Origin of the sequence: Streptomyces sp. NPDC002698 (assembly GCF_042888945.1) — a bacterium.
Taxonomy (GTDB): Bacteria; Actinomycetota; Actinomycetes; order Streptomycetales; family Streptomycetaceae; genus Streptomyces.
In genome coordinates, this window is sequence record NZ_JBIAQM010000037.1 from 1 (window position 1) to 57,671 (window position 57,671).

Annotated in this window: 46 protein-coding genes and 2 pseudogenes (1 of these 48 running past the window's edge); 20 read left to right on the forward strand and 28 right to left on the reverse strand. The window is 70.5% G+C overall.

All coding sequences use genetic code 11. The features are described from left to right. Positions 1–331: 331 nt before the first annotated feature. The gene (locus tag ACFYW9_RS33880; protein WP_389158614.1) at positions 332–787 is read left to right on the forward strand and encodes a hypothetical protein; all 456 of its coding nucleotides are present in this window, start codon (positions 332–334) and stop codon (positions 785–787) included. A 1,517-nt stretch (positions 788–2,304) separates the two neighbouring features. Here the strand turns inward: ACFYW9_RS33880 and ACFYW9_RS33885 are convergent. The 6 genes from ACFYW9_RS33885 to ACFYW9_RS33910 all read right to left on the reverse strand — a co-directional run bounded on the left by ACFYW9_RS33885 (position 2,305) and on the right by ACFYW9_RS33910 (position 12,343). Next, positions 2,305–2,511 carry a dehydrogenase gene (locus ACFYW9_RS33885; RefSeq protein ID WP_148014866.1) on the reverse strand — a complete coding sequence of 69 codons (207 nt, stop codon included), beginning with the start codon at positions 2,509–2,511 and terminating at the stop codon, positions 2,305–2,307. Between the two features lie 170 nt (positions 2,512–2,681). After that, positions 2,682–2,930, reverse strand: a complete 249-nt coding sequence (locus tag ACFYW9_RS33890; protein WP_389158617.1) for a hypothetical protein — start codon at positions 2,928–2,930, stop codon at positions 2,682–2,684. Positions 2,931–3,078: 148 nt separating this feature from the next. After that, positions 3,079–5,934, reverse strand: coding sequence for an FxSxx-COOH system tetratricopeptide repeat protein (fxsT, locus tag ACFYW9_RS33895; protein ID WP_389158620.1), 2,856 nt, complete (start codon positions 5,932–5,934; stop codon positions 3,079–3,081). 276 nt (positions 5,935–6,210) lie between these two features. Continuing rightward, positions 6,211–6,741: a hypothetical protein gene (locus ACFYW9_RS33900; protein ID WP_326787697.1), complete on the reverse strand. Its 531-nt coding sequence runs from the start codon at positions 6,739–6,741 to the stop codon at positions 6,211–6,213. A 178-nt stretch (positions 6,742–6,919) separates the two neighbouring features. Beyond that, entirely contained in the window at positions 6,920–10,918 is a 3,999-nt protein-coding gene (locus ACFYW9_RS33905) for a TIR domain-containing protein (protein ID WP_389158623.1), read from the reverse strand. Between the two features lie 1,044 nt (positions 10,919–11,962). Then, complete coding sequence (locus tag ACFYW9_RS33910; protein ID WP_389158626.1) at positions 11,963–12,343, reverse strand: DUF6221 family protein; 381 nt, start codon at positions 12,341–12,343, stop codon at positions 11,963–11,965. Positions 12,344–12,441: 98 nt separating this feature from the next. Here ACFYW9_RS33910 and ACFYW9_RS33915 point away from each other — a divergent pair. Both ACFYW9_RS33915 and ACFYW9_RS33920 read left to right on the forward strand, forming a co-directional pair. Beyond that, positions 12,442–13,198, forward strand: a pseudogene (locus ACFYW9_RS33915) (transposase). A 361-nt stretch (positions 13,199–13,559) separates the two neighbouring features. Beyond that, positions 13,560–14,381, forward strand: coding sequence for a LamG domain-containing protein (locus ACFYW9_RS33920; protein ID WP_389158629.1), 822 nt, complete (start codon positions 13,560–13,562; stop codon positions 14,379–14,381). 535 nt (positions 14,382–14,916) lie between these two features. Here ACFYW9_RS33920 and ACFYW9_RS33925 read toward each other — a convergent pair. The 8 genes and pseudogenes from ACFYW9_RS33925 to rhaI form a co-directional block, all read right to left on the reverse strand. Next, a complete protein-coding gene (locus tag ACFYW9_RS33925) occupies positions 14,917–15,348 on the reverse strand; it encodes a hypothetical protein (protein WP_389158632.1) in 432 nt (143 codons plus the stop codon). 38 nt (positions 15,349–15,386) lie between these two features. After that, positions 15,387–15,590 (reverse strand): hypothetical protein, encoded by a 204-nt coding sequence (locus ACFYW9_RS33930; protein ID WP_389158635.1) that lies wholly within the window; start codon positions 15,588–15,590, stop codon positions 15,387–15,389. Positions 15,591–15,794: 204 nt separating this feature from the next. Beyond that, a complete protein-coding gene (locus ACFYW9_RS33935) occupies positions 15,795–16,475 on the reverse strand; it encodes a lactate utilization protein C (RefSeq protein ID WP_389158638.1) in 681 nt (226 codons plus the stop codon). Then, entirely contained in the window at positions 16,472–17,950 is a 1,479-nt protein-coding gene (locus ACFYW9_RS33940) for a LutB/LldF family L-lactate oxidation iron-sulfur protein (protein WP_389158642.1), read from the reverse strand. The genes ACFYW9_RS33935 and ACFYW9_RS33940 overlap by 4 nt, the downstream gene beginning before the upstream one ends. Before the next feature lie 113 nt (positions 17,951–18,063). Beyond that, positions 18,064–18,798, reverse strand: a pseudogene (locus ACFYW9_RS33945) ((Fe-S)-binding protein); the annotation flags it as partial. A gap of 80 nt (positions 18,799–18,878) precedes the next feature. Next, entirely contained in the window at positions 18,879–20,369 is a 1,491-nt protein-coding gene (locus tag ACFYW9_RS33950; protein ID WP_389158645.1) for a rhamnulokinase family protein, read from the reverse strand. Positions 20,370–20,374: 5 nt separating this feature from the next. Next, positions 20,375–22,414: a bifunctional aldolase/short-chain dehydrogenase gene (locus ACFYW9_RS33955; protein ID WP_389158648.1), complete on the reverse strand. Its 2,040-nt coding sequence runs from the start codon at positions 22,412–22,414 to the stop codon at positions 20,375–20,377. 294 nt (positions 22,415–22,708) lie between these two features. After that, entirely contained in the window at positions 22,709–23,869 is a 1,161-nt protein-coding gene (gene rhaI / locus ACFYW9_RS33960; protein ID WP_389158651.1) for an L-rhamnose isomerase, read from the reverse strand. A gap of 364 nt (positions 23,870–24,233) precedes the next feature. Between rhaI and ACFYW9_RS33965 the strand changes: the two genes are divergently transcribed. The 10 genes from ACFYW9_RS33965 to sigJ all read left to right on the forward strand — a co-directional run bounded on the left by ACFYW9_RS33965 (position 24,234) and on the right by sigJ (position 35,336). After that, entirely contained in the window at positions 24,234–25,751 is a 1,518-nt protein-coding gene (locus tag ACFYW9_RS33965) for a sugar ABC transporter ATP-binding protein (RefSeq protein WP_389158654.1), read from the forward strand. 55 nt (positions 25,752–25,806) lie between these two features. Continuing rightward, entirely contained in the window at positions 25,807–26,847 is a 1,041-nt protein-coding gene (locus ACFYW9_RS33970) for an ABC transporter permease (protein ID WP_389158657.1), read from the forward strand. Beyond that, positions 26,840–27,835 carry an ABC transporter permease gene (locus tag ACFYW9_RS33975; protein WP_351870753.1) on the forward strand — a complete coding sequence of 332 codons (996 nt, stop codon included), beginning with the start codon at positions 26,840–26,842 and terminating at the stop codon, positions 27,833–27,835. Before ACFYW9_RS33970 ends, ACFYW9_RS33975 begins: the two co-directional genes overlap by 8 nt. Positions 27,836–27,901: 66 nt before the next feature. Next, on the forward strand, positions 27,902–28,987 hold the full coding sequence (gene rhaS, locus ACFYW9_RS33980; RefSeq protein WP_389158661.1) for a rhamnose ABC transporter substrate-binding protein: 1,086 nt from the start codon (positions 27,902–27,904) through the stop codon (positions 28,985–28,987). 88 nt (positions 28,988–29,075) lie between these two features. Next, a complete protein-coding gene (locus tag ACFYW9_RS33985; protein ID WP_351870759.1) occupies positions 29,076–29,396 on the forward strand; it encodes an L-rhamnose mutarotase in 321 nt (106 codons plus the stop codon). A gap of 122 nt (positions 29,397–29,518) precedes the next feature. Next, a complete protein-coding gene (locus ACFYW9_RS33990) occupies positions 29,519–30,943 on the forward strand; it encodes a BNR repeat-containing protein (protein WP_389158664.1) in 1,425 nt (474 codons plus the stop codon). 79 nt (positions 30,944–31,022) lie between these two features. Then, positions 31,023–32,048 (forward strand): LacI family DNA-binding transcriptional regulator, encoded by a 1,026-nt coding sequence (locus ACFYW9_RS33995; RefSeq protein ID WP_389158667.1) that lies wholly within the window; start codon positions 31,023–31,025, stop codon positions 32,046–32,048. 134 nt (positions 32,049–32,182) lie between these two features. Continuing rightward, positions 32,183–33,484: an alpha/beta fold hydrolase gene (locus tag ACFYW9_RS34000; protein ID WP_389158670.1), complete on the forward strand. Its 1,302-nt coding sequence runs from the start codon at positions 32,183–32,185 to the stop codon at positions 33,482–33,484. A gap of 56 nt (positions 33,485–33,540) precedes the next feature. Next, a complete protein-coding gene (locus tag ACFYW9_RS34005) occupies positions 33,541–34,374 on the forward strand; it encodes an enoyl-CoA hydratase/isomerase family protein (RefSeq protein WP_389158673.1) in 834 nt (277 codons plus the stop codon). Positions 34,375–34,430: 56 nt separating this feature from the next. Continuing rightward, positions 34,431–35,336 (forward strand): RNA polymerase sigma factor SigJ, encoded by a 906-nt coding sequence (sigJ, locus tag ACFYW9_RS34010; RefSeq protein WP_389158676.1) that lies wholly within the window; start codon positions 34,431–34,433, stop codon positions 35,334–35,336. Positions 35,337–35,339: 3 nt separating this feature from the next. Here the strand turns inward: sigJ and ACFYW9_RS34015 are convergent, their stop codons facing one another. Continuing rightward, the gene (locus tag ACFYW9_RS34015; protein WP_389158679.1) at positions 35,340–36,290 is read right to left on the reverse strand and encodes an SDR family oxidoreductase; all 951 of its coding nucleotides are present in this window, start codon (positions 36,288–36,290) and stop codon (positions 35,340–35,342) included. 126 nt (positions 36,291–36,416) lie between these two features. Between ACFYW9_RS34015 and ACFYW9_RS34020 the strand changes: the two genes are divergently transcribed. After that, the gene (locus tag ACFYW9_RS34020) at positions 36,417–37,274 is read left to right on the forward strand and encodes a pentapeptide repeat-containing protein (protein WP_389158682.1); all 858 of its coding nucleotides are present in this window, start codon (positions 36,417–36,419) and stop codon (positions 37,272–37,274) included. 145 nt (positions 37,275–37,419) lie between these two features. Here the strand turns inward: ACFYW9_RS34020 and ACFYW9_RS34025 are convergent, their stop codons facing one another. Beyond that, entirely contained in the window at positions 37,420–38,898 is a 1,479-nt protein-coding gene (locus ACFYW9_RS34025) for a cytochrome P450 (RefSeq protein ID WP_389158684.1), read from the reverse strand. Between the two features lie 108 nt (positions 38,899–39,006). Between ACFYW9_RS34025 and ACFYW9_RS34030 the strand changes: the two genes are divergently transcribed. Beyond that, positions 39,007–39,615 (forward strand): TetR/AcrR family transcriptional regulator, encoded by a 609-nt coding sequence (locus ACFYW9_RS34030; RefSeq protein WP_351870781.1) that lies wholly within the window; start codon positions 39,007–39,009, stop codon positions 39,613–39,615. A 137-nt stretch (positions 39,616–39,752) separates the two neighbouring features. Further along, positions 39,753–40,478 (forward strand): DUF2470 domain-containing protein, encoded by a 726-nt coding sequence (locus tag ACFYW9_RS34035; protein WP_389158687.1) that lies wholly within the window; start codon positions 39,753–39,755, stop codon positions 40,476–40,478. On the opposite strand, the gene ACFYW9_RS34040 is transcribed toward ACFYW9_RS34035, so the two are convergent. From ACFYW9_RS34040 to ACFYW9_RS34050, 3 genes are all read right to left on the reverse strand, one after another. Continuing rightward, complete coding sequence (locus tag ACFYW9_RS34040; protein ID WP_389158690.1) at positions 40,446–41,714, reverse strand: lactonase family protein; 1,269 nt, start codon at positions 41,712–41,714, stop codon at positions 40,446–40,448. The genes ACFYW9_RS34035 and ACFYW9_RS34040 overlap by 33 nt on opposite strands. 110 nt (positions 41,715–41,824) lie before the next feature. Continuing rightward, positions 41,825–42,895: a hypothetical protein gene (locus ACFYW9_RS34045; protein WP_389158693.1), complete on the reverse strand. Its 1,071-nt coding sequence runs from the start codon at positions 42,893–42,895 to the stop codon at positions 41,825–41,827. Positions 42,896–42,974: 79 nt separating this feature from the next. Continuing rightward, positions 42,975–44,228 (reverse strand): aromatic acid exporter family protein, encoded by a 1,254-nt coding sequence (locus tag ACFYW9_RS34050; RefSeq protein ID WP_389158696.1) that lies wholly within the window; start codon positions 44,226–44,228, stop codon positions 42,975–42,977. 118 nt (positions 44,229–44,346) lie between these two features. Here ACFYW9_RS34050 and ACFYW9_RS34055 point away from each other — a divergent pair, with 118 nt between their 5' ends. Further along, on the forward strand, positions 44,347–44,952 hold the full coding sequence (locus ACFYW9_RS34055; protein ID WP_389158699.1) for a TIGR03086 family metal-binding protein: 606 nt from the start codon (positions 44,347–44,349) through the stop codon (positions 44,950–44,952). 85 nt (positions 44,953–45,037) lie between these two features. On the opposite strand, the gene ACFYW9_RS34060 is transcribed toward ACFYW9_RS34055, so the two are convergent. Then, positions 45,038–45,532, reverse strand: coding sequence for an FBP domain-containing protein (locus tag ACFYW9_RS34060; RefSeq protein WP_389158702.1), 495 nt, complete (start codon positions 45,530–45,532; stop codon positions 45,038–45,040). A gap of 152 nt (positions 45,533–45,684) precedes the next feature. Here ACFYW9_RS34060 and ACFYW9_RS34065 point away from each other — a divergent pair, with 152 nt between their 5' ends. Further along, complete coding sequence (locus ACFYW9_RS34065; protein WP_389158705.1) at positions 45,685–46,695, forward strand: phosphotransferase family protein; 1,011 nt, start codon at positions 45,685–45,687, stop codon at positions 46,693–46,695. A 246-nt stretch (positions 46,696–46,941) separates the two neighbouring features. Here ACFYW9_RS34065 and ACFYW9_RS34070 read toward each other — a convergent pair whose 3' ends face one another. The 4 genes from ACFYW9_RS34070 to ACFYW9_RS34085 are packed head-to-tail and all read right to left on the reverse strand — an operon-like array spanning position 46,942 to position 51,542. Beyond that, complete coding sequence (locus ACFYW9_RS34070; RefSeq protein ID WP_389158809.1) at positions 46,942–48,300, reverse strand: GH1 family beta-glucosidase; 1,359 nt, start codon at positions 48,298–48,300, stop codon at positions 46,942–46,944. Positions 48,301–48,347: 47 nt separating this feature from the next. After that, the gene (locus tag ACFYW9_RS34075; RefSeq protein WP_328445333.1) at positions 48,348–49,220 is read right to left on the reverse strand and encodes a carbohydrate ABC transporter permease; all 873 of its coding nucleotides are present in this window, start codon (positions 49,218–49,220) and stop codon (positions 48,348–48,350) included. Further along, on the reverse strand, positions 49,213–50,214 hold the full coding sequence (locus tag ACFYW9_RS34080) for a sugar ABC transporter permease (protein ID WP_328673090.1): 1,002 nt from the start codon (positions 50,212–50,214) through the stop codon (positions 49,213–49,215). Before ACFYW9_RS34080 ends, ACFYW9_RS34075 begins: the two co-directional genes overlap by 8 nt. 14 nt (positions 50,215–50,228) lie before the next feature. Further along, positions 50,229–51,542, reverse strand: coding sequence for an ABC transporter substrate-binding protein (locus ACFYW9_RS34085; protein ID WP_389158710.1), 1,314 nt, complete (start codon positions 51,540–51,542; stop codon positions 50,229–50,231). Between the two features lie 167 nt (positions 51,543–51,709). On the opposite strand from ACFYW9_RS34085, the gene ACFYW9_RS34090 reads away from it, so the two are divergent. After that, on the forward strand, positions 51,710–53,032 hold the full coding sequence (locus ACFYW9_RS34090) for an ROK family protein (RefSeq protein WP_389158713.1): 1,323 nt from the start codon (positions 51,710–51,712) through the stop codon (positions 53,030–53,032). Between the two features lie 20 nt (positions 53,033–53,052). Here ACFYW9_RS34090 and ACFYW9_RS34095 read toward each other — a convergent pair whose 3' ends face one another. Beyond that, positions 53,053–54,012, reverse strand: coding sequence for an SDR family NAD(P)-dependent oxidoreductase (locus ACFYW9_RS34095; RefSeq protein ID WP_389158716.1), 960 nt, complete (start codon positions 54,010–54,012; stop codon positions 53,053–53,055). A 301-nt stretch (positions 54,013–54,313) separates the two neighbouring features. After that, positions 54,314–55,333: a PHP domain-containing protein gene (locus tag ACFYW9_RS34100; protein ID WP_389158719.1), complete on the reverse strand. Its 1,020-nt coding sequence runs from the start codon at positions 55,331–55,333 to the stop codon at positions 54,314–54,316. Positions 55,334–55,586: 253 nt separating this feature from the next. On the opposite strand from ACFYW9_RS34100, the gene ACFYW9_RS34105 reads away from it, so the two are divergent. Then, complete coding sequence (locus ACFYW9_RS34105) at positions 55,587–55,823, forward strand: hypothetical protein (protein ID WP_351870827.1); 237 nt, start codon at positions 55,587–55,589, stop codon at positions 55,821–55,823. An 87-nt stretch (positions 55,824–55,910) separates the two neighbouring features. Here the strand turns inward: ACFYW9_RS34105 and ACFYW9_RS34110 are convergent, their stop codons facing one another. Further along, positions 55,911–56,705, reverse strand: a complete 795-nt coding sequence (locus ACFYW9_RS34110; protein ID WP_351870946.1) for an SDR family oxidoreductase — start codon at positions 56,703–56,705, stop codon at positions 55,911–55,913. Positions 56,706–56,940: 235 nt separating this feature from the next. Beyond that, positions 56,941–57,671, reverse strand: partial view of a cytochrome d ubiquinol oxidase subunit II gene (gene cydB / locus ACFYW9_RS34115; protein WP_389158723.1) — the 3' portion only. 310 nt of this gene lie beyond the right edge of the window; only the last 731 of its 1,041 coding nucleotides appear in the window; the start codon falls outside the window, past its right edge; its stop codon occupies positions 56,941–56,943.

Consider the following 57,671-nt stretch of genomic DNA (forward strand, 5'->3'; position numbering starts at 1 on the left):
TACCGCAGCTCACGTGTCTCCACCCCGCCAGCCTAACCGGGACGACCAGGAGCGATACCCGGACGGTATCGCCGTCCACCCAGTCGGTCTTGGACACCCTGCAGGAAGGTTCTGCTTGGATCAGTCCATGATTTCTGTCGGCACACCGGACGAGACACGAGAGAAGGCAGAGCTCGCGGACTGCTTGCCGGCGCGGACCAGTGCGATGGCACGCGCCCGGAACTCCGGAGGACGGGGACGAGGCATGACTGCCAGCCTTCCGTGAAGGACTGTCAGTGAGCCACCAGAACTGGAACCCAGGACGTGGGGCAGGCCAAAATATCACCCGATCGTGCGGCAGACCCAAGCCGTTTTCGGCGCTGTGGACGAGGCGGCGGCTAGTACGTCTGCCGGATCTGCTGCTGACCACCTGGCAACCGCCTGGCAAGCAGCCTATGGGTTGCACCCCGACCCTGTGCGGGCCTATAGCGAGGCTATCAAGGCTGTGGAATCGGCCGCACACGCAGTGATCCAGGCCAATCACGGTAAGGCCACCTTGGGCACCATGCTTGGCGAGATCGGAAATGCGAGACCGAAGTTCTTTACTGCTCTCTCCACGCCAGCCGGAAGAGATCCCATTGCCCCTGCCGAGGGGATGATGCGTGCGCTGTGGGAGGGGCAAACGTCCAGGCATGGCAACCTGGCCGGCACCGTGCCGGAGACCCTGGAAGCTGCTAGAGCAGGCGTACATCTTGCCGCTGCCCTGGTGCAGTGGTTCACATCGGGGGCCGTCAGACGTAATCCCTGACCTGACGGTCTCGGGTTGCGCCAACACGTTGAGCGTTGGGTGAGCTCTACTCGCTGGATAGGTTTCTGCCCTATGGGCGGCTGCATCTCACCTGCCGCGATGGTTCAGCCCGCGGGCGTTCGATGGTCCAGAAGCAACGAAGTGCCCCCTTCCGGCGGAGAAATCGCAGGCAGGGGGCCTACCTACTCGTGGGCGCTTATGTCTTCTTGCCCTGGGTCTTGCCGGGAATCTTGGCGACCTGCCGCTTCCCAGCTCAGGGGCGGTGGGCTCGTGCGCCTGGTCGTCGTCGTTGGTCGTCCTTGGCCACTGTTGAGCAACCTCGGACGGCCCAGAGACGGCCCAGCTTCGGCCCGCTCGGCTGACGGCCGGGACCTTCGACACGCCCCGTCTGAACCTCAGCCGACGGCAGTCAGCCACGACGGCGGGTGCGCCGACCGGCCACGCACGCGTATGCCTCGCTGCATCCCCACCAGCCTCAGCCACGCTGCTGGTGCCGTCGACCAGAGCAAGCCGTGACGGCCGGCCCGTGACGCCGCACCTGAGCCTTCAGTTTGGGAAACTGTGGGCATTCGAGGGTGGTTCGAGCGTTGATCTGCTTCTGGTCGGCAGACCCTTGAACGCCTGGCCTCTTCCTTGTCTAGGATGACCGGCGCCGACGGGCCCGCCGCTGCGAGGCGATGCTGTGACGCCGTGTCACCCAGGGTGCCACCGTGCCAGTAGCGAGCAGGGCAAGGGCTAGAACCCAGAACCACGCTGATGTGCCCACGAAGAAGATGGCTACGCAGCCGACCAGCGCACCAACTGGGAAGCCCAGCGTCGGACGCCAATCGTCAGCGTAAAGATCCAGTTTGAACGGAATCACCAGCAGCCACGGCGGTATAAAGAAGGCTGCGAAGTACCCACCGCCACCGTCAGGCACCCCGCAGGCCGTCCCGCCGTGTGACCGATGCCAGTCGCAGCCTAAGTCGATCAAGCCAGCCAGGCCCCATCCGACAGCCGCTATCCCTACCGCGTTGATCATGGCCCCCACCCATTTCCATGTCATGCGCGGATCATAGGACCAGACCCTACGGCGTGGCTTTAAGGTGGAGTTGTCCTGACGTCAGTGATCCTGCAACCCCTACGGCGGTGGCGCACCTAGGGTGCCTCTTTTGGATCTTCGCTCTTGGGTCGCAGACGCGTGATCGGCTTCCGAGGTGCCCAGCTCTACAATGCAGCCGCATCCCTGGCTTTCCCTGGGGATGGTCCAGGACCTAACCGACGGTCGGACTTCCTTGATGACCAAGGGGAGATCTGCCAGCGTCGGCCACGCAATGAGTACGCCACTGCCGCAGAAGCAGGCGCACGCTCGCTATCTACTCCTGGAACTGGCAAGCGCAGACGATTTCAAACCGTCGACATCCGCCTTGTAAGTTCGATGCGAGCCCGCTCCGGATGCGGCCGACGACTGGTGCGGCGGCCGGACAGAGTCGCTGGCGTACGCCCTCGTTCGGCGTCGTTGATGTCAGCCGTGGATGTCAGCTGTCCATCAGATCCGGGTAGGGGCAGAGTTCCAGCTCGGCGGTCGGACGGTCGGCCCACTTCCACCAGACGTGTTGGTTGGAGCACCCCCAGACCAGACGGCAGGTGCGGCGGTCGTCCTCCTCGCGGTGACAAAGTGCCATCGCGCCGGCCTTCAACGGGCCACCGCACTGGGGACAGGTCGGTACGGACTCGGTCGACATCCCTGCAACGTACCCCCTTGGCTCCGGTGGTCGGAGTCCTCAGCTTGGGAAGCTAAGGGCATCTAGGGCTTACTCCCGGCCTGACCTGCGGCGGAGGGGCGGGAGCACGCGGTAGGCGGTCGATCGGTTGCCCGCTGTTCCTCGTGGTTCCCCGCACGATCTGGCACGCGTCATTCGTCGTCGCATCTCTCCAAGACCATTCCTACGGAGCCTTGTTCGAGCCCGTTGTTCTCCTCCAGGTGGAGGTGAGCGCCGTCCGGCGTGCCGTCCTGAGCGAGAGCGAGGAGGTGGCCGGCCAGAGTCTTCAACCCGGCAGCGTTTGCCTCAATGACGATCTCGCCACCCAGGTTGCGGACCTCGATGCGCGCGCCTTCCTCCCACGTGAAAACTCTGGTGATTCCATCGGTCGCCGCGCTCACGCGAGTGTTCATCGACGGAGTAGCGCTAGCTTCAGGGGCCATACCCCAAGCATCGCGTACCCCGGGCCAGCCACGACACCGAGACATAAGTGATGACCTCTTCGTCCCGAACTCTCGGCGGGAAGGTCATTGACGGTTCTCGGGCTGCTCAATCAGCCGTGGACGGTTTTTGAGGTGCAGCCTCGGCCGCTGAGGTTGCTGTACTTCCGTGCTGTACGGCGTCGGTTTTCTGACGCGCGTTGGCGAGGTTGTTGCGGGAGGCCAGAGTGTCGGGGTGGTCCTCGCTCAGCACCCTGACGCGGTCGGTGAGGTTCCGCTCGAACAGGGGGATGGCCCGTTCCAGGTCCCCCGCCGACCGGTAGGCGCCGGCGAGGTTGTTGCGGAAGGTCAGGGTGTTGGGGTGGTCCTCGCTCAGCACCCGGACGCCGTCGGTGAGGTTCCGCTCGAACAGGGGGATGGCCCGTTCCAGGTCCCCCGCCGACTCGTAGGCGTTGGCGAGGTTGTTGCGGGAGGCCAGGGTGTTGGGGTGGTCCTCGCCCAGCACCCGGACGCTGTCGGTGAGGTTCCGCTCGAACAGGGGGATGGCCCGTTCCAGGTCCCCCGCCGACCGGTAGGCGTAGGCGAGGTTGTTGCGGGAGGTCAGGGTGTTGGGGTGGTCCTCGCTCAGCACCCGGACGCGGTCGGTGAGGGTCCGTTCCAACAGGGGGATGGCCCGTTCCAGGTCCCCCGCCGACTCGTAGGCGCCGGCGAGGTTGTTGCGGGAGGCCAGGGTGGTGGGGTGGTCTTCGCCCAACACCCGGACGAGGTCGGTGAGGGTCTGCTCGTACAGGGGGATGGCCCGTTCCAGGTCCCCCGCCGACCGGTAGGCGTAGGCGAGGTTGTTGCGGGAGGCCAGGGTGCTGGGGTGGTTCTCGCCCAGCACCCGCTGGATATCGGTGAGGTTCTGCTCGTACAGGGGGATGGCCCGTTCCAGGTCCCCCGCCGACTCGTAGGCGCCGGCGAGGTTGTTGCGGGAGGCCAGGGTGTCGGGGTGGTCCTCGCCCAGCACCCGGACGCGGTCGGTGAGGGTTTGCTCGTACAGGGGGATGGCCCGTCCCAGGTTGCCCGCCGACTCGTAGGCGCTGGCGAGGTTGTTGCGGGAGGTCAGAGTGCTGGGGTGGTCGTCACCCAGTTGGGTTGTGCGTGCGTCGGTGAGGCGTTGGTAATGGTGTGAGGCGCTGGCGGGTTGTCCGGTTTCGTAGTCGTAGCGGGCCACGCTGTCAAGCAGGGCCAGGCTTTCGCTGGTGTCGAGTTCTTCGACGAGGGCGCGGGCGTGGGGCATGACGTCGGCCAGGTCGAGGCGGCCGGGTGTGTAGACGGCTTGCATAAGTCGCATGGTGGCCGTGAGAGCTGCTTGGCGCAGGACGGGCCTGAGGCCTGTTGTTTTGGGGTGCAGGGTGAGGGTGCGGCTGACCAGGGCATGCATGAACCAGCTCGGGGGTTCGGTGCCTGTCTGGCGGATGAGGGAGCGCCGCTGGGCGGCGGACAGGGCTCGTCGGTCGGCGCGCCGGGTGCTCGGCTCGTCCTGGTGGTTCAAAGCGATGCTGACGCTGGTGAGGAGGCGTTCGGGTAGCGGGGCGGGGGCGAGGAGGGCGGCGATGCGCAGCAGGGTCAGGGCGTGGTCGTCGAGGTGGTGCAGGCTGCGGGCGAACGTTGCGGCGATGTCGTTGGTGTGGTCGGTGGGGACCTGCATGTACAGGTCCTTGACCAGTTCCTGGAAGGCGTCGCCGTGCTGGGTGTCGGCGAGCTGGTCCAGGAGTTCGGTGTAAGTCAGGCCCGGTTGGTCGGCGAGGCAGCCGCGGGCCAGGTCGACGGCCAGGGCGTGACTGCCCAGTCGCTGCACCAGCGTCCGCGCTGCAGCCTCCTCAGCCGGATCGTTCGGGATGCGGGCGGTGGTGAGCAGGCGGTAGGCCTCGTCCGGATGCAGTACATCCACGTCGACGACGGGTAATTGGTAGCCGCGCCAGCGTGTGGTCATGACCGTGCGGCCCAGCGGATGCGGCGCCGCCAGCTCCCGCACCACACCCGGCGAGAGCTCGCCAGGGACGTCGTCGACGATCCACAGACACGGCTCGTCAATGCTCTGGATGTGCCGGCGGGCAGCCTCCCGTACCTGCACCGGATCGAGCGCGGCGCTGTCCAGCGCCAGGGCCGCCGCGACCTGCTGGTAGTGCTGCGCCAGCACATCCGCCTGCCCAGCATCCGGGGCGGGTGCGTCAGGGGTGTGGCTGGCGGCCGAGGTGAACCAGTAGATCCCACCGGGGTAGAAGGCCGCGAACCGGCGGGCGTACTGCTCGACCAGCAGCGTCTTGCCCACCCCGCCCAACCCCATGACCACGGCCTGACCGGCCGCCGCCCCGTCCTGCGTCGCCAGGTACTCGAACGCGTGCAGCGCCTGATGCAACTGCCAGAACTCGTCCACCCGGCCGACGAACCGCTCCGACCCCAGATGCTCCAACGGCCGCCACACCGGCCGCTTCGACGCGATCGCATCCCCCAGACACCCCGGAGACCCTGCGACACGTGCCACGATCCGCTCGACCAGCCGTGTCGCAGACTCCGGTTCGGTGGTGACGCCGTACCGGGCGTCCCGCAACTGCACCGGCTGGATGTGATCCACAACAGGCTCGGGATTGATGACCAGGATGCGCTCACTGGCCCGCCCCAGCGCGATGGCCGCACGAAACGCGGTCAGTAACTCCCACTGACAAGCCGGACGAGTGGGATAAGTGGCCGAGTAGTAGGCCACGAACAGTCGCGCTCCCGCCAGCGCCGAGCGGATCTCGTCGGTGATGCCCTCGAACTCGTCGATCCCCGACTCGTCCAGAAAGACGCTTACCCCCGCAGCCCTGAGCGCCTCCACCAGCGGCAGAACAGCGGCACGATCCGCTCTGGGGTAGCTGAAGAAGACCTCGTTCATACCGGCCTCTGCCGCAGCATGGGCGGTGCTGTCTGTCGGATGCATGAAGACCCCCGTACCTGCCGCACACCATCCGATACCGGTCACACTGCGGCACAACAAGGCTAGCCAGTCCGAACCCGCACCGTCCCGACAACGCAAGACCCGACCTCACCCCTCCACGACGATCGCGAGGAACAGGCCCCCCGGCCAGCTCTGTTCGGCCGACCGGTCAACTGCGGTTGCGGTGTTGCCGCGAACCGCTCTTGTGCGGCATGTCCTTCGTGGCAAGGCGGTGCAGCGGGCTCGCTGAAGTAGCGAGAGCGGTGATGCGGCGACGGGTCAGTTGTCGGTGGGTACGGCTTGCAGAAGGTTGGGCACACCGCAGGCGCTGGCAAGGAGGTCCGCGTACGCGGTGAGGATGCCGCGAGTATCGGTGAGGGCTGCACGCAGCTCCTCGGTACGGGGCCAGAGCTGCTCGTGGTCACGGCGTGAACGGTCGGCGGGACGCTGGTTCTCCCAGTCCTCCAGCATCGGGTGCCAGCGGGCCAGCAGAGGCCGGATACCGAAGTTGAGCATGGCAACAGCCAGAAAGCCGAAGTTGTACTGCCCGTTGCGCTTCGGCTCCGCCACATCCGGGCCATGCTGACGCAGGACATCACGGGTCGTGGCAAACAGGGAGTACAGGCTGGTAAGCGCTTCACGCAGGAGGCCCTCGTCGGCGCGCAGGGGCACCACAGAGATCCGAGTGACCAGCTCTACGTAGACCTCCCAGGCCGCGCGCCGCTCGGCGTCATTGGGCTCCCAGGTGCCGGAGATCTCCAGCACGTGCAGGTTCAGTTTCACATCCACGCTCTTGGGTGCACGCACCATGACCGTTCCCCTCGGCTGCCGACGGTATGTCCTGTCCTCGGTTTCCTTGCCTCACGTTACTGGCATGGATCACATGGCCGGGTGTGAAAGGCTGCGGGGTGCTGTGACGGCGTGGTCGATCCCAGGGTGTTAAGTCGGCAGGATCTGTGGATCGTTCAGTGGTGTGCTGCGTTGCGGTCTAGGTCTGGTCTGTGCTTATGGGGTCGCCTGGGTCGGCTGACTGGTCATGTGGCGCAGGTTCGTCCTGGGGTTGCGTGACATTCATGATCGATGCTGCTGCCTGATCCGGCAGCAGTTCGTCGAGGAGAGAACGGAAGGCGTCGTCGCCGAGGAGAACCCTCTGCCGACCGAGCCAGTAGAGGCTTGCATTGGGCGGCCTTCCGATCTCCAGTTCAAGCGCCAGGGCCTGCAGCGTGTACGGCACGCCGTCGGTGGGACGTTGCTGCTCGGTACAGAGCGCCCCCAGCTGACCGTAGCCGCTGGCGATGCCGGTGCGGTCGCCGAGCTCCTCGAAGGTGGTGAGGGAGGCGCGGTAGTGGTCCTCGGCCTGCTGATAGTCCCCCCGCAGCTGCGCGATGATGCCGAGCTGACCGTAGCTGCGGGCGATGCCGGCGCGGTCGCCGAGCTTCTCCTTGATGGTGAGGGAGGCGCGGTAGTGGTCCTCGGCTTGGTGATAGTTCCCCCGTGCCTGCGCGATCATGCCGAGCTGGTGGTAGCTGGTGGCGATGCCGGCGCGGTCGCCGAGCTCCTCCAGGATGGTGAGGGCGGCGCGGTAGTGGTCCTCGGCCTGCTGATAGTCCCCCCGTGCCTGCGCGATCATGCCGAGCTGGTGGGTGTAGACGCTGGCAGGGCGGGAGCGGGCCGGGAACCAGGTGAGCGTCTCTTCCGCCAGGTGTTGTTCCCAGTCCCAGGCGCCCCAGGTGTGCAACTGTGCGCACACGTGCCGTGTGAGGGTGTCGGCTTGGTCGAGGTCGCCGGCCTGGTGGTGGTGATGGCGTGCCTCGATGAGCTGGGTAATGTCGTCGGTGCGAGGCTGAGGGTAGACGTTGACGCGCCACAGCCAGTAGGCGGCGGCCAGCTGATGGGCTGCTGTGAGGGTGTCGCTGCGGGCGCGCCTGCGGAGGGCATCGGCGGTCCAGTGATGCACGGTCAGACCGGTGGGCTGGCTGCCCGGCTCGTCCTGGGGCGCGGGGGCCGGTGAGACCAGACCAAGGTCCAACAGTCGCTTCAACGCCTTCTCGGCCTGCGCGTCCAGGACGACCGGTGGCCGCCGCAACTCCTCCCAGACGACTGCGTATTCGGTGATCATCTCGGGCGCCAGACCTTCGCCCTCGTTCGACCCTGCGCCAGCCACGCGGGCTTCATCAATCAGGGTGTTCACCGTTTGGAGGCGCCGACGGAGGGCGGGGTCGGGTTCGAGGGGTGTGGTCAGATCCGACAACTGCCAGGCAGCCCCGGTGATATCGACTGGAGTGCGGTAGACGGCCATCCCGTCCAGCAGGCCTCGCGCTCCGGGCACGCCGTCGAGCTGGCCGAGCAGGGTGTCGAGGAGGACGTCGTCGACCGCGAGGGTGACGGTCTCGGCCAGCGCCGTATCCAGATCGCCCTGGACACCTGCCATCCAGCGCTCCGGATCGCGGATGCCGCGGGCCTCCAGAGCGGCCTCCATGTGGTCGGCGATGTCTGGGAAGCGTGCCTGGCCGCCGCGCAGCAGGGCGTCGAGGTATTCCAGCGCCCGCGGGTGGCCTCCGACATCGGCATAGGCGCGCCGCTGGTCGGCCGGAGTGAGCGCGTCCAGGCCGGGCAGGCGCCAGATGAGTTTGCGGGTCTCCGTCAGTGATAGCGGCCCCAGATGGTGAGCGGTGAGCCGCCGGTGCGTGCGTCGGGGGAGGTGGAAGGGGTGACGGCTGGTGACCAGCAGCCGAGTGTTTGGGCTTGCCGCAACCCAAGCGGCCAGCAGCTCGGCGAGGTCCCCATCGGCGAGCTCCCATCCCTCGCCTGACGGCGCGGGGGCCAGGAGATCCTCGGCATTGTCCACGATCATCAGAGCCGGCAGACGGGGCAGCACGACCTGGCGAACCAGCTTCCACCGGTCCTGCCAGGGAGAACTGGCGTCCGCCAGGTCCACCACCACATGCCGCAGCGGATCCGTTTCAGGCAGTCCCGCACCTCGGCAGTGGGCGTTCAGGCATTGCCGCAGGGTTTCCAGGACGGCGTCGACGGTGCGGGTCGTAGCAGCTGCGACCGGCACGACCAGATGGTGTTCCGTGTTGTAGTGGTGCAGCAGCTCGGCGGCCAGGGTGGACTTGCCGACCCCTCCGATCCCGTGCACCACCACCCCGGCCTGCTGCGGGTCCCGCAGGGCGGCCAGCAGCCGGCGCAGCTCGGCACGACGGCCGACGAACTCGCCGACCTTGCGCACCACCATGCCTTCCTCCAGCACAGCCTCCCGCACGTCCGGCACCTGCTCGGCGCCGTGGGCGCGGTCGAACAGGGGCAGTGGGGGACCGGCCAGGAACAGTGCCGGGGTGGCCCACTCCGGCCACCCGGCGCGCGGATCCCGCTCCTCCAGCAGCTTGCGGCGCCGCTGTTCCAGGGTGCGGCGGGCGTTCGAGAGCGCGGTCAGCGGGTTGGGATGCTCCGCCCGCGCCAGCGTCTGGTACATGTCCGCGGCCAGGTCGGTGGCGTAGCGGTCGGTGACGGCCTCGGTCATCGCCAGCACCGCTGGCACCCCGCGCTCCAGCAACGCACGCGCCAGCCCCGCCCGGATCCTGCCCTCCGCATCGACGTCAGCCGCGTCGTCGGAGCCCGCGTCGCCCGCATCCGGGGCGCCATCGCCCTCGGCCAGGGGCCGCTCCCGTGATGCCTGTGCGTCATGGGGCGCACAGGTGCGGGCGGTGGAGCAGCCGGCCAGTACCACCAGCGGGACACCCCGGTCGGCGGGCAGAGCCCCCAGGAATCGCTGCGCGTCGACCTCGTCGGCGTGACCCTGCTCGTCTTCGAGGATCAGCACCCCGGGGGCGGCGTGGCAGGACAGGTGCAGGATGTGGAAACGCTCCTGCTCCAGGGCCGCACGGATCTCGGCCAGGCTGCCCCAGCTCAGCACCCGCACATACGCGCCCTGCCCGGAGCGCGCCGGGTCGACCGCGTCCAGGATCCGGCCCAGTTCCCTTTCGTAGTCGAGGAGTTCGCCTCCGCCGGATTCGGGGCTGGCCACCACCGCCAGGATCCGCAACGGCCCCGGCACCTGCACCGACACCGGCTGGCTGTCCCGCCGCACGGTGCGGTACAGCTCCACCTGCTCCGACAGCACCAGCGGACCCGCCGAGCCGGGAACGGTCAGTGCCTCCCACGGCAGATCCACCCACCTGGGATCATCCACCGCCAGCCCGATCCGCAACGACGCATTCCGCGCCCGGGCCAGCCCTTCCTGACTGACCAGTTCGTGCGCCGCATCGCCGTGCACGAACCGCTTTCCCAGCGCCTCCCCCACAGCGGCCAGTGCCCCCGCTGGCCCCGCGGGAGCGGCCGCCTCCTCCAACAGTGGCAGCCGCCGCAGGATCATCCCGCCCGCCGCCCGCGCGCGGGCCCGCTGCAGCCCCCACAGCTTCTGCTCAAGATCACGGTCAACACCCTGCGGCGCACAGGACACCTCACGGTCCGCGGCAGAGGAAACCACGGATTCCGCGCCGATCCGTAACTCCACGTGCGTGGGCCCGTCCGGCCGGTAGGCCGTGGGCGGCACCACCAGCGGCCCGCCCCGCTCCGGACGCTGCCCCGACGGCAGCCCCCGCACCGCCCGCTCCACCTGCTTGACCAGCTCCTCGTACTGCTGCGGGGATGCCACACGATAGAAGTCGACCCGCAGCCGTGAAGCGAGGAACGGCGGCAGAGTCACCTCCCCCAGCAGGACCGGGATCAGGCGCTGTCCTCGCTCCACCGCGGCCGTCACGGAGGCCGCGAACTCCTCACCGCACCAGCCCGAATCCATCCAGTGCCGGCTGACGACCACCACCACGGCCCCGGCCTTCGCCAGTCCGTCCTGCAAGCGAGACGCCACCAGGTCGCCCCCGGCGACCTCCCACTGATCCAGCCACACATCAAGACCCAGCCGATGCAGGTTCTCCGCCAGCGCCCTGGCCCACGGCTCGTCCTCATGCGCGTAGGACACGAACACGTCAAACCGCCCGGCACCCGTCACACCGCACCCCCCGAACGGGGCACTCCCGCAGCGCCTGAGCGCCCCCGCAACTGGTCTTCACGCCGGCCACACACTAGGGCAACCCACAGGACCCCACGCCGGTAATGGCCTGATTCCCTCATACCCACCGACGCCCGACAATAAGATCCGCAACCCTTCACATCTGCCCGAACGGAACGCAACGACCTGCCAGGCAACCTCATACGAGGTCGGTGCAGCGGCTTTGGGGTGGCGCTGCTTTGGCGCGAGTGATCATGGCCCCGTAAGCTTCCGGCGCGTCGGGCAGTCTGTGGACCTGCCCGGTAAAGCACGACGTTGGGGCCATGATCTTCGAGGCTCGCGCCAAAGTGGCTCCGTAAAGCCGCGGAGCCGACCGCCCCAGCCACGACGTACCCCCCTTCTCTGGCATCAGGCGGCTGATTGCTTTGAGCGCGGCACGGGCGCCGGCCGGGTTGGAGCGGGGCGGAGACAGGAGCGCAGGCCCGGCCGGGGGCCGGGCCGCGCGCGGGGAGCGAAGCGAGCCGCCTTGAACCAGTGAAGAAAGTTTGAATCACGTCGTGATCGTGCGGCAGTCCCAATCGGCTCAGGGAGAACTGACCGAGCAGTGGGAGGAGTCGTTGGCGGCACGGTCCGCCATGCACCCGCAGTCACCGGTGCGCGCACTCGATGCCTTGCTGAGGGCGTGCCAGCAGTGAAGCCCGGGGAGCGAAATTCCTTGATCCACTCCCCGTTCACTCCCCAGAGGCCTCGACAAACGAGTCAGGGCCGGTTTCCCGTGAAGGAAAACCGGCCCTGACCTGGTGCTTTAGCTGTCGGGGTGGCGGGATTTGAACCCACGACCTCTTCGTCCCGAACTCTCGGCGAGGGGGTCTTTGCGGTCCAGCAAGCTGGTCACTCGGCCGTTGAGGGCTGCTGGCGGTCGGCTGTGGTCACGGTGGTTGCTGTATTCCTCTGCTGTACCGCAGCACTCATTGCGGCCGCTCGCTCCGCCTATGGGTTGTCCCGTAAACGATCTCTGTCTCAGGCTCGTCGGGGGTAGTCAGGGTGATCGGCGTAGGGCGAGGCGAGGTCGAGCAGGTCGGCGCATGGCCAGGTCTCGCCGTCGTACTGACAGTCATCGCGGTTGTCCCACGGTAGTTCGGGGTCGCCCGTGGCTGGACTGAGCACATGGCGGGCGAGCACGCGGCGCTTGGCTTTGACCTCGCGCAGCACGTGGGCCGGGTCGTGCAGCGCCACGTGCAGGGCGACGGTGGGATGGAACCCTGGAAGTTCTCCTTGACCGAAGTCGACCGTGTGCCCGCGGGCGGTCCACTTCCCGCACCCGTCACCGTCGCAGCGTCGGGCCAGGTCGGCCTCCTCGTCCAGCCGTGCGTTGAGGAACGCCACCAGGTCTTGATTCATGGGGCCATCCTGAACGATGCACCGGGCGTGGTCGCCTGATTTCCATGGTGCGGGCCCGCTCCGGCTGGTCGGCCAGCCGGCAGTGGAATGATCTTGATGTGGCTGGTGTGATCACGGCGTCAAAGTCGTCCTGGACAGCCCCGTTCACCGGGCTGTTTCCGGAAGCTCGTGACCGTGCTGCGGCGCGAGGGTGCGGATGCGGTCCGCAAGGGTCGGCCATGGAGCCCCCCGCTGGGGAACCGGGCACTACTGGTCGAGGCTTACTGGCAAACGAACTTGACGATGCGCCAACTCGCCCCGCTCTTCGTGGTGTCCAAGTCGGCAGTGGACCGCATCATCGACCACCTCGGACCGATGCTCGCGCTCCGGCCCCGCAAACGGTTCGCCAAGGACACCGCGCTCATCGTGGACGGCACCCTGGTCCCCGCCCGGGACCACGCGGTGGCGGAGCAGTCCAAGAACTACCGGTACTCCACCAACCACCAGGTCGTCATCGACGCCGACACCCGGCTCGTCGTCGTGGTCGGCCGACCGCTGCCAGGGAACCGCAACGACTGCAAGGCGTGGGAGGAATCCGGCGCCAAGGCCGCCGTCGGCAGAACACTCACGATCGCCGACGGCGGCTATCCCGGCACGGGACTCGTCATGCCCCACCGCCGGCGCAAGGGCGAAGACCTGCCCGACTGGAAGAAGGCGCACAACAAGTCCCACAAGCGGGTCCGTGCCCGCGTCGAGCACGTCTTCGCCCGGATGAAGACCTGAAAGATCCTCTGCGACTGTCGCCTCAAAGGCTACGGGGTCCGCCACGCCATGCTCGGCATCGCCCGCATGTACAACCTCGCCCTCGCCGGATAGGCGAGCGGATCGCACCGCGGCTGACCCTGCTCCCGGCAACTCAAAGGTCATTTAGGGGACAGCCCTTTCCTCCCCGTGAAGATCCGGATGCTTCCGTCGGACATCGCACTTGCATGAGTGGCCATCGAGGGAGCCGCGTCGGGGGCAGGCGTCATATCCCGGTCGGACCGCCTCATGAATCCCGAGAACTACGAACTCCTCACGGAACGGAGCGAGTTGGATCAGTCGAGTCGATTGTCCTGATCTGCCTCGGAGAGAGGTCGGACATGTGAGCTGGGCAACTGAAGCTCCTTGCGTCCACAGGGGCGAGACTGGAAGATCTCGTCAGAACTTCGACTGTATTTTTTTCAATAGAGGGGCCATGTACAACAGATACCGTGCGGCTTTTGTGATGGTAGGCGCCGTCGCCGTCTCGTTAACACTCGGTGCGTTGCCTGGTGCTGCCCACGCGGCCGGCAAGGGACACGGTCACCGGGCTGCGGAGACGCCGCTGAGCCGGGAGGGCTACTGGCCCTTGGAGGGTGCGCCCGGCGGAATCGCTCCCAACGTGGAGCCGGGAGGCCTGTCGCTGACTTTGAACGGCGATGCCTGGATCTACCACAACGAGGACATCTTCGGAGATCCTGCGCTGGTTGATCAGGGCGATCTCAGGCTCGACGGCGACGGCGACTGGGCAGCGACATCCGGAGCGCCGGTCAGCGGGGACGGAAGCTTCACTCTCGCCGTTCGCGCTCGCCCGACCGCAGCCGGCGACAGGACCCAGACCGTCCTGTCACTTCCCGGCTCCGACGCCGACCGCATCGCGATCCGGTACCAGGCGGCAAGCGGCAAGTGGGAAGTCGTGGTGTCCACCAAGGACGAGCCGAACGCTCCGCAAGTGGCCATCACCGAGGAGCAGGCTTTGCCCGATGACGATCCCTACGGCGTGGGCGACCACCTGGCTGTCGTCTTCGACGCCCCCGCTCATGAGCTTCGCTTTTACGTGAACGGACAGCTGGCCAACACGTCCACCGCCGTGGACACGACCTCGTGGGCGGCGTCGGGCGGCCTTCAGGTAGGCCGCTCGGCGATCCACGGTGAGTACTTCGAGGGCACCGTGGACGAGGTGCGCGCCTACTCCGGAGCCGCGAACCCCACGATGATCAGTCAGATGTCCGGACTGACGGGAGTTCCCGACCTCTGAGTGCCAGACGGTCCGGCCATACCGTAGGACCGGTCCTGCCGAACCCCTGCACGCAGGACATCCGTGCAGGGGCTCGCCGAAACCTGGTTCGGGCGGCACGCGGACGCCTTGCTCCTGGTTCTCATCAGGTCGATCATGCGGATCGACGGCTTCGGCCGACCGGTTGCGCTGCAGATTCGCCGCTTGCTCCTTCAAGCTGCTCCACGGTCCCAGTTCCAGAGAAGATCCTGCGGTTGCGATGAGGTACTCGGTTTGAACTGCCGTGCGTAGATGACCTAAACGGCGTCTCGCGTGTGTCCGAGATGCTTGTCCTGGTACCGGACGGGGGCTCGACGCCGCGCGTGGCGGATCCTCAAGCACCCGAGCCCCATAGCCCCGGAGATCCGGATCCTCGGCCCGCTGGGGTGGGAACGCCGCCGGGTCTTGTAGCGCAGGTCCTTCCACCCGGTCTGCAGATTCTCGACGTCGACGATCGCGACGGTCCAGGAAGCGGTGACCGGGCCGAGGCCGAGCGCGAGACCGCCGCGTGCGTGGCCTATGCCATCCAGTCGGCGACCGACGTCCCGAGCGGGCGCGTGATGACGTACGCGGTCCAGAAGGCGGCCACCGCGTTCAAGGAATCCCAGCGGTGGGCGACGGCCGGGACCGGGATGGCGACCGCGTACAGGACGGCCGAGCCCAGGTAGCCGAGGCCGACGGCGGCGGAGAGGTCACCGGCTGCCGTGCCGAGCGCGAAGGTGGCGAGAACGGTGGCCCAGTAGAAGACCTCGCGGCGACGGGTGTGGATGCTGTGGATGGAGAGTGGGTGCTCGCTGCCGTACCAGACGGCGAACACGGCGCCCAGCGCGGTCAGGAAGAGCGGCGTGGAGATCAGGTACGGAACGCCGAGACCGACGTGGAGGACATCCGCGGCCATCGTGCCGAACACGCTGATCATGACGATCGCCGTCCAGTAGACCCAGGCCACGTAACGGCTTATGGCGAACTGGAGTGCCAGTGAGGCCGTCAGAGCCAGCCCGCCGAGCCCACGGCGAGTATGGGCCCGAACCGCTGGGCCAGGAGGTCGGAGGCGGTTTCACCCATTCCGGTGGTCAGCACCTTGATCACCCAGAAGTACAACGTGACTTCCGGGACTTTGCTCGCCAGGACGGCGGCGGCGGCCGGGACGGCTGGAGAGGAGCGGGTGAGGTTGAGGTGCCCGGTGCTCATGCGCCGCACGATGACACGCTCGGTAGCTCCTGTCACAGGGCTCTTTGCCATGGCTTGGACGCTTCTGGAGCAGGACCTGCCAGGAATCACGACGAGTCTGGACACAACCTGAACGGCCTGACGGAATGCCTGGTCAGCCCCATGACCCCGGTGATACGAAAGGAGGCCGCGCGGGGTTCTCCGCCCCCCGGCGCGGCTCGTCCGTCACACTTCCCCGACCAGCACCACCTCCAGGGTGCGCGGACCGTGCACCCCCTCCACCCGGTCCAGTTCGATGTCACTGGTGGCGGACGGGCCGGAGATCCAGGTCAACGGGCGTGCCGGGTACAGGCGTTCCAGGGCCTGGGGGACGGAGGCCACCACCTGGCCGGGGACCCGGACGACGCAGATGTGGTGGTCCGGGATCAGGGTGATCCGGCGGCGGCCCTGGGCGGGGCCGCCGTCGAGGACGATCGTGCCGGTCTCGGCGACGGCGACGGCGCAGCCGGTCACCACGCTCGCCACCTTGTCGAGCTCGCCGGGCGTGCTCACGGCACGGTCGTGGACCTGGGTGGGATCCGCCGCCGACAACCACTCCGGCGGGAGCCCCGGCGGCACGAGCACGTACTGGGACCCGCGTTCGGCGAGCAGCCGCCCGATGAGGTCCGGCAGTTCCTCCTCGGTGGCGCGGTGCACGATCGCCCGGTAGTCCGCGAGGTTCTCCGCGAGCAGGTCCACCGTCTCCGAGAGGCTCCGCGAACCGTGCTCGCGCAGGTATCTCCGGTCGACGGCCTGCTCGTACCGGAGGTCCTTCCCAGGCGGTCCAGGCACGGAGGAAGCGTCGTCCCGGGGGACGTCCGCGAGAGCCCGGCGCACCCGGCCGAGGATCAGATCCCTGCTGCTCACTTCGCCGTGTCCTTTCCGCCGCGCGTACGCTGCCACCACTCGCGGAACGGCTCTGCCGGGACCGCGGGCAGATCACGGGTCCCGCTCCACGCCCGGCCGGGGCCCGGCAGGGTCCGCGGGTGGAAGCGGCGGGTCCGGGAGGCCAGCCGCTGCCCGGCGCCCAGCGCGCCGGGATGGCTGAACGCCCAGCGCGCCGCGCGCATCGCCGCCCGCTCGGCGGCGTGTCCCTTGGCCGGCTTCAGTACGACCGTGTCGCCGTCCCGGGTCGCCCGCCCGCCCTGCGCGATCCGTTCCCGCAGATGGACGAGGACTTCCGGGATGTCGATCGCGACCGGACAGACCTCGTAGCAGGCGCCGCACAGCGAGGAGGCGTACGGCAGGGAGGCGTCGATCTCGCTCGCGGTGCCCCGGAGCTGCGGACTGAGGATCGCGCCGATCGGGCCGGGGTAGACCGAGCCGTAGGCGTGGCCGCCCGCCCGCTCGTACACCGGGCAGACGTTGAGACACGCCGAGCAGCGGATGCAGCGCAGCGCCTGGCGTCCGACCTCGTCGGCGAGCGTGTCGGTGCGGCCGTTGTCCAGCAGGACCAGATGGAAGGCCCGCGGGCCGTCCCCGTCCGTCGTGCCCGTCCACATCGAGGTGTACGGGTTCATGCGCTCGGCCGTCGAGGAGCGCGGCAGGGTCTGGAGGAACACCTCCAGGTCCCGCCAGGTCGGAACGATCTTCTCGATGCCGACGACCGAGATCAGGGTCTCGGGGAGCGTCAGGCACATCCGGCCGTTGCCCTCCGACTCCACGACGACCAGGGTGCCGGTCTCGGCGACCATGAAGTTGGCGCCGGAGACGCCGACTTTGGCGCGCAGGAACTTCTCGCGCAGATGCAGGCGCGCCGCCTCGGCCAGTTCGGCGGGCGTGTCGGTGAGTCCTTCGGGCGCCGCCCGGCCCCAGGCGCCCATCTCGCGGGCGAAGATGTCCCGGATCTCGCCGCGGTTGCGGTGGATCGCCGGGACGAGGATGTGCGACGGCCGGTCCTTGCCCAACTGCACGATGAGTTCGGCGAGATCGGTCTCGTACGCGTGGATGCCCGCTGCCTCCAGCGCTTCGTTGAGCCCGATCTCCTGCGTGGCCATCGACTTGACCTTGACGACCTCGCGCTCGCCGGTGGCCCTGACCAGTTCCGTGACGATCCGGTTGGCCTCCTCGGCGTCGGCGGCCCAGTGCACGATTCCACCGGCCGCGGTCACCGACTCCTCCAACCGCACCAGATAGTCGTCGAGATGGCGGAGCGTGTGATCCTTGATCCGCTTGCCGGCCTCGCGCAGTTCCGCCCAGTCGGAGACCTCGGCGACGGCCTTGGCGCGCTTGGTGCGGATGGTGTGGGTGGCGTGGCGCAGATTGCCGCGCAGGGTCGGGTTGTTGACGGCCTCGTGCGCCGCCTTGGGGAAGGCCGGCATGCCCACGAACGTTCCGCTCATGCGCTCGGCTCCTCTGTCGTCCTCGCGTTCTCGCGGGCTTCCGGGCCCGCGTTTTCGCCCACGTCCTCGCCTGCTTCCGTGCCGGCTTCGGTGCCTGTCCCCGTGCCCGCTCCGGTGCTCGCCAGGATCTCCGCGATGTGCACGGGCCGCATCCCCGTCCTCAGGCGGCCCATCGTGCCGCCGATGTGCATCAGGCACGAGTTGTCCGCGGCGCACAGCACCTCGGCGCCCGTCGACTCGGCGTTGCGTACCTTGTCGAGCCCCATCGCCGCGGAGACGTCGGAGTTCTTGAGGGCGAAGGTGCCGCCGAAGCCGCAGCACTCCTCGGCGCCGGGCAGCTCCCGCAGCTCAAGTCCCCTGACGGCCCTGAGCAGTCGGAGCGGCCGGTCGCCGAGCCCCAGACCGCGCAGCCCGTGACAGGTGGGGTGATAGGTCACGGTGTGCGGGTAGTACGCGCCGACGTCCGTCACACCGAGGACGTCGACCAGGAACTCGGTGAGCTCGTACGTCCTCGGCACGACCGGCGCCAGTGTCCTGGCCAGGGTGTCGCCGCGGCCTTCCGCGCGGGCCCGTTCACCCATCCGCGGATACAGCTCCCGCACCATCGCCCCGCACGACCCGGACGGCGTCACGATCGCCTCGTACTCCCCGAACACCTCGGCGAAACGCCGGGCGAGCGGCTCGGCCTCATGGCGGTAGCCGGTGTTGTAGTGCGCCTGGCCGCAACAGGTCTGCCCCATCGGGAAATCGACGTCGACACCCAGCCGGGTCAGCAGATCCACCACGGCGCGGCCGGTGCCCGGATACAGCGTGTCGTTGACACAGGTCAGGAACAGGGCGACACGCATCGCGGCTCCTCGGGGTCGGTCATGGACGGTTGCAGGGTACGCGGCGGTGTCCGCTTCATGGGCGTTTCATCCTCGGTGCCTCACGGTGTGCCGAGCCTCGCCTCGGCCGCGCGCCAGGCCGCCGTGTCGCCCCGCGGCTCGTAGCGGCGCAGTGGCTGGGTGCGCGCCACCAGCTCGCGCATCCCGGCACGGTCGCCGACCAGTCCGTGTGCCCGCGCCTGGACGAGGACGTTGCCGAGCGCGGCCGCCTCCGCCGGGCCCGCCACGACCGGCAGCCCGCAGGCGTCGGCGGTGAGCCGGCACAGCAGCTCGTTGCGGGTGCCACCGCCGACGACGTGCACGACGTCGACCGGATGTCCGGCGAGGGACTGCGCCCGCTCGATCGCCCGGCGGTGTGCGAGCGCGAGGGAGTCGAGGATGCAGCGGGTGATCTCGGCGCGGGACCCGGGCACCGGCTGCCCCGAGGCCCGGCAGGCGTCCGCGATCCGCGACGGCATCCGGCCCGGCGCGAGGAACGCCGCGTCGCCCGCGTCCACGACGGACCGCAGGGGCGCCACCTGGGCGGCGGCCGCGAGGAGTTCACCCAGATCGGGGTCGCCCCACTCCCGTACGCACTCCTGGAGCAGCCACAGGCCCATGATGTTGCGCAGATAGCGGACCGTGCCGTCCAGGCCCAGTTCGTTGGTGAAGTTGGCGGCCCGGCTCGCCTCGGTGAGGACGGGGGCGTCCAGCTCCAGGCCGGCCAGGGACCAGGTGCCGGTGCAGATGTAGGCGAACCGCTCCCCGGTCGCGGGAACGGCGGCCACCGCCGAGGCCGTGTCGTGCGAACCGACCGTCGTCACCGGCACCGGGCCGGTCATTCCGGTCTCCTCCAGCACGCGCGGCAGCAGGGTCCCGGCCGGGTCGCCGGGACGGCGCAGCGGCGGGAACAGCCGCAGGTCGATGCCGAGTCGTTCCGCCAGGCCGTACGACCAGTCGCGGGTCCGCGGGTCGATCAACTGCGTGGTGGAGGCGTTGGTGAGCTCGGTGCCCATCTCACCCGTGAGCCAGTACGCCAGCAGGTCGGGTACGAGCAACAGGTGCTTCGCCGAGGCGAGTCGGGCGGAGGAGCGGGCCGCCGTGAGCTGGTACAGGGTGTTGAAGGGCGCGTACTGCAGCCCCGTGGCCGCGTACAGTTCGGCGGCGGGCACGCTCGCCCACACCTTCTCCGCGACACCCTCGGTGCGGGCGTCGCGGTAGTGCACCGGGTTGCCGAGCAGTGCTCCGTCGGCGTCCAGCAGACCGTAGTCCACCGCCCAGCTGTCGATGCCGACGGAGTCGACCCGCCCGGCCGCGCGCAGTCCGTCGAGGACACCCGCGTACAGCCCGAGGATGTCCCAGTGCAGCCCCTCGGGGACGCGGACGGGCCGGTTCGGGAAGCGGTGCGCCTCGGCCAGTTCGAGCGTGTCCGGGCCGACGCGGCCGACCATGACGCGCCCGCTGGACGCGCCGAGGTCGACGGCGGCGTAGGCACGCGCCGGGGCGGTGCGCGCGGAGGAGGCGCGCGGTGCGGAGGTGCGCGGGGCGTTCATCGGCGTCATCGCAGGAAAGCGGCGGCGACGCCGGCGTCGACCGGGATGTGGAGGCCCGTGGTGTGCGTCAGGTCCCCGCCCGTCAGGGCGAACACGGCGGCCGCGACGTGCTCCGGCAGCACCTCCCGCTTGAGGATGGTCCGCTGGGCGTAGAACTCGCCGAGCTTCTCCTCCTCGATGCCGTACGTCGCCGCCCGCTGCGCGCCCCAGCCGCCCGCGAAGATGCCCGAGCCGCGCACGACACCGTCCGGGTTGACACCGTTGACCCGGATGCCGTGTGCGCCCAATTCGGCTGCCAGCAGCCGCACTTGGTGGGCCTGGTCGGCCTTCGTCGCGGAGTAGGCGATGTTGTTCGGGCCGGCGAAGACCGCGTTCTTGGAGGCGATGTAGACGATGTCGCCGCCCAGCTTCTGCGCGATCATCACCCGGGCCGCCTCGCGCGAGACGAGGAAGGAGCCGCGCGCCATGATGTCGTGCTGGAGGTCCCAGTCCTTCGCGGTGGTCTCCAGGAGCGGTTTGGAGATGGAGATGCCCGCGTTGTTCACCACCAGGTCGACACCGCCGAAGGCCAGCACCGCGGCCTCGAAGGCCTCGGCGATCCGCTCCTCGGAGGTGACGTCCACGGCGACGGCGACGGCCTTGTCGGGACCGCCCAGTCCGGCGGCGACCCGCTCGGCGCCCTCGGCGTTCAGGTCGGCGACCACGACACACGCGCCCTCGGCCACCAGCCGCTCGGCGATGGCCCTGCCGATCCCGCTGCCCGCGCCCGTCACCAGGGCGACGCGGGTGGCGAGCGGCTTGGGCTTCGGCATCCGCCGGAGCTTGGCCTCCTCAAGGGCCCAGTACTCGATGCGGAACTTCTCCGACTCCTCGATCGGCGCGTACGCCGAGACGGCCTCGGCACCGCGCATCACGTTGATCGCGTTGACGTAGAACTCGCCCGCCACCCGCGCCGTCTGCTTGTCCTTGCCGAAGGAGAACATGCCGACCCCGGGGACCAGCACGATCGCCGGGTCAGCGCCGCGCATCGCGGGGGAGTCGGGCAGCGCGTGCCGCTCGTAGTAGGCGGCGTACTCCACGCGGTACTCGGCGTGCAGCTCCGCGAGCCGGGCGACCGCTTCGTCGAGGGGGGCGGCCGGCGGCAGGTCGAGCACGAGCGGCCTGACCTTGGTGCGCAGGAAGTGGTCCGGGCACGAGGTTCCGAGGGCCGCGAGCCGTGGGTGCTCGGCGCGGGCGAGGAAGTCGAGCACCTCTTCGGAGTCCGTGAAGTGGCCGACCTGCGGGCGGTCCTGGGAGGCGACGGCCCGGATGTGCGGCGCGAGCGCGGCGGCCCGCTCGCGGCGGCCCCGCGCGTCGAGTGCCTCGTACCCCTCGACGACGGGCCCGAACGGCTCGGCCTTTCCCCGGTCGGCGAGGAAGGCCTCGGCGGTGCGGATGACGTACAGCGAGTTGCGCTCGCACTCCTCGGCGGTGGCGCCCCACGCGGTGATGCCGTGGCCGCCCAGGACACAGCCGACGGCCCCCGGGTTGGCCTCCTTGACCGCCGCGATGTCCAGCCCGAGCTGGAAGCCGGGCCGGCGCCACGGAACCCACACCACACGGTCGCCGAAGCACTCGGCTGTCAGCTTCTCCCCGTCGGCCGCGCAGGCGAGCGCGATCCCCGAGTCGGGGTGCAGATGGTCGACGTGCGGGGCGTCGACCAGCCCGTGCATCGCCGTGTCGATGGACGGCGCGGCGCCGCCCTTGCCGTGCAGGCAGTACTCGAACGCGGCCACCATCTCGTCCTCGCGGTCGACGCCCGGGTACACCTCGGTCATCGCGCGCAGCCGGTCGAGGCGCAGCACCGCGAGTCCGGACTCGGTGAGGGTGCCGAGGTCGCCTCCGGACCCCTTCACCCACATCAGCTCCACGTCACCGCCGGTCACGGGGTCGGTGTCGGTGCCCTTCGCGGAGGCGTTGCCGCCCGCGTAGTTGGTGTTGCGGGGATCGGCGCCGAGCCGGTGCGACCGGGCGAGCAGAGCGGCGGCTTCGGGATGGGGTGCCATGTTCCAGGTCCTTAAGGAGAGTGTGTGGGTTCACTGGGGAACGAAGCGAGGAGGAGCGTCCTTCAGGGGCGCGGGGAACTGCGCGATCAGCCCAGGACGACCCGCGGTCCGCGACGGGCCTCGCGGGGCAGACGCGGTACGGGGCTGGACCCTGGCCCGCGCGACAGAGAGAGCGTGGTGTCGGCCTTCAAGTCCCGCGCCCCGTGGGCCGGGGGCGGCGCCGGAGCCGACGCCCCGACCCCGCCGGGGGCGTCCCACGGCGAGCGAGGAGGTGCCGGCATGGGGCCAGGGTCCCTAGGCCCCCCACCCCGCCTGGGTACCCCCGACCCGCTCGGAGGCGATCCGCTCCGCCCACCCGGAGCGGTGGTACGCGGCCACCGGGTCGGGGTCGAGCCCCAACTCCGCGCGGACCTCGGCGAGCAGCGGACGTACGTCCGTGTTGTACGCGTCCATCAGCACCGCGTTCGCGGCCAGCACGTCCCCGGTCCGCTGGGCCTCGGCGAGCGCGGCACCGTCGACGAGGAGCGCCTTGGCCGTGGCCTCCTGCACGTTCATCACGGACCGGATGATCGCCGGGATCTTCGCCTCGATGTTGTGGCACTGGTCGAGCATGAAGGCGACGTCCGGGGTGAAGCCGCCGCCGCGGATCACCTCGTACATGATCCGGAAGAGCTGGAAGGGGTCGGCGGCGCCCACCATCAGGTCGTCGTCGGCGTAGAAGCGGGAGTTGAAGTCGAAGGCGCCGAGCCTGTTCTCGCGCAGCAGCGTGGCGACGATGAACTCGATGTTGGTGCCGGGGGCGTGGTGCCCCGTGTCGACCACCACCTGCGCCCTGGGGCCGAGCTTGAGGCAGTGCGCGTACGCGGTGCCCCAGTCGGGGACGTCCGTCGCGTAGAAGGCGGGCTCGAAGAACTTGTACTCCAGCAGCATCCGCTGGTGGTCGCCGAGTCGCGCGTAGACCTGCGCCAGCGCCTCCGCCAGCCGGTCCTGGCGTGCGCGGAGGTCGTCCTGGCCGGGATAGTTCGTCCCGTCGGCGAACCACAGCTTCAGGTCCCGCGAACCCGTGGCGTCCATGATGTCGACGCATTCGAGCAGGTGGCCGACGGCCTTGCGGCGCACCGCCGCGTCCGGGTGGCAGACGGAGCCGAGCCGGTAGTCGTCGTCCTGGAAGGTGTTGGAGTTGATCGCGCCGAGCTTCAGGCCGCGCTCCTCGGCGTGCTTGGCGAGCGCCGCGTAGTCGTCGGTCCTGTCCCAGGGGATGTGCAGGGCGACGGTCGGGGCCGCGCCGGTGAACTCGTGCACCTTGGCGGCGTCGTCCAGCTTCTCCTGGGGGGTCCGGGGCACGCCCGGTTGCGCGAACACCTTGAACCGGGTCCCCGAGTTCCCGTACGCCCACGACGGCGTCTCGACGGCCTGGGTCTTGAGAGCGGCCTTCACCGCGGCGAACTCGGTCACTTCGGGACTCCTACGACTTCGAAGGGGACGGCTTGTCCGACGGCTTCCCGAACCGTTCGAGGCGGTGTCCCGGGGCGCTTCCCGAAGGACGCTCCGCGGGACGTCCGCCCATGCTGTTCAGCGGACTTCTGAACACATCCTCTGAAACGATTCAGAAGCTGAAGCTATGAGCACCCCGAAGGGCTGTCAACCCCTCCGGCGTGGAGCGATTGCCGTGACCCTGTTGTGACACAAGGCGGTCGAAGAATTTCGATACGAACCCATTGACGTGACCTGGGTCGCATGCCTAACGTCCCGGCAACCCAATTGAAACCTTTCACGACGCTGTGGGGGCCGTCCCGCCGGCGTCGTCGAGGAGCCCCTCATGACCCACCCGTCCGACACGGGACCGGCCCCGGTGCTGGCGCTGAAGGACATCTCGAAGTCCTTCGGCGCCGTGCGCGCCCTGCGGGACGTGTCCCTGGAACTGTTCCCCGGCGAGGTGCACGCGCTCGCCGGAGAGAACGGCGCGGGCAAGTCGACCCTCATCAAGACGCTCGCCGGCGTGCACCGACCGGAGGCCGGCCAGGTGCTGCTGGACGGCGAACCCACCGTCTTCCACGGCCCCGCCGACGCCCGCGACGCGGGCATCGCGGTGATCTACCAGGAGCCCACGCTCTTCCCCGACCTCTCCATCGCCGAGAACATCTTCATGGGCCGTCAGCCCCGGCGGGCCCTCGGCCGCATCGACCACAAGGCCACCCACGCGGCGACCGCGGCCCTCATGAAGCGCCTCGGCGTCGAACTCGACCCCGAGCGCCCGGCGCGCGGACTGTCCATCGCCGACCAGCAGATCGTCGAGATCGCCAAGGCGCTCTCCTTCGACGCCCGGGTCCTGGTCATGGACGAGCCGACCGCCGCCCTCACCGGCAGCGAGGTGGCCCGCCTGTTCGGCGTGGTCCGGGCGCTGCGCGAGCAGGGCTCCGCGGTGCTGTTCATCTCGCACCGGCTGGAGGAGATCTTCCGGATCTGCGGGCGCGTCACGACCCTGCGCGACGGAGCCCTGATCTCCAGCGAGCCGCTGGAGGGCATGACGGAGGACGACCTGGTCCGCCGGATGGTCGGCCGTGACCTCGACGAGCTCTACCCCAAGCAGGACGTCGAGGCGGGCGAAGTCGCCCTGAGCGTGCGCCGGCTGACCCGGGAAGGCGTCTTCACCGATGTCTCCTTCGACGTCCGGCGCGGCGAGATCGTCGGACTCGCCGGCCTCGTCGGCGCGGGCCGCACCGAGGTCGCGCGCTCCGTGTTCGGCGTGGACCGCTGGGACGCCGGGGAGGTGGAGGTCGACGGCCGCGCGCTGACGAACGGCGCCCCCTCCACCGCCATGGCCGCCGGACTCGCCCTCGTCCCCGAGGACCGGCGCGCCCAGGGCCTGGTGATGGGCATGTCCATCGAGCGCAACATCGGCCTGACCGGGCTGCGTACGACGGTCAGGGCGGGCCTGATGGACCGCGGCGCCGAGCGCAGCCGCTCCCTCGACTGGGCGGTCAGGCTCCAGGTCAAGTACGCCCGGATCGCCGACACCGTCGCCACGCTCTCCGGCGGCAACCAGCAGAAGGTCGTTCTCGCCAAGTGGCTGGCCACCGGTCCCAAGGTGCTGATCGTCGACGAGCCCACCCGCGGCATCGACGTCGGCACCAAGGCCGAAGTGCACCGCCTGCTCAGCGAGTTGGCCGCCGACGGGGTGGCCGTCCTGATGATCTCCTCCGATCTGCCCGAGATCCTCGGCATGGCCGACCGCGTGCTCGTGATGCACGAGGGCCGGATCACCGCCGAGATCCCCCGCTCCGAAGCCACCGAGGAATCCGTGATGGCCGCCGCCACCGGGAGGGCCGCCGCATGACAGCCATCGAGAGGGCTGCCCGAATGACCCCGATCATCCCCCGGAGGGCCGCCGTATGACGGTGACCGCGCCCACGCCCGCCCCCGCCACCGAGGTGCCCAGGTCGAGCGGCGCCCGGCTGGTGGACCGCGTCTTCAAGATGCGCGAACTCGCCATCCTGGCCGTCTTCCTGGTGATGATCGCCATCACCCAGACGGGCAACAGCGAGTTCCTGTCCGAGCAGGGCGTCAAGGACCTGCTGCTGAACGCGACCATCCTCGTACTGGTCGCCACCGGCCAGTCCCTGGTCGTCATCACCCGCAACGTCGACCTGTCGGTCGGCTCGACCCTCGGCGTCAGTGCCTTCGCCGCCGGCACCTGGCTGCAGGGCGGTGGCAGCCCCGTCGTCGCGGTGTCGCTCGCGGTGCTGCTCGGCGTCGGCTGCGGACTGGTCAACGGCCTGCTCGTCAGCCTCGGCCAGGTGCCCGCCCTCGTCGTCACCCTCGGCACCCTCTACATCATCCGCGGCATCGACTCCATCTGGGTCGGCTCCCGTCAGATCACGGCGGCCGATCTCCCCGGCGGCTTCGTCGACTTCGGCTCCGGCGGCATCTCGGCGGTCCCGTATCTCGCCCTGATCGCCCTGGCCGTCCTGGTGGTCACCGCGTACTACCTCAAGCACTTCGGCAGCGGCCGCGAGCTCTACGCGCTCGGCTCGAACCCGGAGGCCGCGCGGCTCGCCGGCATCCCGGTCCGGGGGCGCATCCTCACCGCGTACGTCGTCTGCGGCGGACTCGCCGGACTCGCGGGCGCCCTCTACCTCGCCCGGTTCGGCAACGTCGACTCCGGCACGGGCAACGGCTACGAACTCACCGTCGTCAGCGCGGTCGTGGTCGGCGGTGTCGTCTTCACCGGGGGTTCCGGAAGCGTCTACGGAGCCGCGCTCGGCGCCCTGCTGCTCACCTCCGTCAACAGCGTCCTGCCCGCCCTCGGCGTCAGCTCCGTCTGGGTGCTCGCCATCAACGGCGTCCTGCTCATCCTCGCCATCGCGGTCGACCGGATCGTCGCGCTGCGCGTGGCCTCCGCACTGAAGAAGAGGAACGCCCGCCATGGCTGACTCCGCTCTCGCGCGCGCCGTCCGCTGGGACACGGTCGTCGGCGCCCTCCTCATCGTCCTGCTGCTCTTCTCCTTCTCCTTCGTGGACGGCTTCGGCAACGCCCTCAACCTGTCGTTCCTGATCGGCAACACCCTGCCGATCGCGCTGATCGCCCTGCCCATGACCCTGCTCGTGGTGGCCGGCGAGATCGACCTGTCCGTCGCCTCCACGGCCGGGCTCTCCGGCTCGGTGATGGGCGCCCTGTGGAACCAGGGCATGGCGATCGAGACGATCATCCCGCTCTGCCTGGTGCTCGGCGTGGTGTGCGGGCTCGTCAACGGCCTGCTGGTGACCCGGCTCGGACTGCCCTCGCTCGCCGTCACCATCGGCACGCTCGCCGCCTACCGGGGCATCGCGCAGATCGTGCTCGGCTCCGACGCGGTCACCGACTTCCCCGTCCAGTACCAGGACTTCGCGGCCGGACGCATCGGGGACACCTTCGTCCCGCAGGCACTCCCGCTCTTCCTGGTGCTGCTCGCCGTCGCCGTGGTCGTGCTGCACGCCACCCCCTTCGGGCGCTCCGCGTTCGCGATCGGCGCCAACGAGGAGGCCGCCCGGTTCGCCGGCGTCCGGGTCAAGCGGCAGAAGCTGCTGCTGTTCGTCGCGACCGGCTTCATGGCCTCCCTGACCGGCGTGTTCTGGGCCCTGCACTACGCCAGCGCCCGCTACGACAACGCCACCGGGCTCGAACTGTCCGTCGTGGCCGCCGTCCTGCTCGGCGGTATCGACTTCGACGGCGGCAGGGGCACGCTCGGCGGCGCCATAGCGGGAGTCTTCCTGCTCGGCTCGATGCAGAACGTGATGAGCCTCCTCAACGTTTCCGCGCAGTCGCAGATCGTCGTCACCGGCGTTCTGCTCGTCGTCTCCGTGCTCGGCCCCCGGGTCGGGCGCCAGATCTCCGTGGCGAGGGCGGGCCGCAGAGCCGCCGCCCCGACTCCGATCCCGTAACCGCGTTCCGCTCTGCCCCGTACTCGTCACCCCGGTCCGCTCACCCTCGCAAAGGAACCCTCACCCATGCGCAAGTCATCGATCCGCCGCACCTGCGCGGCGCTCGCCGCCGTCACCTCCCTCGCCCTGGCCGTCACCGCGTGCGGTGGCACCACCAAGAACGACGTCAAGGACTCGGGCGGCTCCAACGCCGCCGCCGGCGCCAAGGCCGACCCGAACGCGGCCACCAAGAAGGGGCTCACGGTCGGCTTCCTGCCCAAGGCGGTCAACAACCCGTACTTCACCTCCGCGGACAAGGGCGGCGAGAAGGCGCTGACCGAACTGGGCTCGAAGTACAAGGAGGTCGGTACCAACAGCGCCACCGACACCAGCGGCCAGGTGAGTTACGTCAACACGCTCACCCAGCAGCAGGTCGACGCGATGGCGGTCTCCGCGCAGGACCCGGGCGCCCTGTGCACCGCGCTCAAGCAGGCCATGACGAACAAGATCAAGGTCGTCACCTACGACTCCGACACCAAGGCCGACTGCCGCAACGCCTTCGTCTCGCAGGCCAGCGCCGAGGACCTGGGCCGCACCGAGGTGCAGCTGCTCGCGGAGCAGATCGGCTACAAGGGCGAGATCGCGATCCTGTCCGCCGGGCAGACCGCGACGAACCAGAACACCTGGATCGACTTCATGAAGGAGGAGCTGAAGGACCCCAAGTACAAGGACATGAAGCTGGTCGAGGTCGCCTACGGCAACGACGAGGCCCAGCAGTCCTTCCAGCAGACCCAGGGGCTGCTCCAGGAACACCCGAACCTGAAGGGGATCATCTCCCCGACCACGGTGGGCATCAAGGCGGCGGCCCAGTACCTGTCCGGCTCCAAGTACAAGGGCAAGGTCAAGCTGACCGGCCTCGGCACCCCCAACGACATGCGCAAGTACGTCAAGAACGGCACGGTCGAGGGCTTCGAGCTGTGGGACCCGGCCAAGCTCGGCGAGCTGGCCGCGCGCACCGCCGTGGCGCTCGCCTCGGGGCAGATCACCGGCAAGGAGGGCGAGACCTTCAAGGCCGGCGACATGGGCTCGTTCACCATCGGCAAGGACGGCGTGATCAGCCTCGGCAAGCCGACCGTCTTCGACGCGAAGAACATCGACCAGTTCAACTTCTGACGGTCCGGCCGCCGGTCCGCCGACGTCCTCACGCTCCGGCGTCGTGACGGTCCGTCCGGTCCGGCTCGCGGGCCCCGGAGGGTCATCGATGCAACGTGTGTGCTTTCTGCTGAAGGTCCGTGCGGACCGCCTCGACGAGTACCGCGAGCGGCACGCCGCCGTGTGGCCCGAGATGCTCGACGCCCTCTCGGCCACCGGGTGGCACAACTACTCGCTCTTCCTGCGCGAGGACGGCCTGCTGGTCGGCTACCTGGAGACCGAGGACTTCGCGGCCGCGCGGGCCGCGATGGAAGCCACCGATGTCAATGCCCGCTGGCAGACGGAGATGGCGCCGTTCTTCACCGCGCTGGACGGCGCCAGACCCGACGAGGCCATGAGACCCCTCACCGAGGTGTTCCACCTCGCCTGATCGGCCGAGGTGTTCCCCCTCGCGTGAAACGGGCGAGGTGTTCCCCTCGCCCGGAAGAGCCTGCCCGGCTTGCCCGAACAGCCCCGACCCACCCGTCCGCAGTCCGATCGAGGAGCCCGTACATGAGACGACGCACCGTACTGACGACGGCCCTGCTGGGCGCCGTGGCAGGCCCCGCCCTCACCGCGCGGACGGCGCGAGCGGCCACCCCCGGCCCCTCCGTCACCCCGTCCGGCACCACCCAACTCGACTCCCAGGCGATTTACTTCGTCTCCTACGACGGGCTGGTCAACAACAACTCGTTCCAGAAGAACGGCCTGTTGACCTACCGCGGCTATCAGTACGCGGCCTGGTACACCGCCGACCGCAGCGCGGTCGTCGCCCGCCGTGCGCTCGGCGCCACCACCTGGTCCAGGATCACGCTCGGCCACAAGCTCAAGAGCGACGACTCCCACAACGTCATCTCCATGGGAGTCTCCCGGACCGACGGCCGGCTGCACCTGAACATGGACTCGCACAGCGACGGCTTCTTCTACGTCAAATCGGTGGCCGGGCTGCTCGACAGTCCCGCCTCGACGGCCTGGACCTCAGCCGTCCTCGGGGCCGTCCAGACCTCCCTGGACGGCCTCGCCCTCACCACGCGGTTCACCTACCCGCAGTTCGTCGCGACGCCCGAGGGCCGCCTCCAGCTCAGCTACCGCGTCGGCGTCTCCGGGAACGGGCGCAACGCCCTCGCGGAGTACGACGGTTCGTCCTGGACGGCGCTCGGCGAATGGTCCGCCTCCACCGGGACCTACACCAGCGCGCACGGATCGAGCACCGCCCGCAACATGTACCTGCACGGGATCGACTACGACGTGAACGGCCGGCTGCACTCCTTCTTCACCTGGCGCGAGCAGAACGCCGCCGTGATGTGCAACGCCGGCGGCATCACCAACCACGACACCGGCTACGTCTACTCCACCGACCGGGGCCGCAGTTGGCGCAACGACGCGGGCACCGTCGTCGGCACCACCGGAACCTCGGGCACCGTCGCCGTCACCGACGCCGGACTCGTCGTCGACTCCCTCGACCCCGACCACTCCCTGATGAACCAGGAGAGCCAGGCCACCGACTCGGCGGGTCTGCCGCACGCGATCATCAGCTATGTGCCCGGACGCTTCGGTCAGTGCACCACCGGCTACGTGAGGGACCGCACCGCCAACGGCCGGGCCTTCCACCTGCGCAAGAACTCCTCGGGCGGCTGGACCAAGACCGAGATCCCGGTCACCCTGAACTCCAGCCAGCGCACCAGACTGGTTCTGGACCGGTACGACAACGCCTACGCGATCCTGCCGTTCGGGCGGATCGCGGGCGCCTCGAAGGCCTCCGGGCACACCGACTGGAAACTCCTGTTCGACGGCGCCGGCCTGAACGCCTTCGGCGAGGTCGTCATCGACGAGACACGCGTCCCACAGGACGGAACGCTGTCCGTGATGTACCAGGAGAAGGCCGGCGGGACCACGCCCTCGGCCCTGCACGTCATCGATTTCCGGCTGCCCTCATGACCGCTGTCCGTGGCCCGCTCGCGGGTAATGTGAGGGTCTGCCCGCCGCTACTCGCTCTTCTCCCGGAGGTTCCCGCCTGATGGCCCAGTCGGTGGGTATCAAGGACGTCGCCCGTGCCGCCGGAGTCTCCGTCGGCACGGTCTCGAACGTGATCAACCGCCCCGACTCGGTGGCCTCCGAGACGAGGGCACGCGTCCTGTCCGCCATCGACCGGCTCGGCTATGTACGCAGCGAGTCCGCACGCCAGCTCCGGGCCGGACGCAGCCGGATCATGGGGCTCCTCGTCCTCGACATGGGCAACCCGTTCTTCGTGGACGTCGCCCGGGGCGCCGAGCGCGCCGCGCGGGAGGCCGGACTCGGGGTGATGGTCTGCAACAGCGCCCAGTCCCCGAGCGAGGAAGCCGACTATCTGTCGCTCTTCGCCGAGCAGCGGGTGCGCGGGGTGCTGCTGACGCCGTCCGACGCGAGCGGACGCAACATCGAGGCCTTCCGCCGCAACGGCATCCCCTTCGTGCTGGTCGACCGGGTCGCCGAGGGCACCACCGAGTGCTCGGTCTCGGTCGACGACGTGGCGGGCGGCGCGCTGGCCGTCCGGCACCTCGTGGACGCCGGACACCGCTCGATCGCGTACGTCAGCGGACCGCCCGGACTCAGCCAGGTGAGGGACCGCCGTACGGGCGCCCTGAACGCCCTGCGCGAGGCCGGCCTCGGCCCGGAGAACCTGCGCGAGCTGCCCACCGAGCGCCTCGACGTGGCGGCCGGGCGCGACGCCGGCGCCCGGCTCCTCGGCCTCGCCGAGCGGCCCACCGCCGTCTTCTGCGCCAACGACCTGCTCGCCCTCGGCCTCCTGCAGGCCATGTACGCGGCCGGCGTCGGTGTGCCCGACGACCTCGCGATCGTCGGCTACGACGACATCGAGTTCGCGGCCGCCGCCGCCGTCCCGCTCACCTCCGTGCGCCAGCCGGCCGTGACCATGGGAGCCCTCGCGGCCGAGCTGCTCCTGGAGGAGATCGACGCGGAGACCGCGCCCACGCCGCACGAACACCGCCGTGTCGTGCTCCAGCCGGAACTGGTCGTGCGCCGCTCCAGCCTGGCGGCGCGCTGACCAGCGGTTCAGTTCCCCGTCACCGGACTGCTGAGTCACTGTTCAGTTCATTTTCCCGATCCCCGGCCGCGGAGCCCGGGCGACATGTGCTCAACTGGGACGCAGCCTGGAATCCGTACGTCTCGGGAGACCTGTTGACCGTCAGCTACCGCCAGCCCGGTGTCGTCCTCACCGACCACCGCTTCACCGTGCCTCTCGACCACGACCGACCGGCGGGCGAGACCATCGAACTGTTCGCCCGCGAGGTCGTCGCGAGCGACAAGGCGCACCAGAACCTGCCGTGGATGGTCTACCTCCAGGGCGGCCCCGGCTTCGGGGCGAATCGTTTCGTCGGCCGTCAGGCCTGGCTCGACCGGGCCCTGAAGGACTTCCGCGTCCTGCTGCTCGACCAGCGCGGCACCGGACACTCCACGCCCGCCAACCGGCAGACGCTCCCGCTGCGCGGCGGCCCCCGCGAGCAGGCCGACCACCTCGCGCTCTTCCGCGCCGACTCCATCGTCCGCGACTGCGAGGCCATCCGGCCCGGACTCACCGGCGGAGCGCCCTGGACGGTCCTCGGCCAGAGCTTCGGCGGCTTCTGCGGCGTGCGCTACCTCTCCAGCGCCCCCGAGGGCCTGAGCGCGGCCGTGATCACCGGCGGCCTGCCCTCCCTGGACGGGCACGCCGACGACGTCTACCGCGCCGCCTACCCGCGCATCGAGCGCAAGGTCGCCGCGCACTACGCGCGCTACCCGCAGGACGTCGAGCGCGCCCGCCGCATCGCGGAGTACCTGCTCCAGCACGAGCCGGTGCTGAGCGGCGGCTACCGCCTGACCGCCGAGGCCTTCCAGTCGCTCGGCATCCTCCTCGGCGGCAGCGACGGCAGCCACCGCCTGCACTACCTGCTGGAGGACGCCTTCGTCCGCACCCCGCAGGGCCCCGCCCTCTCCGACGCCTTCCAGGAGGAGGTCCAGGCGCTTCTGTCGTACGCGGGCCACCCCCTGTACGCGCTCGTCCACGAGGCCATCTACGCCCAGGGCGGCCGCCCCACCGCCTGGTCCGCCGAGCGGGTGCGCGCCGAGTTCCCCCAGTTCGACGCGGCCAAGGCCCTCGCGGACGACGGGCCGCTGCTGTTCACCGGCGAGTCCGTGCACCCCTGGATGTTCGAGACCGACCCGGCGCTGCGCCCGCTGCGCGACACCGCCGAGGAACTGGCCGCCCGTACCGACTGGGCACCGCTGTACGACCCGGCCCGCCTCGCCGTGAACGAGGTACCGGTCGCGGCGGCGGTCTACCACGACGACATGTACGTCGACGCCGGTCACTCCCTGGCCACCGCCCGCGCCGTCCGGGGCCTGCGCACCTGGGTGACCGACGAGTTCGAGCACGACGGAGTACGGGCCGGCGGCCCGCGCGTCCTGGACCGGCTGCTGGCGCTCACGCGCGACGACGTCTGAGCCGCCCGACCTCCTCTAGGATTCTGATGGACCGTCAGAATCCTGAGGGGGCAGGCATGATCGACACCACCCGCACGGACATCCCGGTGGGCGAGGAACGGCTCCGCCTCGACGTCGAGGACGGGATCGGCGTCCTCACCCTGTGCAGGCCGGCGAAACTCAACGCGTGGAGCTGGGAGTCCACCCGCCAACTCGGCCTGGTCGCCGACCGGATCCGCTTCGACCCCTCGGTCCGGGCGGTGCTCCTGCGGGCCGAGGGGCGTGCCTTCTGCGCGGGGATCGACGTGAGCGCCCCCGGCGGCGCGATCACCGGCCGCTCGGGTGCCGAGCGCGCCCGCGCCTATTACGAGGGCATCCGCTGGGCCCATGAGCGCTTCGCGGCCTTCGCGCGGCTGCCGCAGCCCGTCGTCGCGGCCGTCCAGGGCTACTGCCTCGGCTTCGGGTTCGAGCTCGCGCTGATGGCGGACATCAGGATCGCCTCCCACGGTGCCGTGTTCGCCCTGCCCGAGGCGCAGTTGGGGCTCGCCGTCGACGCCGGAGGGGACCTGCGGATCGCCCGCGAGGCGGGCGCCGGGTGGGCGAAGTTCCTCGCGCTGACCGGGAGACGGCTGGACGCGGCGACGGCCGAACGCCTGCACCTGGTCCAACTCCTCACGGAAGAAGCCGCGTTGGACGAGACGGCCCGAGCCGTCGCCGCGGAGATCGCGGCGAACGCGCCGCTCGCCGTGCAGGCCGTCAAGCACGACATCGACGCCTACGCCGAGGCCCCGCTGACCGCCGCTCTCGACCGGACCGCCCTGTCGGCCGCGCTCACCCTCACCTCCGACGACGCGGGAGAGGGATACGCGGCCAGGGGTGCCCGCCGCGCGCCCCGCTTCGAGGGAAAGTGACCCACGTGTTTTGATCGGTCACTGTTGTGTACGACGAGACAGGCAGGGGGGAACCGATGCACGACAGTGAACTTCTCGCGGACAGGTTCGAGGAGCACCGGGGCCGGCTGCGGGCGGTGGCCTACCGGATGCTGGGATCGCTGAGCGAGGCGGACGATGCCGTCCAGGAGACGTGGCTGAAGCTCGGCCGCACCGACCCGGACGAGATCAGGAACCTGGGCGGCTGGCTGACCACCGTGACCGGCCGGGTGTGTCTGGACATGCTGCGCTCCCGCGCCGCGCGCCGCGAGGACCCGCTCGAACCCTCCGGCACCTTCGTCCCCGACCCCGTCGTCAGCCCCCTGGACCGGATCGACCCCGAACAGGAGGTGCTGCTGGCCGATTCGGTCGGACTCGCCCTCCTCGTCGTCCTGGAGACCCTGGAGCCCGCCGAGCGGCTCGCGTTCGTGCTGCACGACATGTTCGCGGTGCCCTTCGACGACATCGCGCCCGTGGTGGGCCGGAACCCGGCCGCGACCCGTCAGCTCGCCAGCCGGGCACGCCGCCGCGTCAAGGGAGCCGCTCCCGAGCCCGAGCGGGACGTCATCCGGCAGCGGGAGGTCCTGGACGCCTTCCTCGCCGCGTCACGCGGCGGGGACTTCGAGGCGCTCGTCGCCGTCCTCGATCCCGATGTCGTGCTGCGCGCCGACGCGGGCGCGCTGGTCGGCGGTGTGACCGTGTCCAAACTGGTGCGCGGCGCCGAGGCGGTGGCAGGGCAGGCGCTGGCCTTCCGCCGGTTCGCGGCGAGTTCGCGGCTCGTCCGGGTCAACGGGGAGGCGGGGGTCGTCGCGATCGTGGACGGCCGGCCGCAGTCGGTCATGGGTGTCACCGTCGCCGACGGCAGGATCGTCGCGATGTACATCCTGGCCGACCCCGAGCGGCTCGCCCGTCTCGATCTCGGTGGGGCGAAGCCGGGGGAGTGACGGTCAGCCGGTGAAGGGACCACGCCCCAGCTGGTCCCGCACCGGCGTGACCGGCGGGGCGACCAGGTCCCTGCGCTGCCAGTTGGCGCCGTCGACCACCAGGGTGTGACCGGTGATGAAGCGGGCGTAGGGAGACGCGAGGAAGGTGGCGGCCCAGCCGAGTTCACGGGGTGCGCCGACACGCAGGGCCGGCTGCCGCCGGCCGAGCGCGTCGGACACCCCGTCCCGAGCGTGGCCGTCCCCGTCCCGGCCGTCGCCCTCGGCGTTCGTGCCGGCCGTGCCGGCCTCGGCCCGGGCCAGGTTGCCGCGGATGTCCTCCGTCATGTCCTCGTGCGGCATCAGCCCCGGTACCAGACCGTTGACCTGGATGCCGTACGGTCCCCACTCGACGGCCAGGGTCCGCACGAGGCTCTCCACGCCGGCCTTGGCCGCCGCGCTGTGCGCGAAACCGGGGCCTCCGGTCCAGGCGTAGGACGCGCCGACGTCGATGACCGACCCGGGCGTGCCCGCCGCCAGGTGCCGTCGGCCGAACTCACGGGTCATCAGAAACGTTCCCGTGAGGGTGATGTCGACGACCGCCTGCCAGGCGTTCGGAGACATGTCCTCGGTGGGGACGGGGAAGTTGGCGGCCGCGTTGTTGACCAGTACGTCGGGCAGCGCGCATCCGTCGAACACCTCGGAGACGCGCTTCGGGTCCCGGATGTCGCAGACCGCGGATCTGACCCGGGTGCCCAGCTTCGCCAACTCCGCGCGGGCGGGGGCCAGATGCCGCTCGCGGCGGCTGACGATCAGAAGATCGGCGCCCAGCCGGGCGAACTCCGCCGCGATCGCCCACCCGAGTCCGGTGCCGCCACCGGTGACCAGCACGAGCGAGCCGTCGTACGTCCCGGCGGGCAGGGCGCTCGCGCCCAGCGGGGGAGGGGCGGGGAGGCCGGGGAGCGCTGTGGAGTCCATGGCGGTCTCGATACCCGGTGCCGCCGTGGAACATCCGGACGGGGAGGGGAGGAACACCCGGCGCGGGACCAGGGACGTCAGGTCGGCTCGGTTCAGGGCACGCTCGGGCTGAGTAGGCTGGAGATCATGCACGAGTACGGCGGCACCTCCCCCGACCCGCGATCCGACCCGCGATCCGAACTGCGAGCCGACTGCGACCGGTGCTTCGGGCTGTGCTGCGTCGCCCTGCCCTTCGCCCGCTCGGCCGACTTCGCGATCGACAAGGGCGCGGGCGAGCCCTGCCCGAATCTGCGGAGCGACTCCCGGTGCGGCATCCACACCCGGCTGCGGCGGACGGGCTTCACGGGCTGCACGGTCTACGACTGCTTCGGCGCCGGGCAGCACGTCTCCCAGGTGGTCTTCGGCGGCGAGGACTGGCGCTCGGGGTCCGAGGAGCGTGCCCGGCGGATGTTCGACGTGTTCCCCGTCGTGCGCCACCTCCACGAACTGCTCCGGCACCTGGGCGAGGCCTTGACGCTCCCCGCGGCGCGTCCGGTGCACGACGACATCCGGCGCCTGGTCTCCACGATCGAGCACCTCACCCGGCAGACCCCGGAGGAACTGGCCGCGCTGGATGTGGGCCCGCACCGGCAGGACGCCGGCGAACTGCTCCTGCGGGCCAGCGAACTCGTGCGTGCGAGCGCCGGCGGGGGCAGGAAGAAGGACCGGCGCGGCGCGGATCTGATGGGCGCTCGCCTCCAGGGCGCCGACCTGCGCGGTGTGAGCCTGCGCGGGGCGCTGCTCATCGCCGCCGATCTGACCGGGGCGGATCTGCGCGGCGCCGATCTGATCGGCGCCGACCTCCGGGACGCCGACCTCACCGACGCCGATCTGACCGGGGCCGTCTTCCTCACCCAGCCGCAGCTCGACGCGGCCCGCGGCAGCGCCGGCACCCGGCTCCCGGAATCGGTCGGCCGCCCCGGCCACTGGACCGCTCACAGCTGAGGGGATTTCCGAGCAGGGGGACCTCCCGGGCCGGAAAGCGGGACACCCTCCTGGACCGGAAAGCGGGACACCCTTCCGGCCCGGAAAGCGGGACACCCTTCCGGCCCGGAAAGCTGGACACCCTCCCGGGCCGGGAGCGTGGGCCTCACTCGGACGCGCCGGCCAGGGTCGCCGCCCGCCCCGGTACCACCGGCGCACGCTGTTCGAGGTGCAGGCGCAGTCCCTCCGGCATCAGGGTCAGCCGCTCGGCCACCCGCAGCCGGTAGCCGGGGTCGGGCCGCAGGTCGTAGCGGCGCAGCAGCAGTCCGAGGACCAGCGTCGCCTCGTGCAGCGCGAACTGGCGGCCGATACAGGCGCGCACTCCGGTGCCGAACGGCTTGAAGGTGTGCGCGGGCCGGGCCCGTACCGCCTTCGCGTCGAAGCGGTCCGGGTCGAACTTCTCCGCGTCGGCACCCCACACCTGCGGGTCGCGGTGCAGCATCGCGGTCAGGACCAGCGCCCACGCCCCCCGCCGCATCGGGTGGACACCGCCGAGCAGGGTGTCGTCCCGGGCCTCGCGGGCGAACGCGGGGGCCGTCGGCCACAGGCGCAGCGACTCGTCGAGGACCCGGCGGACGTAGCGGAGCTTGGCGACCTGCTCGTAGCCCGGCCGGTCCGTGCCGCCCCAGACGCGTTCGACCTCGGCACGCGCGCGGGCGGCGGCCTCCGGGTACCGGGAGAGGTAGTGCAGGGCGAACGACAGGGCGCCCGAGGTGGTCTCGTGCCCGGCGATCAGGAAGGTGATGACCTGGCGGCGGATGTTCTCGGGGGTGAGCCGCTCCCCGGTCCCGGGGTGTGCCGTCTCCAGCATGCGGTCGAGCAGGTCGCCCTCGCCGCCGGCCCGGCGGGAGGCCACCACGGCGTCGACCGTCCGATTGAGGTAGGCCATGTCGGCCGCGTTGCGCCGGGAGGCGCCCCGCAACAGGAAGGGTGCCAGCGGGACCGGGACGACGTTGAGGCGCTGCGCGTAGGTCAGCGTGCCCACCATCGCGTTCACGAAGGGGTGCGGGCGGGAGCGCTCGAAGGAGGCGAAGTCATGGCCGAAGCCGGTCCTGGCGATCGTCTCCAGGGTCAGCTTCGTCATGTCGCCGGGCACGTCCACCGCGCGGCCCGCGGCCTGCTCCCGGTCCCAGTGGTCCGTCAGCCGCTCGGTCACGGCCAGCATCATCGGGTGGTAGCCCTCCATGGCCTCGCGGCTGAAACCGGGGGCGAGGACGTCGTGCGCGAGCTGCCAGTTGGGCTCGTGGTTGTAGGCGGTGAACAGTCCGTCGCCGGCGACCGGACGGAGGTTGGCGACTCCCAGGCCCACATGTTTCGCGAACCGTGCCTCGTCGGCGAGTTCGGCGGCGAGGTCCGCGCCCCAGACGAAGACGATCTCGTTGCGGAAGGCCCGGCGCCGGAAGATCGGTCCGAGCCGCTTCCCGAACTTCATGGAGTCCTGGAGCGGGGAACGGACGCCGGCGCCGAGTACGTCGCCGACCAGGGGGACGCGGCGCGGCGGGTGCGGGATGCGGTACAGCTCCGGCCAGCCCAGTTCCGCGCTGCGGAACCCCCCGGGCCGCGCCGCCTCCTTCGTCTCCGTCATGACGCCATCTCCCTTGTGACTCGGGCGGGTTGAGTCTGTTGTACGCGAGTTCAATAGCGGTGTTCAGTCTGATCCCGTTGTTGAACCGGCGTCAAGTAAGGTGCGGGCATGACGGGGAAGCAGGGGGAGCGCGGACGCCGCCGGCTCAGTACGGAGGAGCGCCGGGAGCAGTTGCTGTCGGTCGGTGCCCGTCTGTTCTCGGAGAGCCCGTACGACGACGTCTGGATCGAGCAGGTCGCCGAGATCGCGGGAGTCTCGCGCGGACTCCTGTACCACTACTTCCCGACGAAGCGGGACTTCTTCGCCGCCGTGGTCGAGCGCGAGAGCGGGCGGATGCTGCGGATGACCGCGGCGGTGCCCGGTGTCCCGGTGCGTGAGCAGCTCGGCGCGGGTCTGGACACCTTCCTCGGGTACGTGGAGGAGCACGCGCACGGGTTCCGCGCCTTCCACCGTGCCGACGCGGCCGGTGACCAGGCGGTGCGCAGGGTCTACCAGCAGGCGCTGGCCGCGCAGGAGACGCAGATCCTCTCGGCCCTCGCCGCGGATCCCGAGCTCGGCCGGTCCTGCGAGGACCGGCCCGAACTGCGGATCGCCGTCCGCGGGTGGCTGGCCTTCACCACGGCCGTGTGCCTCGAGTGGCTCCGGGGCGCGGACCTGACGCGTGACCAGGTGCGGGACCTGTGCGCGCGGGCGCTGCTCGGCGCGATCACGCCCTGAGGTCCGGCCGGACCGGTGACCGCGGCTCCTCTTTCGGCGGGCGTGGATCCACGGTCGGCCGTTCGGCCGACGAGGCGTGGTTGGCGTACGCCCCGATCTTCGATAGGTTAGGCAAGCCTTACCTAAGGAGGAAGCTGATGGGTGACCGTGACACCTGGACGGCCGCGCCCGCCGCGGCGGAGCACGCCCGTTCGGTGCTCGCCGCGGCCTGGTCCTGCGCGGTGAGCGCCGAGGGCGGCCGGGAGGAGTTCTTCGGCTCGCACTCCGTCACCACGGACGGCCGGGTGCTCCTGCGGGTGCCCGAGGACAGCGCGCTGCTCGCCGCGGCCATCTGCTCCCCGCGCGGAGAACCGTCCGCCGTCCTGGAGTTCGCCGATGTCGCACCGGTTCCCGTACGGAACCGGGTCCGGGCCCGGCTCTGGCTCGCCGGCTGGTTCGTCCCCGAGGACGGACAGCTCTCGTTCCGCACCACCCGCGCCGTGCTGCGCCGGCCCGGCGGGACGGTCGTGGTCGACCTGGACGAACTGGCCGAGGCCCGGCCCGACCCGCTGGCCCTCGCCGAGGCCCAGCTCCTCACCCATCTCGCCGACGCCCACCCGGACGCCGTCGAGCGGCTTACTCGCCTCGTCGAACCGGACAGCCTGCACGGCGCCGTGCGCGTCCAGCCCCTCGCCGTCGACCGCCACGGACTCACCCTGCGCATCGAACGCGCGCGCGGAAACGGCGATGTGCGCCTGCCGTTCCACGCACCCGCCGACGACGTCTCCCAGCTCACCGAGCGCATGCACGTCCTGCTCACGCAGGCGAGCCTCGCCTCCTGCCCCCGTCCCCTACAGCGGCAGCGCACAGACCGCGAGGGGTGAGGCGAACGGCTTGCCCACGCGCCGGAGTTCACCGCTCTCCTGGTCGACCCGGAACACCGTGACCGTGCTCGACCGCTGGTTCGCCGCGAACAGCAGCCGTCCGTCGGGCGAGAACGTGATGTGACGCGGGAAGTCGCCGTCCACGGGCACCGTGTCCAGCAGCCGCAGCCGGGCGCCGCCCGCCTCGATCGCGTACCGCGTCAGGCTGTTGTGGCCCCGGTTGGCGAGAAACGCGTACGAACCGTTCGGCGTCACCAGGAGCTGGGCCGGGTAACTCGTCCCGCTTCCCGTGCCCGTGGACTGCGGTTCGCCCACCGAGAGGCGGCCGGTCGCGGGGTCGTAGCCGCAGACCGTCACCGTGTCGTCGGCCTCGTTGGCGAGATAGGCGTACCCGCCGCCGGGGTGGAACGTGAGATGGCGCGGGCCCGCGCCCGGCCTCGTCCGCGCCCGGGAGACCTCGGTGAGCGTGCCCCGGCTCTCGTCGAGACGGTAGCTGTACACCGTGTCGGTGCCCAGGTCGACGGCGAGCAGGTGCCCGCCGTCCGGGGCGGTGACGAACTGGTGCGCGTGCGGGCCCTGTTGGCCGGGACCGGGTGCCGGGGACGTGTGCGTGACCAGATCGGTGCGCTCGCCGAGCGCGCCGGACGCGTCGACGGGATGCACCGCGACGCTGCCCGAGGCGTAGTTCGCGCTCAGCAGCCAGCGGCCGCTCGGATGCACCGACAGATGACAGGGGCCCGAGCCCCCGGTGGAGCGGCTGCCGAGCACCTCGTTCCCCGGGAGACGGACGGCCGTCACCGCGCCCGCGTTCTGCTCGGCGACGGCGTACAGCGTCCGGCCGTCCGGATGCGCCGCGAGGAAGGACGGGTTGGCGACGCCCGTCACCACGCCGCCGCCGGTGATCGCGCCGGTCGCCGCGTCGTACGTGGCGACACCGATCCCCTTCCCGCCGCCGTCGCCCGAGGTGTAGGTGCCCAGGAACAGCGGACGCGGACCGGAGGCGGGAGCCGGGGACGAAGGCGCGGACGCGGAAGCCGGGGACGAAGGCGCGGACGCAGAAGCGGAGGGACCGTCCGCCGGCGCCTTCGGGAGCGGTGTCGTCCCGGCGGGGTCCGCCCGGGGCGCCGCGCATGCCGAAGCCGTCGTGATCGCGGCGGCCCCCGCCAGCGCGCCGACGAAACGCCGTCTGGTCCAGCCGCCGCCCGTGCCGCGCGACGGCCCTGCACCACTGCTCATGCCTGCACCTCGGGGTGTCGGTTGCCTCGGCCGGAACGGCCACCTTGGCGTGCGACACCCCTCACGTGCAACAACGGTCCCGCGCGTTGCGCCCCGCGCAACGCCGCGAACTACCAGTCGCCGTCCCCGACGGGCTTGCCCGGCGCGTCGCCGAGCGGCTGCACCTGATGGGGCGAGGGCTGCTGCCAGGGCTCGTGGTCGTCGCCCAGCCAGTCGCCGACCGGCTGCACCGAACCGAGCTCGTCCGGGGGCGCCAGATCGGCGGCGTCCTGGTCGTAGTAGTCGAACCAGGGGAGCCCCGCGCGGGTGTACGCGGCCCGGTCCACCGGGGACGGCGGCGGCGCCTCGCCGGTGATGCGGCGCCACTCCGGCGGTGTCACGAGGTGGACGAACACGCGTCCGGCCGGCTCCTTGGCCCAGGCCTTCAGCGGCCGGTCGTCGCGGTAGACCTCCTGGCGCATCGAACCGCCGACGCCGAGACCCATCGCCGGGGCGCTGCGCGCACGCGGGGCACCCCCGGGACGCCCGGCTCCGGGCGCGGCGCCGGGAGCGGGCGGCGCGGCCATCGGCATGGCGCCGCCGTACGCGCCGACCGAAGGAGGCATCGGAGGCATCCGCAGACGCTCCTCCGCCTTGCGGCGCTCCGCCTCCCGCCACGCGGCCAGCTCCCCGGCCTCGAGCGGGAACGACTGGAGCTGGACACCGCCCCAGACCTCCTCGCCGGTGACCTGGCCCTCGACCGTCGCGCCCAGTCCCAGTGGCACGGCCACGAACTGGCGGACCGTCCCCTTGCCGGAGTTGATGCCGTCGAGCCACGGCTGCCGGGGGAGACACACATAGTTCTGCGGGTCACGGGTGAGCCGGGAGGTCCACGGCTTGCCGGACACGGCGCACACTTTGCCGACGCCCACCTGCAACGCGGCAGGCTCCGCCGTCCCGGCGAAACTCAGCCACATGGCCTCGCGCAGATACACCGGCAGCATCACGCCGCCGCGCGCCCGCCACTCGGCGGGCACCCGGTCCCCGTAGTCCTCGACGCGCCGGACGGGGAACTCGCCCAGCCCCGGCGGCAACGCGTGCGTGCCCGTCTCGGGCAGGCGCAGTGTCCGTATGAACCGCACCTGCACCCCGCCCGGCAGCCGCAGTGCGTTCCCGTCGATCCGCACGGTGTCCTCGGTCATCCGCCCGCCCCCTCGTTCTCCTGCCGCCGCCGGGCGGCTCACCGCCACGGCTTCGTGCCCTTTCCTCTCACGGAACTCCTCACCTAGAACGCCCGGAGGCGGTGGAACGGTTCCGGTTCCGGTGCGGCAGACGCAGCCGGCGCCGCAGCCGGGTCAGCCGCGGCCTGCGCTCGTGCTGCTCGCGGGTGCAGCGGTCCAGCTCCTCGAAGAGGCGGCGGGTGCGGTGCTCGGTGTCCAGCTCGTCGAGGATGCGGGTGACCTCGGTCAGCACGGAGCCGTGGAGCTGCCACTGGCTCGGGTCGCGCCGGACCTCTTCGAGGAACAGCTGGGCCAGTTTGTCGCGGGTCGCGGCGGCGGTGGCGAGTTCCGCGCTGAGCCGCTCCTCGGCGGACGCGGCGTTCCGGGTGACGTCGCTGGTCACCAGGACCGCGAAACTGACGATCGCGTCGGCGACCTCCGACAGCAGCTCCTGAAGGACGGCCCCCGCCTGCGGTTCGAACAGGGGCCTGGGCTCGCGCTCCTTGGCCAGGTCGGTGAGGCTGCGCGCGATGACCCGCAGGACCACGGTGCAGATCTCCAGGGTGTCCAGACCGGTACGCAGCACGACCCGGTGCAGCAGCCCCTCGCGCACCCGCGGGTTGAGCTTCAGACTGTCCTCGGCCTGCCGCAGGGCCGCGTCCACCCCGGCGATGTCGTTGTCGAGCCGGCGGGCCTCGTGCAGCCGCTCGGCCGCCACGTGGAACGGCGTGTGCGCGACGGCGCCCTCGCCGACCCGCAGCATCAGCTGCCGCATCCGGCGTGCCAGGTCCTCGATCTGCTCCCCGGCCACGCTCACCCACACGGGTGGCGCGAGCACGAGGTTGCAGGCGAGGCCCACGACCGCCCCGATCAGCGTCTCCAGCACGCGGGCCCACGCGGTGCTGCCCACGCGGGTGACACCGAGGACCAGCATGGCGCTGATCGCCACCTCCGGCACGAACTCGTCGACCCGGACCAGATGTCCCACCACCAGCGAGGCGAGGATGATCAGACCCAGACTCCACCAGGTCAGGCCCACCAGGCTGCTGAAGCCGATGGCGATGACGACGCCCACCACCACGGAGTTCACCCGCCGGATCGCGGTGGTGATCGTCGAGTACAGGGTGACCTGCACGACCAGCAGCGCGGTCAGGGGCGCGGTCAGCGGCGCGGGCTCGGGACTGAGATGGATGGCCACCACGTACGCGATCGTCGCGGCGGCCGTCGAACGAAGTGTCTGGACGACCACCGGCTCCCGGCGCCGCTCCACGATCTTCGCGACGGATGTCGTCCACTCACCGCGTGCCTCTTGCATCCTTCGGGCCTTCCCGTTTAACACGGGTACCGAACGTGCCGATTGCGGACCGTACCTGTCCGCAAGGGGTCCTAGATTGAAGGCGTCAACCGGGTCGGACCGCATCAGGAGGCACCGAATGAGCGCAATGAGCGACGTCGAGGGCATCGAACTGCTGACGCTGTCGCACGACCGGCTGCGCGCCGTGGCCGCCGGTGTGCCGGAGGGCGCCTGGTCGGCGCCGACGCCGTGCGGCGGGTGGACGGTGGCCCAGGTGCTCAACCACGCCCGGCTCGACCAGCAGGCGTACGGCGCGGCGGTCACCGGCACCGGGTGGCCCGAGGAGGACGCCTTCCACCCGCAGGACGCTCTGGAGGCCGACGTGACGGCGGAGCTCGACAAGGTCCTCGTGGGCGTCGCCGACGTCTACGCGGGGCTGTCTCCCGACGCGGAGGAGGTGGCCACGCCGCTCGGGCCGCTGCCGTTCCGTGTCGCGGCCGCCGCGGCCGCCATGGACGCGGGCGTGCACGCCTGGGACATCGCCGTGGCGACCGGCCAGGCGTCCCCCCTCGACGACGCCCTGGCCGGCGGCGTCCGGCTCGCGGCGGACCGGCTGGCCGACCACCTGCGCGACGCGTTCGGCGTGTTCGCCGCCGCGCGCGAGGTACCGGCGGAGGCCGGCCGGGCCGAGGCGCTGCTCGCCTTCCTGGGCCGGGACCCGCACTGGACGCCGGCCGCCACCTGACGCGTCCGGGATCGTCCCCCGCCCCCTCCGGCGGGGCGGGGGACGATCCCCGGGCACCCGCGGGAGCGGGGCCGGTGCGGCGGGATCAGCCGTGCAGCTTCGCCAGAAAGGCCGAGAGGTTGCCGGCCGTCCTGGCGATCTGCTGCTCCGTCGTGAGGGTCTCCTCGAAGCGGCTGCCCGACTCCAGGGACTTCTTCCCGCGCACGTAGAGCGAACAGGCCAGGTCGGCGCAGATGTAGATGCCCACCGAATTGCCCTCGCGGCCCGCCGCGCCCGCCTTGCGGGCCGTCATCAGCGAGACCCCGCTGCCCGGGTGCGTCGTCAGGCACAGCGAGCACATGCTGCGGTGCAGGAGCCCGCGCCGGGAGGACGGGAGACGCAGGGTGACGCCGACGAGACCCCCTTCCCGCTCGGTGACGAGGTAGCCGCGGTCGGGCGCACCGGGATCTCGCCAGCCCAGGAAGTCCAGTTCGCCCCAGGGGCGTTCGTCGAGATCACGCGGTGTCGCGAGTCGCTTCGCCTCGCCCCTGGAGCAGTTGATGAACGAGGTGCGGATGTCCTGCTCGGTGAGCGGTCTCATGGGGCCTCCCGGTGCCGACGACAAAACCTAGTTGTCCTAGGTTTTTGTCGAAGGTACCTAGTTCCAGGAGAGGGAGCCACTGGATTTTGGGACCCGCGGACGCCGTGACGCGAGGGCTGCGGACGCGTGGGGTCACCTGGCACAGTGGCCCCATGGGCGAGGGGGACGCGGTAGCCGGGGCGGACGGGGCGGAGCGGGCCGAGCGGGCTCTGCGGGAGGCCGGGCTGCCACCCGGGGGTCTGGTCGGCCGCCGGGTCCTGTCCGGGGGCACGTACAACGCCGTCGAGGAACTGACGCTCGCCGACGGCAGCCGCTACGTGCTGAAGGTCCCGCCGCCGCCCACCGTCCCCGCCCTGGCGTACGAGCGGCACCTCCTGCTCTCCGAGGCGGAGTTCTACCGCCGGGCCGCCACCGTCGGCGTACCGGCACCGTCGCCGGTGGGAGACCATCGCGACGGCCACCTGCTCATGACGCACTGTCCCGGCGAGCCCTGGGGAGACCTGCCCGACGGCGAACGCGGTCCGCTGCGAAGGGAGTTGGGGCGCATGGTGGCTCGGCTGCACGAGGTGACCGGCCCGGGCTTCGGCTATCCCTCCGGCGCGCTCGGCCCGCTGGCCCCCGACTGGCGGACCGCCTTCACCGGGATGTACGAAGCGCTCCTGGACGACGCCCGCCGCTACCGTGCCTGGCTGCCGCGCCCCGTCGACGAGGTGGCCCGCGTGGCGCGGACCGCCCATGACGCGCTGGACGAGGTCACCGTCCCCCGCCTCGTCCACTTCGACCTGTGGCGGGGGAACATCCTGGTCGAGCGGGCGGAGACGGGCCCGCGCATCGGCGGTCTGATCGACGGCGAGCGCATGCTCTGGGGCGACCCGCTCGCCGACTTCGTCTCCCTGGCCCTGCTCGGGGACATCCGTCGGGACACCGATTTCCTGACGGGTTACCAAGAGGGCGGGGGAGTGGTCGAGTTCGACAGGGCGGCCCGGCAGCGCCTGGCCCTGTACCGCAGTTACCTCTATCTGATCATGCTCATCGAGACCGTCCCCCGCGCCTCCGGCGACGAACGGGTCGCCTGGGTGCGCGCGACGGTGGCCCCGCAGTTCACGACAGCCCTCGACGAGATCGGCCGGGGCGCGAACACCCCGGCCGATCACGGTTACTAGTGCCGCGGCTGGCAACGTTTGCCCTTCAAGGAGCGGCGCCATGGGGGTCCCCCCTGCTCGAGCGAAGCCGAGCGCTTGGGGGAGCGTGCTCTCGGTGTGCCGGCCGGAAGTCCTCGTACTGGATGTACTTGGGCTTTCGGCCGGTGCGGCGAGTGGGGGTGCCCCCTGCTCGGAGAGCTTGGGGGAGCGTGCCGGGCGTCGCGACGGGGCGAACGTTGCCTGTCGCGGCACTGCACCCTGCCGGGCTCAGGCCGCCTTGCTCGCGCCCCCGCGGTGCTCGCGGACGATCTCCGCGTAGCGGTGACCGCTGCCCTTCACCGTCCGTACCTGCGTCTTGTAGTCGACGTGCACCAGTCCGAACCGCTTGTCGTAGCCGTACGCCCACTCGAAGTTGTCCAGCAACGACCAGGCGAAGTAGCCGGCCAGCGGAACGCCCTTGCGGACCGCCGAGGCGCAGGCCGCCAGGTGCTGTTCGAGGTACGCGGTGCGCTCCGGGTCGTCGACGGTACCGTCGGGGCGCACGACGTCGGGATAGGCGGAGCCGTTCTCCGTGACGTACAGCTTGCGGGCGCCGTACTCGTTCGTCAGACGCAGCAGCAGCCGCTCGATGCCGGCGGCCTCGACCTCCCAGTCCATGCCCGTGACGGGCACGCCGGGCCGGCTGATCTGCCGTGCGTACGGGGCCGGACCGGTCGGGTCGTCGACCACGCTGGACGGGAAGTAGTAGTTCAGCCCCAGCCAGTCCAGCGGCGCGGCCATCGTCTCCAGGTCGCCCGCGACCTCCGGGAGTTCGACCCCGTACACCTCGACCATGTCGGCGGGGAAGCCGCGGCCGACCACCGGGTCGAGCCACCAGCGGTTGGTGTGCCCGTCCTGCCGCTTCGCCGCCGCGATGTCCTCCGGGCGGTCGGTGGCGGCCTCGATGCTGCCCAGGTTGTTGACGATGCCGATCTGCGCGCCGGGCGCGGCCGCGCGGATCGCCTGCGTGGCGAGACCGTGGCCGAGCAGGAGGTGGTACGAGGCGCGGACGGCGGCCGTGAGGTCGGTCAGGCCCGGGGCCATCCGCCCCTCCAGGTGGCCGATCCAGGCCGAGCACAGCGGCTCGTTGAGGGTGGTCCAGTGCTGGACGCGGTCGCCGAGCCGCTCCGCGACCACCGACGCGTAGGCGGCGAGGTGGTGCGCGGTGTCCCGGGCGGGCCAGCCGCCCCGGTCCTGGAGCACCTGCGGCAGGTCCCAGTGGTAGAGCGTGACCGAGGGTGTGATGCCCGCCTCCAGCAGGCCGTCGATCAGCGCGTCGTAGTAGTCGAGCCCCTTGGCGTTGACCGGGCCGTCGCCGCCCGGCATCACGCGGGGCCAGGCGACGGACAGCCGGTAGGCGTTGGTGCCGAGCCCTCGCATGATGCCGATGTCCTCGCGCCAGCGATGGTAGTGATCGCAGGCGACGTCCCCGTCGTCACCGTTGTCGATCTTGCCGGGGGTGTGCGAGAACGTGTCCCAGATGGAGGCGGAGCGGCCGTCCTCGGCGACGGCACCCTCGATCTGGTAGGCCGACGTGGCCGTGCCCCACAAGAAGTCCTCGGGGAGGGCGGCAAGGTCGATGGTCACTGAAGTCCCTTCGTCGTCAATGGTGTCGATGTCCTCGGCGGGGCCGGTCACTTGACGGCTCCCGCCGTGAGACCGGCGACGAGATAGCGCTGGAGCAGCAGGAAGCCGGCCACCACGGGGACGCTGACGACCAGCGAGGCGGCCATGATCTGGTTCCAGTACACGTCGTTGAGCGTGGAGTAGCCCTGGAGGCCGACGGCGAGCGTGCGGGTGTCGTCGTTGGTCATCACCGACGCGAACAGCACCTCGCCCCAGGCGGTCATGAAGGCGTACACGGCGACCGCGACGATGCCCGGGATCGCCGCGGGAACGACGACGCGGAAGAGCGCCCCGAGCGGCCCGCAGCCGTCCACCAGCGCCGCCTCGTCGAGATCACGGGGCACCGAGTCGAAGTACCCGATCAGCATCCAGATCGAGAACGGCAGCGAGAAGGTCAGATACGTGAGGATCAGACCCCCGCGCGAGCCGAACAGCGCGATCCCGGTGGCGTTGCCGATGTTCACGTAGAGCAGGAACAGCGGCAGCAGGAACAGGATGCCGGGGAACATCTGGGTGGACAGCACGGTGACCGTGAAGACGCGCTTGCCGCGGAAGCTGTAACGGCTGACGGCGTAGGCGGAGAAGACGGCGATCACGACCGAGCAGCCCGTGGCCGCCCCGGCCACGATCAGCGAGTTCACGAAGTACTTCGCCAGCGGCACCGTCGACCAGATGTCGATGTACGGCCGTATCGTCAGGCCGCTCGGCAGCCAGCGGAACTTCCCCGAGACGTCCGCGAGCGGCTTCAGCGAGCTGGAGACCATGACGTAGACGGGCACCAGGACGAAGCCGGTGAGCAGGGTGAGGAAGATCCGCCGAGACCACAGGAAGGACCGCGGGGGAGCCATCGGCGAGCGGTGGGCGGTGGAGGTGCTAGACATCGGCCGTCTTCCTTCCCCGGGAGGTCAGCAGGAGGTAGACGCCTGTCACGACGAGCAGGAAGAGCAGCAGCAGCACGGACATCGCCGAGCCGGTGCCGAAGTTCCACGTCACGAAGGACGCCTGGTAGATGTGGACCGAGATGAGGTCCGCCGCCTCCGGGGCCGTCTTGCCGAACAGGACGAACGGCGTGTTGAAGTCGTTGAACGTCCACAGGAACAGCACCAGCACCAGCACCTGGTTGACCGGCCGCAGCGACGGCAGCGTGATGCGGCGAAGCTGCTGCCACAGACCGGCCCCGTCCAGGGCGGCGGCCTCGTACAGCTCGCCCGGGATGTTCTGCAGGCCCGCCATGACGATCAGGAAGGCGAACGGCCAGCCCTTCCACACGGACACGGTGAGCAGGGCGTAGAAGCTGTTGTCGCCGATCAGCCAGAACGAGGGCTTGTCGGTGAGGTGGAGCTGGTCGTGCAGGACGTGGTTCACCAGGCCGTTGTCGTGCTGGAACATGAACACCCAGGTGATCACGGCCGCGTAGACGGGCAGCGCGTACGGCACCAGGAACAGGGCCCGCAGAATGCCGCGCCCCCGGAAGGTGTCCTGCATGTAGATCGCGGCCGCCGTGCCGATCAGCCAGCACAGGCCGACCGAGAGCAGGGTGAAGGCGATGGTGACGAAGAAGGAGTGCAGCAGCGCCTCGCCGACGGGTTCGTCGAAGTGCACCGACACCGAGTAGTTGTCGAAGCCGGCCCAGGGCGCCGTGCCCCAGTCACGGATGTAGAACTGGGTGAGCTCCTTGAAGCTCATCACGATGCCGATCACCATCGGCACCAGGTGGACCAGGAGTTCGAGGACCAGCGCGGGCAGAAGCAGCAGGTAGGGGAGTCCGATGCGCTTGATCCGCCCGGTGCGGCGCGGGCCGCGCGCCGCACCGGGGGAGCTCTTGCGCACCGTCCGCTCGCCGGGTTCGGCGGAAGCGGCGGTCGTGGTGGTCATGACGGTGTCCGCACTCACTTCTTCGGCATCTGCTGCTGGGCCTTCTCGAGCGCCGCCTTCACCGACGCGGTGGTCACCGCGCGACCGGCGGCGGCGTCCGCGAACAGGCTCTTGACGGCGGTGCCGACCGCGGTCTCGAACTGGGACTCGTCGGCGACCTGCGGAAGCGCGGCGGCGCTCTTGGCCAGGGTGTCCTTGAGAACCGCGTTCGAGGGGGAGTTGAACGCGGTGTCCGTCTGGGCGGTCTTGACCGGCGGGATGGAGCTGTAGGCGCCGTTGAGGATCTTCTGCTCGGCGTCGCTGGTCAGGAACTTCACGAACTTCGTGGCGCCGTCGAGGTTCTTGGTGTTCTTGAACACGGCGAGGTTGATGCCCGCGACCATCGAGTTGACGTTGGTGCCCGTGCCCGGGGTGCCGGACTGCACGGGGACCGGGGCGATGCCGTACGCGTCCTCGCTCATGCCCTGCGACTTGAGGTTGGCGGCCGCGGACTGCCACAGCAGCATGGCGTTCTTGCCCTTGGCGAAGTCGCTCACCGACTGGTTCTGCGCGTACTCGGCGTTGCCCGGGGCGATGACCTTGTCCTTCGCCATCAGGTCCACGTACTGCTTGACCGCGGCCACGGCCCCGTCGTTGGTGAAGTCGGCCGCGCCGTCGGCGGTGAAGAAGTCGGCGCCGTGCTGCTTGGCGAAGACGAAGGCGTGGTGGATGTTCTCCGACGCGTTGGAGCCCTCCGCGCCGAGTCCCCACTTGCCGCCCTTGGAGAGCTTCTTGCCGTCGGCGACCAGCTCGTCCCAGGTGGCCGGCGGGTTGGCGATCCCGGCGTCGGCGAACATCTTCTTGTTGTAGTAGAGCGCGTACGCCATCGAGTACAGCGGCACCGCGGCGGGGTCCTTGCCCTCGGCGCCCGTCGAGCCGAGCGCGGAGTCGACGAAGCGGTCCTTGCCGCCGATCTTGTCGAAGTTCTTCGCGTCCCAGGGCAGCAGCGCGCCGGTGGCCTGGAGCGAGGCGCTCCAGGTGTTGCCTATGTTGAGGACGTCCGGGCCCTGGCCCGAGGTGGTGGCGGTGAGGATCCGGTTCAGCAGGTCGGACCAGGGCACGACCTCCAGTTTCACCTTGATGCCGGTCTGCTTCTCGAACTTGGCCAGTTCGGGGGCGAGCGTCTTCTTGTCGATCTCGATGCTGGCGCCCTGGTTGGACGCCCAGTACGTGAGCGTCTTCGGCGAGGCGTTGGACCCGCCGTTCGACGAGCCGCCGCCACAGGCGGTCGCGGCGGTCAGCAGGGTGATGGTGACCGCACCGGCGGCCGCGGCTCGGATTCTGCGCATGGCTGCTTCTGTCCCTTTCCCGGAGGGAGCCATGACGGCGTCCGCGTTCACTTCCCGAACGGCCATCATGGCTTAATTTAGGACGTGAGTTAAGACCCGGAAGAAAGTCGCGTCAAGGGATCGCGCAGGGGTATCTTGCAGTTCGGGCAGGCCGGAAGGGACTTCACATGGCGGGGCGGAACGGACGGACAGTGCGTGACCTGCGACGGGGCAATCGCACCGCCGTACTACAACGGTTGTATTTCGACGGGCCGATGAGCCGCTACGAGCTCGGTCCGGCGACCGGGCTGAGTTCCGGATCCATCAGCAACGTGGTCGCCGAACTCGTCGCCGACGGCCTCGTCGAGGAGGCCGGAAGCGTCGACTCCGACGGCGGCCGGCCCCGCACCCTGCTGCGCGTGGTGCCCGGAAGCGGCCACATGATCGGTGTCGACGTCGGCGAGACCCGCGTCCGTATCGAGCTGTTCGACCTGACCCTGACCGAACTCGCCCGCACCGAACGTCCGTTGCAGCGCCAGGGCTACGAGGCCGACCGGCCGCTCAGGGGCCGGGAGTACGACGTCGACGTCATCGTCGGGCACATCCGCGACGGCATCGCCGAGGTCCTGGCCGAGGCGGACATCGCCCCCGGACAGCTCCTCGGCGTCGGCATAGGGGTGCCCGGCATCGTCGCCCGCACCCCCGAGCGTGGCGCGGTCGTGCACGGCCAGACCATCGGCTGGGACGCCGTCCCGTTGGAGTCCCTGCTCCGCTCCGCCTGCGAACTCCCCGACACCGTCCCGTACTTCGCGGACAACGGCGCCCGGACCCTGGGTCAGGCCGAGATGTGGTTCGGCGCCGGACGCGGTGCCCGCAACGCGGTGGTCGTGCTCTTCGGCTCCGGCGTGGGCGCCTCTCTCGTCACCGAGGACGTCGAGAACGGCCGGTCCGTCGAGTGGGGGCATCTGACCGTCCGGGTCAGGGGCCGCCGCTGCCGCTGCGGCGCTCTCGGCTGCCTGGAGGCGTACGCGGGCGCCGAAGCGCTGCTGGACCGCTGGCGCGAGGAGGGCGGGCGGCCCCCGGAGGGCACGGACGAGGAGACCGCGCTCACCGCGATGCTCGCCGCCGCCTACCCGCCCGAGGGCACCGCGCCCGACCGCATCGCACTCGCCGTCCTGGAGGAGACCGCCGAGTACCTGGGCGCCGGCCTCTCCGACCTGATCAACCTCTTCCAGCCCGAACGCATCCTCATCGGCGGCTGGGCCGGCCTCCAGCTCGGCTCCCGCTTCCTGCCCGCCGTCCGCCGGTACGCCTCGTCGTACGCCCTGCGTTATCCCGCCCAGCACGTCACCGTGGACCTCGGGCGCCTAGGCCCCGACGCCGTCACGGTCGGTGCCGCGATCCTCCCGCTGGCCGACTTCTTCGCCCGCGGCGGCCGGCGCGCGGAACCCGCGCCGGCCGGGCCGTCCCCCGCCTGGCGCACGGCCCTGGAGGAACGGGCACCGCACTGATCCTCCGGCGCTCGCGCGGCTCAGCCGAAGGCGTTCACCCCGGTCAGCCCGGCCGACAGCTCCCACAGCCGGGCGGCCTGTTCGGGGTCCGTCGCGTGGGCGCTCACACCGGTCCGGGTGCCGTCCGCCGGAGCGGGCTCGGCGATGTCGCAGTCCTCGCAGTACACCCCGCCCATGCCGGCCAGTTGCGGTGAGGTCGCGGCCCACACCTGAGTGGCCGCTCCCTGCCGGGGCGTCTTGAATCCCTCGGGGTTCAGCGGCGTGCCGTTCTCGTCGATCCAGCCGCGCTCCACCATCTCCTGCCTGGGCAGGTGCCGTTGGAGCGGGGTGAGGATGCCGCCGGGGTGCAGCGAGAAGGCCCGTACGCCGAAGTCCCGTCCCCGTCGGTCGAGTTCCACGGCGAACAGGACGTTCGCCGTCTTCGCCTGCCCGTAGGCCTCCCACTTGTCGTAGCCGCTCCGCCAGTGCACGTCGTCCCAGCGGACACCGGAGTAGTGGTGGCCCGCGGAGGACACCGAGACGACCCGTGCGCCGCCCGGCGCGATCGCCGGCCACAGCCGGTTGACCAGCGCGAAGTGACCGAGGTGGTTGGTCGCGAACTGGGCCTCCCAGCCGGGGCCGACCCGCGTCTCCGGGCAGGCCATGATGCCGGCGCTGTCGATGACGATGTCGATGACGCGGCCCGAGGCGAGGAACCGCTCGGCGAAGGCGCGCACGCTCTCCAGGTCGCCGAGATCCAGTTCGTCCGTCTCGGCGCCGTCGATGTCCGCCAGCGCCTCGCGCGCGGTCGCCGGGCGCCGTGCCGGGACCACGACGTGGGCGCCCGCCCCGGCCAGCGCCCGCGTCGTCTCCAGACCGAGGCCCGAGTAGCCGCCCGTGACGACCGCGAGCCTGCCGGAGAGGTCGATGCCCCGCAGGACGTCGTCCGCGGTGCTCCGGGCACCGAATCCCGAACCGATCTTGTGCTGTGCAGTGCTCATGCCCCGCACGCTACGAATTCGAGCGGACTCGAAGTCAAGCGGACACGGCCGTCGCGGCGAACGGCCGGCCTCGGCGATGGAAAGACCCCGACCGGACGGGGGAATCTCGGTCGGGGTCGTCTGTGGGGGCACGGACGGCGGTCGCCTCGCGGCGAAAGGCTCCGCAGGGCTTCAGCCGGACGATCGTCCCTGCGGGCAGAGGTGAGGCCCGGGGACACTGTCCCGTCCGCACCCACGGTTTGTTCAACGGGTAACTACCTGTGGGTGTTCCCCGGAACGGGGCCGTCAGCGGTGACGTGTGTCACGGCGTCTCACGGGTCCGGGCCCAGGTGAGCAGGTCCTCCAGCGTCCATGTGGTGACGACCCGCTCCGGCGGCACCCCGCACTCCTCGGCCCGCGCGCACCCGTGGATCTGCCAGTCCAGCTGTCCGGGAGCGTGCGCGTCGGTGTCCAGGGAGAACAGGACACCCGCCTCGACCGCCCGGCGCAGCAGCCGGCGCGGCGGATCGAGGCGTTCCGGACGGCTGTTGATCTCGACGGCCGTGCCGGTCTCCGCGCAGGCCGTGAAGACGGCTTCCGCGTCGAACGCGGACTCGGGGCGGCCGCGGCCCGTGATCAGCCGGCCCGTGCAATGACCGAGGACGTCCGCGTGCGGATTGCGCACGGCGGCGACCATACGGCGGGTCATCGGCCCCGTTTCCATCCGCAGCTTGGAGTGCACGGACACGACCACCACGTCGAGCAGTTCCAGCAACTCCGGCTCCTGGTCGAGTGATCCGTCGTCGAGGATGTCGCACTCGATGCCGGTGAGCAGCCGGAAGGGCGCCCAGCGTTCGTTGAGGGCGGCGACGACCGCCAGTTGCCCGCGCAGCCGCTCCGGCGACAGGCCGTTCGCCACGGTCAGCCGGGGCGAGTGGTCCGTGAGCACCGCCCACGCGTGGCCGAGCCGGGCCGCGGCGCGCCCCATCTCCTCGACCGGGCTGCCGCCGTCGGACCAGTCGGAGTGCAGATGGCAGTCCCCGCGCAGCAGTTCCCGCAGGCCCTCACCGCCCTCGGTGAGCGGTCCGGCGGCCTCCCGCTCCACCTTCTCCAGGTAGCCCGGCACCTCGCCGGCCAGCGCCTCCCGCACCACCTGCGCGGTCTTCGGGCCGATGCCCTTGAGCGATTCCAGTGTCCCGGTCGCCGCGCGCTCGCGGACCTCGTCGGCCGGCAGCCCGGCGAGCAGGCCTCGCGCGGTACGAAAGGCCCGTACGCGATAGGTGGGCGCCAGACTCCGCTCCAGCAGGAACGCGATCCGGTCCAGGGCCTCGACGGGGTCCATCGGCACTCCTCCCTGCGGTCGCGAGGGCCGTCGCACGCTCTCCCCAGCGTTGCCCGGCCGTCGGCGGACCGCACGGCGGACGTCCGGTGCGAGGGTGGTGCCGGGTTTTCGGACGTGCGGGCGGGCACCTCACCCGACCGGGCGAACACGTCGACGTCCGCCGCCGCGCCCCTGCCGGGCGGCACGGGCCGGACGCTCCTGGTGCTCCACCGCTGACCAGCGAGAACAGCGGGAATCGCTTTACGCTCTAGTCATGACCGAAAGCGCGAGCCCTCACATCACCCACCCGCGGATCTTGGTGCTCGGGGTGCAGCCGGGCACGCCGCCGTTCCGGATCATGGAGATCGACGGCGAGATGGTGGGCGAGGCGAAGGCGATCACGGACGTCCTGGAGTACGCGGCCGCGTACGGCATCACGGTCCACGATCTGGACGACCCCGACGTGGTCCGCTGGGTGGGCGGCGACAAACTCACCTGGCATCCCGGCTGACGCGGTTCGGGCCCGGAACCCCGTCGCGGCGCGGTGCCGCGACGGGCTCCGGCCCGGCGCGGTCTCGCGCGGTCTCGTACGGTGTGGTCAGCCGCCGGTGGCGAAGCCGGGGAAGAGGGTCATCCCGCCGTCGACGAACAGGGTCGTGCCGACCACGTAGTCCATGAGGTCGGAGGTCAGGACCGTCACGGCGGCGGCGATGTCCTCGGGATCGCCGACCCGCCGGTAGGGGATCAGCGTGAGCAGGTCCGCCTCGGCCTCGGGGGTCTCCCAGGCGCTGCGGTTGATCGGGGTCTTGATGGCTCCGGGCGCGACGGCGTTGACCCGGATTCCGTGCGGGCCGAGTTCCTGGGCCAGCGTCTGCATGAGCATGAGGACACCGCCCTTGGACGCGGCGTAGTTCAGGTGACCGGACCACGGGATGATCTGGTGCACGGAACTCATGCAGACGATCTTTCCGGCGGAACGGGAGACCTCCGGCACGACACCGCGCCGCAGGAACTCCTTCGTCGCCTCCCTGGCACACAGGAACTGGCCGGTGAGGTTCACGTCGATGACCTTGTGCCACTGCGCGAGGGTCATCTCCGTCACCGGCGCGTCCCGTTGCAGGCCGGCGTTGGCCACCAGAACGTCGATCGTGCCGAACTCCTCCAGCATGCGCGCGAACATGCCGACGACCTGACCCTCGTCGGACACGTCCGCCTCGTGGGCGAAGGCCCGCACGCCGAAACCCTGGATCTGCCGGACCACGTCCTCCGCGGCCTCCTGTCCGGCGACGTAGTTGACGACGACATCGGCGCCCGCCCGGCCGAGCGCGACCGCCGTCGCCAGTCCGATGCCGGAGTTCGCCCCGGTCACCAGGGCTTTCTGGCCCCGCAGCAACGGCAGCGCCGCGAGCTGCGCTTTGACGTCCACGCCTGAGGTCACTGCCGTCTCCCGTCACCCGCCGAACTTCGGCACCGGGGCACAACGTTCCTCGGCCCTCGGCGCGTACGCGGGCCGAAGGGTCGCCCCACCCGCCCATTCGGGCGGAGATGCCCCTCCAACGGCCCAGCGCGGTCTCGGCCGGGCCTGGTCCGGCCTCCCCCCGCTCTCTCGTGGGCGCCCGAGGCCGCCGTCATCCTTCGGGCAGGGCCGTCGGCGCCGCAGGGGGCCCTCCGGCGGCGGGGAACCGGTCGGAGGAGATCCGCTGCCGGAAGACGTGGTAGGTCCAGCCCTGGTAGCAGAGGACGACGGGGAGCAGGACGAGGGCGACCACGGTCATGACCTTGAGCGCATAGGGGCCGGACGCGGTGTTGTGGACGGTCAGGTCGAAGGCGCTGCCCGTGCTGGAGACCATGACCCTGGGATAGAGCTCGGTGAAGAGCGACACCACGGTTCCGGCGAGCGCGAGAGCGGTGGCACCGAACGCCCAGCCGTCGTGGCCGCCGCTGATCAGCCAGGCCGCGGCGGCGACGGCCACGACGGTGGCGAGCTCGGCGAGGTTGAGGAGGACGCCGCCGCTCGCGAGCGAGCGTGTCCAGAAGACGTAGGCGAGGACCACCAGACCGGCGGGCAGGACGGTGAGCCGGGCCAGTCGGCGGGCCCTCTCGCGGATGTCCCCGCTGGTCTTCAGCGAGAGGAAGGTCGCGCCGTGCAGGAGGCAGAGCACGGTGAGGGTGATCCCGGTGAAGACGCCGTAGCCGGTGAACAGGTCGGCGAAGGTGCCCGTGTACTCCTGGTCGTGGCCGATGGGCACGCCGTGCAGCAGGTCACCGAGGGCGATGCCGAGCACCAGGGGCACGGTCACGCTGCTCGCGGTCAGCAGGACGGTCCAGTTCCGTCGCCATCGCGCGCTGTCGACGCGGC

Bases quoted from the DNA above. Each gene is read 5' to 3' on its own strand.
- ACFYW9_RS34015 (WP_389158679.1), bottom strand. From the start codon at position 36,290: ATGGACTCCACAGCGCTCCCCGGCCTCCCCGCCCCTCCCCCGCTGGGC.
- ACFYW9_RS34035 (WP_389158687.1), top strand. From the start codon at position 39,753: ATGGGTGACCGTGACACCTGGACGGCCGCGCCCGCCGCGGCGGAGCAC.
- ACFYW9_RS34065 (WP_389158705.1), top strand. From the start codon at position 45,685: ATGGGCGAGGGGGACGCGGTAGCCGGGGCGGACGGGGCGGAGCGGGCC.
- ACFYW9_RS34095 (WP_389158716.1), bottom strand. From the start codon at position 54,012: ATGAGCACTGCACAGCACAAGATCGGTTCGGGATTCGGTGCCCGGAGC.
- fxsT (WP_389158620.1), bottom strand. From the start codon at position 5,934: ATGCATCCGACAGACAGCACCGCCCATGCTGCGGCAGAGGCCGGTATG.
- ACFYW9_RS34080 (WP_328673090.1), bottom strand. From the start codon at position 50,214: ATGACCACCACGACCGCCGCTTCCGCCGAACCCGGCGAGCGGACGGTG.
- ACFYW9_RS34040 (WP_389158690.1), bottom strand. From the start codon at position 41,714: ATGAGCAGTGGTGCAGGGCCGTCGCGCGGCACGGGCGGCGGCTGGACC.
- ACFYW9_RS34100 (WP_389158719.1), bottom strand. From the start codon at position 55,333: ATGGACCCCGTCGAGGCCCTGGACCGGATCGCGTTCCTGCTGGAGCGG.
- ACFYW9_RS33955 (WP_389158648.1), bottom strand. From the start codon at position 22,414: ATGGCACCCCATCCCGAAGCCGCCGCTCTGCTCGCCCGGTCGCACCGG.
- ACFYW9_RS33975 (WP_351870753.1), top strand. From the start codon at position 26,840: ATGGCTGACTCCGCTCTCGCGCGCGCCGTCCGCTGGGACACGGTCGTC.
- ACFYW9_RS33930 (WP_389158635.1), bottom strand. From the start codon at position 15,590: ATGAGCACCGGGCACCTCAACCTCACCCGCTCCTCTCCAGCCGTCCCG.
- ACFYW9_RS33965 (WP_389158654.1), top strand. From the start codon at position 24,234: ATGACCCACCCGTCCGACACGGGACCGGCCCCGGTGCTGGCGCTGAAG.
- ACFYW9_RS33985 (WP_351870759.1), top strand. From the start codon at position 29,076: ATGCAACGTGTGTGCTTTCTGCTGAAGGTCCGTGCGGACCGCCTCGAC.
- ACFYW9_RS34030 (WP_351870781.1), top strand. From the start codon at position 39,007: ATGACGGGGAAGCAGGGGGAGCGCGGACGCCGCCGGCTCAGTACGGAG.
- ACFYW9_RS34050 (WP_389158696.1), bottom strand. From the start codon at position 44,228: ATGCAAGAGGCACGCGGTGAGTGGACGACATCCGTCGCGAAGATCGTG.
- ACFYW9_RS33995 (WP_389158667.1), top strand. From the start codon at position 31,023: ATGGCCCAGTCGGTGGGTATCAAGGACGTCGCCCGTGCCGCCGGAGTC.
- ACFYW9_RS34090 (WP_389158713.1), top strand. From the start codon at position 51,710: ATGGCGGGGCGGAACGGACGGACAGTGCGTGACCTGCGACGGGGCAAT.
- ACFYW9_RS34005 (WP_389158673.1), top strand. From the start codon at position 33,541: ATGATCGACACCACCCGCACGGACATCCCGGTGGGCGAGGAACGGCTC.
- ACFYW9_RS34085 (WP_389158710.1), bottom strand. From the start codon at position 51,542: ATGCGCAGAATCCGAGCCGCGGCCGCCGGTGCGGTCACCATCACCCTG.
- sigJ (WP_389158676.1), top strand. From the start codon at position 34,431: ATGCACGACAGTGAACTTCTCGCGGACAGGTTCGAGGAGCACCGGGGC.
- ACFYW9_RS33940 (WP_389158642.1), bottom strand. From the start codon at position 17,950: ATGAGCGGAACGTTCGTGGGCATGCCGGCCTTCCCCAAGGCGGCGCAC.
- ACFYW9_RS33920 (WP_389158629.1), top strand. From the start codon at position 13,560: ATGTACAACAGATACCGTGCGGCTTTTGTGATGGTAGGCGCCGTCGCC.
- ACFYW9_RS34025 (WP_389158684.1), bottom strand. From the start codon at position 38,898: ATGACGGAGACGAAGGAGGCGGCGCGGCCCGGGGGGTTCCGCAGCGCG.
- ACFYW9_RS33950 (WP_389158645.1), bottom strand. From the start codon at position 20,369: ATGAACGCCCCGCGCACCTCCGCACCGCGCGCCTCCTCCGCGCGCACC.
- ACFYW9_RS34055 (WP_389158699.1), top strand. From the start codon at position 44,347: ATGAGCGCAATGAGCGACGTCGAGGGCATCGAACTGCTGACGCTGTCG.
- ACFYW9_RS33910 (WP_389158626.1), bottom strand. From the start codon at position 12,343: ATGAATCAAGACCTGGTGGCGTTCCTCAACGCACGGCTGGACGAGGAG.
- ACFYW9_RS34075 (WP_328445333.1), bottom strand. From the start codon at position 49,220: ATGTCTAGCACCTCCACCGCCCACCGCTCGCCGATGGCTCCCCCGCGG.
- ACFYW9_RS33900 (WP_326787697.1), bottom strand. From the start codon at position 6,741: ATGGTGCGTGCACCCAAGAGCGTGGATGTGAAACTGAACCTGCACGTG.
- ACFYW9_RS33990 (WP_389158664.1), top strand. From the start codon at position 29,519: ATGAGACGACGCACCGTACTGACGACGGCCCTGCTGGGCGCCGTGGCA.
- rhaS (WP_389158661.1), top strand. From the start codon at position 27,902: ATGCGCAAGTCATCGATCCGCCGCACCTGCGCGGCGCTCGCCGCCGTC.
- ACFYW9_RS34045 (WP_389158693.1), bottom strand. From the start codon at position 42,895: ATGACCGAGGACACCGTGCGGATCGACGGGAACGCACTGCGGCTGCCG.
- ACFYW9_RS33970 (WP_389158657.1), top strand. From the start codon at position 25,807: ATGACGGTGACCGCGCCCACGCCCGCCCCCGCCACCGAGGTGCCCAGG.
- ACFYW9_RS34105 (WP_351870827.1), top strand. From the start codon at position 55,587: ATGACCGAAAGCGCGAGCCCTCACATCACCCACCCGCGGATCTTGGTG.
- ACFYW9_RS34020 (WP_389158682.1), top strand. From the start codon at position 36,417: ATGCACGAGTACGGCGGCACCTCCCCCGACCCGCGATCCGACCCGCGA.
- ACFYW9_RS34060 (WP_389158702.1), bottom strand. From the start codon at position 45,532: ATGAGACCGCTCACCGAGCAGGACATCCGCACCTCGTTCATCAACTGC.
- ACFYW9_RS33885 (WP_148014866.1), bottom strand. From the start codon at position 2,511: ATGTCGACCGAGTCCGTACCGACCTGTCCCCAGTGCGGTGGCCCGTTG.